General features: G+C 48.4%; 38 protein-coding genes, 1 tRNA gene and 1 CRISPR repeat array. Of the genes, 23 read left to right on the top strand and 16 right to left on the bottom strand.

Annotated features, from left to right (window positions below):
- Positions 1-220: 220 nt before the first annotated feature.
- Positions 221-586 carry a DNA methyltransferase gene (locus V4C51_RS05180; protein ID WP_330925070.1) on the bottom strand — a complete coding sequence of 122 codons (366 nt, stop codon included), beginning with the start codon at positions 584-586 and terminating at the stop codon, positions 221-223.
- A gap of 304 nt (positions 587-890) precedes the next feature.
- Positions 891-1,262, bottom strand: coding sequence for a site-specific integrase (locus V4C51_RS05175; protein WP_330925069.1), 372 nt, complete (start codon positions 1,260-1,262; stop codon positions 891-893).
- 270 nt (positions 1,263-1,532) lie between these two features.
- Here V4C51_RS05175 and V4C51_RS05170 point away from each other — a divergent pair, with 270 nt between their 5' ends.
- A complete protein-coding gene (locus tag V4C51_RS05170; RefSeq protein WP_330925068.1) occupies positions 1,533-2,852 on the top strand; it encodes a hydroxymethylglutaryl-CoA reductase, degradative in 1,320 nt (439 codons plus the stop codon).
- A 367-nt stretch (positions 2,853-3,219) separates the two neighbouring features.
- Here the strand turns inward: V4C51_RS05170 and V4C51_RS05165 are convergent, their stop codons facing one another.
- Complete coding sequence (locus V4C51_RS05165; protein WP_330925067.1) at positions 3,220-4,368, bottom strand: pyridoxal phosphate-dependent aminotransferase; 1,149 nt, start codon at positions 4,366-4,368, stop codon at positions 3,220-3,222.
- A 172-nt stretch (positions 4,369-4,540) separates the two neighbouring features.
- On the opposite strand from V4C51_RS05165, the gene uvrB reads away from it, so the two are divergent.
- From uvrB to V4C51_RS05145, 4 genes are all read left to right on the top strand, one after another.
- Positions 4,541-6,553, top strand: coding sequence for an excinuclease ABC subunit UvrB (uvrB, locus tag V4C51_RS05160; RefSeq protein WP_330925066.1), 2,013 nt, complete (start codon positions 4,541-4,543; stop codon positions 6,551-6,553).
- A 369-nt stretch (positions 6,554-6,922) separates the two neighbouring features.
- Positions 6,923-10,696: a hypothetical protein gene (locus V4C51_RS05155; protein ID WP_330925065.1), complete on the top strand. Its 3,774-nt coding sequence runs from the start codon at positions 6,923-6,925 to the stop codon at positions 10,694-10,696.
- A gap of 43 nt (positions 10,697-10,739) precedes the next feature.
- Positions 10,740-10,816, top strand: a tRNA-Val gene (locus V4C51_RS05150).
- A gap of 234 nt (positions 10,817-11,050) precedes the next feature.
- Positions 11,051-11,503 (top strand): helix-turn-helix domain-containing protein, encoded by a 453-nt coding sequence (locus V4C51_RS05145; protein ID WP_330925064.1) that lies wholly within the window; start codon positions 11,051-11,053, stop codon positions 11,501-11,503.
- Between the two features lie 95 nt (positions 11,504-11,598).
- Here V4C51_RS05145 and gcvP read toward each other — a convergent pair whose 3' ends face one another.
- From gcvP to V4C51_RS05130, 3 genes are all read right to left on the bottom strand, one after another.
- The gene (gene gcvP / locus V4C51_RS05140) at positions 11,599-14,490 is read right to left on the bottom strand and encodes an aminomethyl-transferring glycine dehydrogenase (protein WP_330925063.1); all 2,892 of its coding nucleotides are present in this window, start codon (positions 14,488-14,490) and stop codon (positions 11,599-11,601) included.
- Between the two features lie 243 nt (positions 14,491-14,733).
- Positions 14,734-15,114, bottom strand: coding sequence for a glycine cleavage system protein GcvH (gene gcvH, locus V4C51_RS05135; protein ID WP_330925062.1), 381 nt, complete (start codon positions 15,112-15,114; stop codon positions 14,734-14,736).
- A gap of 42 nt (positions 15,115-15,156) precedes the next feature.
- Entirely contained in the window at positions 15,157-16,530 is a 1,374-nt protein-coding gene (locus tag V4C51_RS05130) for an L-serine ammonia-lyase (RefSeq protein WP_330925061.1), read from the bottom strand.
- A gap of 236 nt (positions 16,531-16,766) precedes the next feature.
- On the opposite strand from V4C51_RS05130, the gene V4C51_RS05125 reads away from it, so the two are divergent.
- Both V4C51_RS05125 and V4C51_RS05120 read left to right on the top strand, forming a co-directional pair.
- Entirely contained in the window at positions 16,767-17,402 is a 636-nt protein-coding gene (locus V4C51_RS05125) for a helix-turn-helix domain-containing protein (protein WP_330925060.1), read from the top strand.
- A gap of 679 nt (positions 17,403-18,081) precedes the next feature.
- On the top strand, positions 18,082-22,533 hold the full coding sequence (locus V4C51_RS05120) for a hypothetical protein (RefSeq protein ID WP_330925059.1): 4,452 nt from the start codon (positions 18,082-18,084) through the stop codon (positions 22,531-22,533).
- 36 nt (positions 22,534-22,569) lie between these two features.
- Here V4C51_RS05120 and V4C51_RS05115 read toward each other — a convergent pair whose 3' ends face one another.
- The gene (locus V4C51_RS05115; protein ID WP_330925058.1) at positions 22,570-23,034 is read right to left on the bottom strand and encodes a cupredoxin domain-containing protein; all 465 of its coding nucleotides are present in this window, start codon (positions 23,032-23,034) and stop codon (positions 22,570-22,572) included.
- A 272-nt stretch (positions 23,035-23,306) separates the two neighbouring features.
- Here V4C51_RS05115 and V4C51_RS05110 point away from each other — a divergent pair, with 272 nt between their 5' ends.
- From V4C51_RS05110 to cas3f, 6 genes are all read left to right on the top strand, one after another.
- Complete coding sequence (locus V4C51_RS05110; protein WP_330925057.1) at positions 23,307-24,497, top strand: FAD:protein FMN transferase; 1,191 nt, start codon at positions 23,307-23,309, stop codon at positions 24,495-24,497.
- 129 nt (positions 24,498-24,626) lie between these two features.
- Positions 24,627-24,863, top strand: coding sequence for a (Na+)-NQR maturation NqrM (nqrM, locus tag V4C51_RS05105; protein ID WP_330925056.1), 237 nt, complete (start codon positions 24,627-24,629; stop codon positions 24,861-24,863).
- 292 nt (positions 24,864-25,155) lie between these two features.
- Positions 25,156-26,550, top strand: coding sequence for a Si-specific NAD(P)(+) transhydrogenase (gene sthA, locus V4C51_RS05100; protein WP_330925055.1), 1,395 nt, complete (start codon positions 25,156-25,158; stop codon positions 26,548-26,550).
- A gap of 109 nt (positions 26,551-26,659) precedes the next feature.
- The gene (locus V4C51_RS05095) at positions 26,660-27,241 is read left to right on the top strand and encodes a hypothetical protein (protein ID WP_330925054.1); all 582 of its coding nucleotides are present in this window, start codon (positions 26,660-26,662) and stop codon (positions 27,239-27,241) included.
- A 150-nt stretch (positions 27,242-27,391) separates the two neighbouring features.
- Positions 27,392-28,357, top strand: a complete 966-nt coding sequence (cas1f, locus tag V4C51_RS05090) for a type I-F CRISPR-associated endonuclease Cas1f (RefSeq protein ID WP_330925053.1) — start codon at positions 27,392-27,394, stop codon at positions 28,355-28,357.
- A gap of 2 nt (positions 28,358-28,359) precedes the next feature.
- A complete protein-coding gene (cas3f, locus tag V4C51_RS05085) occupies positions 28,360-31,692 on the top strand; it encodes a type I-F CRISPR-associated helicase Cas3f (protein WP_330925052.1) in 3,333 nt (1,110 codons plus the stop codon).
- A gap of 72 nt (positions 31,693-31,764) precedes the next feature.
- Positions 31,765-34,857: direct repeats of the CRISPR family, unit length 28 nt; unit sequence TTTCTAAGCTGCCTGTGCGGCAGTGAAC.
- A 129-nt stretch (positions 34,858-34,986) separates the two neighbouring features.
- Here cas3f and cas6f read toward each other — a convergent pair.
- Genes cas6f through csy1 form a run of 4 tightly spaced genes read right to left on the bottom strand, consistent with a single transcriptional unit; the run spans position 34,987 to position 38,861 of the window.
- Complete coding sequence (gene cas6f / locus V4C51_RS05080; RefSeq protein WP_330925051.1) at positions 34,987-35,580, bottom strand: type I-F CRISPR-associated endoribonuclease Cas6/Csy4; 594 nt, start codon at positions 35,578-35,580, stop codon at positions 34,987-34,989.
- A 7-nt stretch (positions 35,581-35,587) separates the two neighbouring features.
- Complete coding sequence (gene csy3, locus V4C51_RS05075; protein ID WP_330925050.1) at positions 35,588-36,619, bottom strand: type I-F CRISPR-associated protein Csy3; 1,032 nt, start codon at positions 36,617-36,619, stop codon at positions 35,588-35,590.
- Positions 36,620-36,630: 11 nt separating this feature from the next.
- Positions 36,631-37,605 carry a type I-F CRISPR-associated protein Csy2 gene (gene csy2 / locus V4C51_RS05070; RefSeq protein WP_330925049.1) on the bottom strand — a complete coding sequence of 325 codons (975 nt, stop codon included), beginning with the start codon at positions 37,603-37,605 and terminating at the stop codon, positions 36,631-36,633.
- Positions 37,602-38,861 carry a type I-F CRISPR-associated protein Csy1 gene (csy1, locus tag V4C51_RS05065; protein WP_330925048.1) on the bottom strand — a complete coding sequence of 420 codons (1,260 nt, stop codon included), beginning with the start codon at positions 38,859-38,861 and terminating at the stop codon, positions 37,602-37,604. Before csy1 ends, csy2 begins: the two co-directional genes overlap by 4 nt.
- 628 nt (positions 38,862-39,489) lie before the next feature.
- Here csy1 and guaB point away from each other — a divergent pair.
- The 4 genes from guaB (at position 39,490) to V4C51_RS05045 (ending at position 44,443) form a co-directional block, all read left to right on the top strand.
- Positions 39,490-40,959 (top strand): IMP dehydrogenase, encoded by a 1,470-nt coding sequence (guaB, locus tag V4C51_RS05060; protein WP_330925047.1) that lies wholly within the window; start codon positions 39,490-39,492, stop codon positions 40,957-40,959.
- Positions 40,960-41,036: 77 nt separating this feature from the next.
- On the top strand, positions 41,037-42,614 hold the full coding sequence (gene guaA, locus V4C51_RS05055; RefSeq protein WP_330925046.1) for a glutamine-hydrolyzing GMP synthase: 1,578 nt from the start codon (positions 41,037-41,039) through the stop codon (positions 42,612-42,614).
- A gap of 262 nt (positions 42,615-42,876) precedes the next feature.
- Complete coding sequence (gene msrP, locus V4C51_RS05050) at positions 42,877-43,821, top strand: protein-methionine-sulfoxide reductase catalytic subunit MsrP (RefSeq protein WP_330925045.1); 945 nt, start codon at positions 42,877-42,879, stop codon at positions 43,819-43,821.
- Position 43,822: 1 nt separating this feature from the next.
- Entirely contained in the window at positions 43,823-44,443 is a 621-nt protein-coding gene (locus tag V4C51_RS05045) for a protein-methionine-sulfoxide reductase heme-binding subunit MsrQ (protein WP_330925044.1), read from the top strand.
- Positions 44,444-44,470: 27 nt separating this feature from the next.
- Here the strand turns inward: V4C51_RS05045 and V4C51_RS05040 are convergent, their stop codons facing one another.
- Entirely contained in the window at positions 44,471-45,064 is a 594-nt protein-coding gene (locus V4C51_RS05040) for an HNH endonuclease (protein WP_330925043.1), read from the bottom strand.
- A 416-nt stretch (positions 45,065-45,480) separates the two neighbouring features.
- A complete protein-coding gene (locus V4C51_RS05035; RefSeq protein WP_330925042.1) occupies positions 45,481-46,008 on the bottom strand; it encodes a hypothetical protein in 528 nt (175 codons plus the stop codon).
- Positions 46,009-46,180: 172 nt separating this feature from the next.
- On the opposite strand from V4C51_RS05035, the gene V4C51_RS05030 reads away from it, so the two are divergent.
- On the top strand, positions 46,181-46,432 hold the full coding sequence (locus V4C51_RS05030; RefSeq protein ID WP_330925041.1) for a GrxA family glutaredoxin: 252 nt from the start codon (positions 46,181-46,183) through the stop codon (positions 46,430-46,432).
- 320 nt (positions 46,433-46,752) lie between these two features.
- Here V4C51_RS05030 and V4C51_RS05025 read toward each other — a convergent pair whose 3' ends face one another.
- Positions 46,753-47,676: a hypothetical protein gene (locus V4C51_RS05025; RefSeq protein WP_330925040.1), complete on the bottom strand. Its 924-nt coding sequence runs from the start codon at positions 47,674-47,676 to the stop codon at positions 46,753-46,755.
- A 10-nt stretch (positions 47,677-47,686) separates the two neighbouring features.
- Positions 47,687-48,331 carry a pyridoxamine 5'-phosphate oxidase gene (gene pdxH, locus V4C51_RS05020; protein WP_330925039.1) on the bottom strand — a complete coding sequence of 215 codons (645 nt, stop codon included), beginning with the start codon at positions 48,329-48,331 and terminating at the stop codon, positions 47,687-47,689.
- A gap of 185 nt (positions 48,332-48,516) precedes the next feature.
- Between pdxH and V4C51_RS05015 the strand changes: the two genes are divergently transcribed.
- Positions 48,517-49,746 (top strand): hypothetical protein, encoded by a 1,230-nt coding sequence (locus V4C51_RS05015; protein WP_330925038.1) that lies wholly within the window; start codon positions 48,517-48,519, stop codon positions 49,744-49,746.
- A 512-nt stretch (positions 49,747-50,258) separates the two neighbouring features.
- On the opposite strand, the gene metE is transcribed toward V4C51_RS05015, so the two are convergent.
- Positions 50,259-52,538: a 5-methyltetrahydropteroyltriglutamate--homocysteine S-methyltransferase gene (metE, locus tag V4C51_RS05010; RefSeq protein ID WP_330925037.1), complete on the bottom strand. Its 2,280-nt coding sequence runs from the start codon at positions 52,536-52,538 to the stop codon at positions 50,259-50,261.
- Between the two features lie 399 nt (positions 52,539-52,937).
- On the opposite strand from metE, the gene V4C51_RS05005 reads away from it, so the two are divergent.
- From V4C51_RS05005 to grxD, 4 genes are all read left to right on the top strand, one after another.
- A complete protein-coding gene (locus tag V4C51_RS05005) occupies positions 52,938-53,882 on the top strand; it encodes a LysR family transcriptional regulator (protein WP_330925036.1) in 945 nt (314 codons plus the stop codon).
- A gap of 85 nt (positions 53,883-53,967) precedes the next feature.
- On the top strand, positions 53,968-55,023 hold the full coding sequence (locus tag V4C51_RS05000; RefSeq protein ID WP_330925035.1) for a hypothetical protein: 1,056 nt from the start codon (positions 53,968-53,970) through the stop codon (positions 55,021-55,023).
- A 320-nt stretch (positions 55,024-55,343) separates the two neighbouring features.
- A complete protein-coding gene (locus V4C51_RS04995; protein ID WP_330925034.1) occupies positions 55,344-56,201 on the top strand; it encodes a M48 family metallopeptidase in 858 nt (285 codons plus the stop codon).
- Positions 56,202-56,281: 80 nt separating this feature from the next.
- Positions 56,282-56,638, top strand: a complete 357-nt coding sequence (grxD, locus tag V4C51_RS04990) for a Grx4 family monothiol glutaredoxin (RefSeq protein ID WP_330925033.1) — start codon at positions 56,282-56,284, stop codon at positions 56,636-56,638.
- Positions 56,639-56,787: the final 149 nt, after the last annotated feature.

Genomic DNA, 56,787 nt, shown 5'->3' with positions numbered 1-56,787 from the left:
CACAAAATCGCTATTATCCCCACTAAAGTCGCGAACTCCTTCACGGACAACAATATCATCGTCCTCCATACCTTCCTCCTCTAAAAATTAACAATAACACTTAACAAAAGCATAGACAGTAACACGTATGTGTTACAATATTAGTATCCACTTGTCATTACTGAACAACAATCCAGTAACACAAACGTGTTGCATAGCACTACAGGAAGTCCAAAAATGCCTAAGAAAATGGCTGTAACGAATCAAATATTGTTACCCATATACTCCCGTTTTCGGCCAATAATTCACGTAATAGTTCTATGCGAGGGTAAATCAGGCTAAGCCACTTGCTGTGCTCAAGGTTGTCGTCGTAATGCTCAAAGGCTGACTTTGTGTTGTAAGGCGGATCAATGAAAATACACTTCACCTTACCCGCATAGAAGGGGATCAGCGCCTTAAGTGCTTTGAGATTGTCCCCCTGAATCAATAAATTCTCGCTGTCCTTATCGCCATAAGACAGTTCTGGCATTTCTTCCAGCAATCGGTACTTACAGCGCCGTGCTTGCGTCACCGCACTATCTTTATTGAGCCAGTCCAATATTGGCATGGTGGGCTTGCCCCACCTGTCAGTCGTTAAATTCTGTTTATGGTAGGGAGTCGAGGCAGCAATGACAATCGGTGAAGCGATTAAACAGGCAGCACAAAGCCAGTTGAACAGTTTTCGCCCCCGAACGGAGCGGCTTCTGAAAAAATAACATAAAAGAGGCATAAAAAAGTCGGCAAACACACACAGCCATTTCAATGAGATAGCCGCTAAAAGGCTATATTTATGTCAAATAAGCCAAAGGGCAGCGCTACCCTTCGGCTAGACAGGTGTGTTTGACCATGCCCAACAGGTGAAGTTCACTGGCTCAGGATGCTCGCCGTTGCGGCAGGCACGCATTACTTCCGGGCTGGATAATTGCATGCGACATATCACCCCAACGGTTCAGCGCCTCACGCTTTTCGGTCAGGTAGTCGTACCGGTCATAGTGATTCGATGAAACGTCCGTCGGGGTATGGTTATGGATGCGGTCACGGATTTCTTTGCTCAGTCCGGCCTTGCCCATTAACGTCTTGCAGGTGCGGCGGATGTCCCGTGGCACAGCATGTTGGATGCCCTCACCCTGAAAGCGGCGACGCATGGACGTGTTCAGTGAGTCTATCCGTATCGGCTCATCCGTCAGGTAGCTCGCGCCTTTCATTTTCGGGAACGGGTATTTAGAAGCAGTCTTAAACGTCATGCTCCTACTGCGGTTGCGATAAATTGGTCTAAAAATTCCTGCTTCTTCATCAAATAGCCCCGCTATTCTCCTCAGAAGCAGAAATTTTTATCCTCCATTTCTCGCGGTCCTCGCTACGGGCAGACTTTTAAGACCGCTTCTTAGAAATCTACCGACAGCTGTCTCACATCTCAAGTTTTCGCCTGTCGCGCTTATTGTATGACTCCAGCATTACTCCAGCGAAGAATTAAAAGTGGCCAAGCGTTATCTCTTCAATAAAGGAGACTTAAAGTGAAACCAATCAGCGGTTTTTCAAAAATGTCAAAAGTAGAGAAGATTGACTATATAGTCGAGAATATCTTAAAAGGTGATAATCGTTCTAAGGAACTAATTAAAAGTTTTTGGCATTCAAATGATAAACTTCAATCTGTCTTAGACGATTTTAGCGAAAATACCCTGACAAATTTCTATTTTCCTTTTGGCGTAATGCCAAACCTTATGATCAATGGACAGCTGTACTGCGTACCGATGGCCATTGAAGAGAGTTCTGTTGTAGCCGCGGCTTCTAAGAGCGCTAAGTACTGGTTAGAGAGAGGCGGATTTAAAGCAGACGTTGTCGATATGAAAAAAATCGGTCAAGTACACCTGTACTGGCCGGGAAAAGCGTCAAAATTAATCGAATTCTTTACTTCTAAAATAGATATTTTAAGAGAGGCCTGCGCGCCGATTACTGCCAATATGGAAAAAAGAGGTGGTGGCCTTCTTGATTTAGAGCTTAGAGATAAGACAGATCTTGATGAAAGTTACTTCCAGATCTGGGCATCATTTAATACCGTTGACGCTATGGGCGCGAACTTCATTAACTCAGTTCTTGAGCGGCTTGGAAAGTCGTTTAGAGCGCTTGTATTTGAAGAAGAAAGCTTCACTGGATATGAAAAAGACCTCCAGGTCGTCATGGCCATCCTTTCTAACTACACACCAGAGTGTCTTGTAAGAGCAACGGTTGAATGTCCAATTGAAATGCTTGAAGACAAAAACGTTGGAATGAGTCCTGAAGAGTTTGCTCGAAAGTTTGAAAGAGCCGTTAGGATTTCTCGAATGGATGTAAACAGAGCGACAACTCACAATAAAGGCATCTTTAATGGTATCGACGCCGTAATTCTCGCGACAGGAAATGACTTCAGAGCGATTGAAGCCTGTGGTCATACTTTCGCCGCTAGAGACGGTCAATATAGAGGTTTAACAACGTGTTCCATTAAAGACGGGATGTTTAACTTCACTCTTGAGATCCCAATGGCACTTGGTACTGTTGGAGGTCTGACCTCTCTTCATCCAATGGCAAAGTTTTCATTAGAACTTTTAGGTAAGCCTGATGCTGCTGAGCTTATGAAGATCGTTGCTTGTTCTGGCCTGGCCCAGACTTTTGCCGCGGTTAGAAGTCTTGTGACAAGCGGTATTCAAAAAGGTCATATGAAAATGCACCTTATGAATATTCTTAACCATCTTGAAGCAAGTGATGATGAGAGAGAAAAGGTAAGAGATAAATTTGAAGAAGAGATTATCTCATTCAATGGGATTAGAGATTATCTTCAAGAGCTCAGAAATTACTAACAAGGTTTATCGAAATCGCATAAAACCCCGTACTTCTAGCCCGGATATTTCATAAACATGCTCCTGGCCTTGCTTGCTCCTTGCGGCTCTAAGGGCAGTTTATGAAATATCCGGGCTAATGCGGGGATGTAAGGGAGGCTTGCAAAGCAAGCCATTTGTTGTATTCTCTATCCGTCAGGTGTTTCCAGCGATTACGCTACCTGACAGGAAACGTAAAATACCTTCGCTTTCTGCCCGTGTATCTCAACAATCCGAAAAGTAGAGCAGGTTGTCGAATAAGGCGTATACCGCTACTGGTAAGGGTACGCTGCGGCGGGGCATTGCCGTCTGGTAGCAGGAATCCCCGTCGTTCACGTCGGGGAGGATGTCAGGAAAGTGCTTGCTCCAGACGGTCCAGGGCTTTTTCAAGGGCTTCATCACTGGCAGCATAAGACAGACGCAGATGGCCCGGGCTGCCAAACGCGGAACCCGGAACCAGGGCTACGCCTTTTTCCAGCAGCAATTCGGCCATTTCAGTGTCTTTTTCAAATCCCAGGGTTTTCATGGCTTCATTGAAATCCGGAAAGGAATAGAAAGTACCGTCACTTTCCACGGCTCTCACACCAGGGATTTTGTTCAGGCGGGTGACCACATAGTCGTGGCGCTTTTTATAAGATGTCAGCATAGTGGCAATACACTGCTGAGAGCCATTAAGGGCTTCAACCGCTGCTGCCTGTGCCACAGAACACGGGTTAGATGTACTTTGTGACTGGACCTTTTTCATATTTTTGATCAGCCACTGGGGGCCGCCGGCATAGCCAATGCGCCAGCCGGTCATGGCATACGCTTTGGAGACACCATTAAGTACGATAGTTCTTTCATACAACCCGGGACAGGCCATCACAATGTTGCAAAATGGCTCGTCACTCCAGAGAATATGTTCGTACATATCGTCAGTGGCCACTAAGACATGGGGATACTTAAGCAAAACTTCGCCCAATGCTTCGAGTTCTTTGCGGGTATAAGCCGTCCCGCTTGGGTTAGAAGGGCTGTTTAGCACCACTAACTTGGTTTTTTCGGTAATGGCCTCATCCAACTGCTGTGGGGTTAGTTTAAAACGGTTATCCATGCGGGTTTCAATAATAACCGGTTTAGCTTCAGCAATCGCCACCATATCGGGGTATGATACCCAGTAAGGTGCCGGAATCACCACTTCATCCCCCTTATCGAGCAGTGCCAGGGAGAGGTTAAAAAAGCTCTGCTTGCCACCGGCGGAGACCAGAATCTGGTCGGGGGTATAAGTAATCCCGTTATCTCGATGGAATTTGTTGATGACGGCATTTTTTAACTCCGGGGTGCCATCAACGGCCGTATAGCGGGTCTGGCCGTCAGCGATAGCTTTGCAGGCTGCTGCTTTAATTGACTCAGGGGTATCGAAATCAGGTTCGCCGGCACTGAGGCTGATGATATCATGGCCGGCAGCACGCAATTCAGCGGCACGGCCGGTAACGGCAAGGGTCGGAGATGGTTTAACCATCTGTATACGTTGGGAAGGACAAGCGCTCACAATGTTCCCCATTTATAGCGTTTTAGAGTCTGGAAGGTCGTCACGGGCTTCTGAATAAGCTTAAGCCCGACAGGCTCCAAGCATCATACACAAACAGTGCCAACAGAATAAACCTCCTTTTAACAAACAGGAATCATTTTTTATGGGACGTGCTTTTCGTGTTAACGCCCACTTCAAGCCCAATGGTGACCAACCATCAGCTATCGCGCGGCTCATGGACGGTATCAATACAGGACTTTCATGCCAAACATTGTTGGGCGTGACCGGTTCTGGCAAAACCTTCACCATTGCCAATGTGGTTGAACAGATGCAACGGCCCATGATTGTCATGGCACACAATAAAACACTCGCTGCCCAGCTTTATGGAGAGTTTAAGGCATTTTTTCCAGACAATGCCGTGGAGTACTTTGTTTCCTATTACGATTACTATCAGCCAGAAGCCTACGTGCCAACCTCTGACACCTATATCGAAAAAGACGCTTCCATCAATGAGCATATTGAGCAAATGCGGCTCTCTGCCACCAAAGCGATGATGGAGCGGGAAGATGCCATCATTGTGGCAACCGTATCAGCCATTTATGGGCTTGGTGATCCGAAATTCTACCAGAAAATGATGCTGCATTTAGACCGGGGCGATCAGATTGGGCAGCGTACCCTGCTGCGGCGCCTGGCTGAACTGCAATATACCCGCAACGATACGGCGCTAAAACGGGCCACTTACCGGGTGCGGGGGGATGTTATTGATATTTTCCCGGCAGAGTCAGAGCGAGAAGCCATTCGGCTCGATTTTTTTGACGAAGAGCTCGAAAACATCAGTCTGTTTGATCCGCTCACAGGCGAGGTATTAAAACAGTTACCCCGTATCAGCATTTACCCTAAAACGCACTATGTCACCCCCCGGCAAACCATTTTGGATGCCGTGGAAGGCATTAAGGTTGAGCTCAGTGAACGACTTGAGGTATTGCGTGAAAATAACAAACTGGTGGAAGCCCAGCGGCTGGAGCAGCGTACCCGCTACGATATGGAAATGATGCTCGAGCTTGGTTACTGTACCGGCATTGAAAACTATTCTCGTTATTTATCAGGCAATGCCCCCGGGGAGGCACCGCCGACCTTGTTTGACTATATCCCTGATAACGCGCTGTTGGTGATTGATGAATCCCATGTCACTGTTCCCCAGATTGGTGCCATGTACCGGGGTGACCGCTCACGCAAAGAAACGCTGGTAGAATATGGGTTTCGTCTGCCCTCAGCACTGGATAACCGTCCCATGAAGTTTGAGGAATGGGAAAACAGACGCCCCCAGACTATTTTTGTTTCGGCAACGCCCGGTAACTATGAACAGGAACACCAGAGCCAGATGGTTGAGCAGGTGGTACGGCCCACGGGGCTGGTTGACCCGGCGGTTGAGGTCAGGCCAGCCTCAACCCAGGTGGATGACCTGCTCTGTGAAATTCATAAAACCGTTAAAGCCGGCGATCGCGTTTTAACCACGGTACTGACTAAGCGGATGGCCGAAGACCTGGCAGATTATCTCCACGAGCACCACATTAAAGTGCGCTATTTGCACTCAGATATTGATACGGTGGAACGTGTGGAAATTATCCGCGACCTGCGTATTGGGGTCTTTGATGTACTGGTGGGCATTAACCTGTTGCGGGAGGGGTTGGATATGCCAGAGGTGGCCCTGGTGGCCATTTTGGATGCCGATAAAGAAGGATTCTTGCGCTCTGACCGCTCGCTGATCCAGACCATTGGTCGGGCAGCGCGAAATCTTAATGGTCGCGCTATTTTATATGCTGACAAGGTTACCGGCTCCATGCGGCGTGCCATGGATGAGACACAACGACGGCGTGATAAGCAAATGGCTTATAACCAGCAGCACAATATTACCCCCGTTGGCGTCAAGAAGTCTGTACCCGATATTCTTGAGGGCGCTGTTACGCCCGGCAAGAAACCGGCGGCAAAGACCCGAAAAACCGCCACAGTGGCAGGCGCTGGCACTGTCTCTTTAAACCCGGATGATCTTGCGAAGCAAATAAAAAGACTGGAAACAAAAATGATGAAACACGCGCGGGAGTTGGAATTTGAAGCAGCGGCGCAGGTACGGGATGAAATAAGCGTATTGCGGGACAGGTTACTGAAACAGGGATAGCCACTCATTCATCATCGGTTATTGATTCGAGATCAGAAGCTGTTCAGGGTTTTGTGTGAACAGCGTCAAAATAACTTCTGCCGTTGTTTTGTGGTTAATAAAAGTTAATTTAAATGAATACTGGGCTGATAACGAGTATTTTTTATTTGACAGGGTGATTTTTGTGCTATTTTAATTTCTTCATCGCATTAACAGGGATTTTTTATGAGAGCTTTGTTGCGGCCATGCTCTGTTTTATTCGTACTTTTTTGCATGGGTGCGCAATCGCACTATCCTTCAGACGACTGGCACTCCAATAATCCTCATTTTTGTTTTTCTTGTTTAGCCAAGCGGACTAGTCCCGACGACCCAAATGCTGGGTGTCACTTATTGATCAGACCCGGTGAACAACAAGGCGATGTATCGGGTGAGTCAGCTTGTCGTCATATTGTGACAGAAAGCCTGCCGAATAATAATCCCGGGTTTACCGAGACATGCTGGGAGGAAGCCGACCAGTGGGTGAGTTCTGAAGCTTTCTTGTTAAAACGGCTCTATGATACTGAATTAGTAGCAGGGTTTATCGCTCAGTTCTCAGATATCGTCAGCTTCCAGAATCAGTGGATTAAAAACCCTGATATTAAAATAAATTTCATCTGCCGCATGGGAGATTTAAAAGAAAAACACCCCTGTATTTACTATCAGATTTTAAAGGAAGTCTACACGGGTATTTGCTCTTTTGAAAATAACAACGACACCGATGCAGGGCGCGTTAATGTTGAACAAGTAGCTGACACCTATGTAAAAAAAATGGCCATGGTATTTGTACTGGCCATCAGTCCGGGGCTTACATCACCTGAAGCGCATTTTATTGACAATATCTCCTCTGCTCATTGGGAGAAACTCCCACAGTCCGCGAAAGAAGCGTCATTACATAGTGATTTTATGAACGCGATTGCCAGGCAAACATACCGGTCAAACCCGTTACACTCCCTGAAAAAGCCCCCACCAATTGAAAACGCCCTAAGCTCAGTCTTGGCTGTGTTTAACAACAAGCAGCGCCAGGCACCGACTCAAAAAAGTATTTCAGAACAACTCACAAAAGTAGCCGATAGCTTTGGTGCCATACATGCCGAACAGGCCAAACAGCGCCAGGCACAGGCTCAAAAAAGTATTTCAGAACAACTCACAAAAGTAGCTGATAGCTTTGGTACCAAACAGGGCAAGCCGACTCACCCGGTGACCACAAGAACCACTGATGGAGAACGTTCGGGTGTCCATTCTTTAAGTGAGGATGAAAGACGGACGAAAAAGGCACAGGTGGTTCAAAATATTCTCCAGTTTTTTTGGCTGACCAATCTCCATCAGAAGAACAATGAACGTAATTTGCCCCTTGTGGCAGGGGGGCTGGCCGTTGATGCCCTGGCACAGGCAGTGGAATGGGGGTACGGGGATATTGCCCTGAGTCAATTGATGCAAAAACCGGCCAATAACGCCTTGCTGCTGGTTGAGAGCAAAGAAGGTTTTGAGCAATGGGCAGCAAAAATAACATCAGCATCGAGCAGTCTTAAAGGCATTGACGTATTTGAACATCGGTCAGACTACGAATATAGAATTGATTATTCTTACAAGGGCTGTCGTGTCTTTTACGTAGCAGTGCAGCTAGCCCAAAATGTGGGGTTCTTATTCACGCCCAAACATGACCGTTTGAGGGTGGTGTTGGATCAAAACACCAAAAGCCCTGACTTTTATTGCCGGTTCTGCTCCTACGAGACCTTACTGTACATTGCAGGCCAGCAGCTTGCTGATGAAAGGGGCTGGGAGCGGGCAAACTACACGCTAAACCCTCCCTTCAGTCCTTATTGTTATTTTGGCCAGGTGCCTTTTCAATCCATCACAGGGTGGTGGACCTATCTTCACAATCAAATGATCCTCTGGGGGAATGCAGGCAAGGCACTGGTTTTAGAGGCGCACGAAAGCGACTTGAGTGCATCGGGAAACGGGTTTCAGGTAACGGATACCCGCGCGACAAACCAGGACGAGCCAGAGCAACAGAGGCAAGCGGTCGGCACCGGTGGTAAAGACCCTGAGGTGTTTTTAGCAAAATTACGCCTGCTCAAAAAAAAGGCTGACCATCTCGCCCTGGATGACATGATGAATAACCTCAGGTTGTGGTATCCCCATAAAGCGCCTAAAAACCCCGTTAAATTGCAAGCAAAGGGGAAAAAAACCTTTGATGAGCAGATCGCTGGTGCCATGGCAAGTCTGAGTGCTTCAGTGGAGCGCTATGTTGATAAACACCACGGTTTTCCTGATGGGTTATTCATCGGTGATACTGATGACACCTGGAAGTCGGTAAAATATTTTAAAAGCAAGGGCAATAAGATCAAACTGCGAGAGTATGCTGTACCGTATATGGGCAAACACCCGGTTGAAGTGACGGTTATTGATAATGCGGAGAATAGGCACTTCAATCTTGAAAGGCTTGTTCAACACGTACTCCGCATGGATGTCTTCCACGAAAACATGAGCAAGCAGCCTGTAAAGCAGGAGCAGGATCAGTACATGGCATTCCTCGGTGATCTCCTGCTTAAGTGGCACCATTATAATCGCCTTTTAAATAAACAGGACGCTTTTAACACCGTCATGGCTAATTGCGCTGATTTTATCACGCTGTCGTGTCACCAGTTTACTGCCCCTGCTCATACCATCAAAAGCATTCGCGTTCCCGATTTGGCCTTTGCTTTTATTGCGATTCTCAAAGAATCAACCGCCGATTTATCAACGCCGACGAAAACCGCTGTCCATAAAGCCATAGCGTCCCTTTTTCACTACAGCAGTTTGAATCAGGAGTTGGCTCTGTCTTGTGCCATCATTGATTACCTGGCGTCTGATCAGCAGCTCGCGCCCATGCTTGATGACGACCTGTCACAGACATTACACGCTGATACCCTCAACCTTGTTGCCTCTTTGGCGTTGTTGATGAACAGTTGGGATGGTGACAACCGTGCCTATGTTGAGCTCTCCCATACACTCACCCATGAGGTCTCTCCGGTTTTACAGCAGTTTGAAGCGCTTTTTCCGGCTATGGCTGAGGATGAGCGGTTTCAACAGGTAAAAGAGCGCTTGACCCACTTGGCTAACACTATTTTACACGCCCATAAAAAAGCCGCGGATCAACTGGCCGCTGATGAAGAAATAGCCGCAAAAGAATTAGAAGCCCAATACCGTGCTGAGGAAGACCGCTATGTTAAGGGGCTGCAAAGTCTGGCACCCCCAGAGCATAACAGCGCAATAACCACCGAACAGCAGCCTGTCGAAAATGACCAGGACAGTGGGAGTGATAATGAAACCATTGGACAGGCTCCCTGTCTTTGGGTTGATGAGATTAAGTCCATCCGCAAAATCATTGTGGACGGCGCATTAAATGGTCAACCCCCGCAAGGAAACGGAGCCAGCAAGAAAAAAAGAAAGAAACTCCGCCGACCAGAAGCTCAAAAAGTGGCTCAATTTATCCAACGTCATGAAGGGGATCATTTTGCCATGGCCAGCTTGTACGCTGATATGGGCAGGGCTTACTTTAAATGCGGTCGATTGCCCGGCAAAGTGCGGGCGCTGTCAAATGCCATTAATAAAGCCTATCAGCAGCTATTGGACTTTGAGGAGCAACTGGAGCGTCAGGAAATCAGTCAACTACCCAGACAAAGCGTTGTTACCCTTAATGAAATGATTGTGTGGGCACAGTCATACCCTGGGGAAAATGAACTGGAGAAAATACTGTCAGACTGGCAGGAGGGTGACAGGTGTTACCAACGCGCCAATGACGCCCTTAACAATTACCTGGCTGTCGTACCCGCAGAACACAGGGAAGTTTGTGAGGCTCTTTTTATTCAACGTTTTCGGGAAGACCGCACGCGTATAAAGCGATGCATTGACCAGTTAATTGACAGTAAAAATCAGCTCGATGCTATTTTCCCCCTCAGAGGAAAAGTGCTACGGCTCTCTCAGCCCTACCGTCATAAGGTAAAACAAAAAAATGGTTATGCCAGCGCCTCGTTGTCCACACAATTTACTGAACTCAGGCAAAGGCTTGCCGACCCCAGTAAAGTGTTTGACGGTGACATTTTCCAGTGGCTCGAAGAAGAGGAAGAAAAGAGCCAAAATTAACCCTTGCACAGTATAAAAAAATCATTAATATAGCAGCGACTTCAGGCGGTTAGCTCAGTTGGTTAGAGCGCTACGTTGACATCGTAGAGGTCGCTGGTTCAACTCCAGTACCGCCTACCAACTCTCCTTGATTTTTTTCGAGCTTGTGCGCGAGTTATACCAATCGACTCTTCTAATTGTGCTTTACGCTACCAACCTGAACGCCAACCCTGCGTTAAAACTCCTCGCAATAGCAGGGCTATTACTCGTCATTTTGCCTTGCCCAGCAGCCCAAAATAGTTTGCTCAATTCCGCAGTTAGAAAAGACAATTGGTATAATTACAGTTTTTGTTAATTAAAAGTGAGGGGATAACCATGGAAAAGAGTTGGTATCACTATATTGAGTGTGGCCTACCTGCCGTCTACCTTGAAAACGGATTCGCGCGGGACAGTGTTGATGGTGAACAGTGCGTTGGTGTTGATAGTGTTGACCAGCTCCACCGAACAATTGCCACAACGCTAACCGGTAAGTCCACGGCTTTGACCGGCGAAGAAGTCCGCTTTTTGCGTGTAGAAATGAACCTTTCGCAGAAGCGATTAGGTACATTGCTGGGTGTTGAAGACCAAACAGTCGCGCGATGGGAGAAAAATTCAACCCCACTCCCGCGTACGTCAGATGTTGCCCTGAGAGCACTTTACCTGGAGTCTATCAACAAAGGCAGCGTACTCTCCTCTCTGCTCAAAATGCTGGCTGAAAGTGACAGCCAACAAGCGATGAGTAAACTTGTATTTGTCGAAGTCAACGACCGATGGCAACTGTCAGCTTAATACATCTCTCAAATTAGCCTTGGCAACCGGGCAATTGGTCATGATCCCGTAGAGTCAATGCCAAAACATGACCAATTACTCAATAAACCAAAAACCTAATCCTCCTTATAGTTTTCCATACCCAGGCAGGAGCAGACAAAGTTTCGATCCCCAAAGACGTTATTGACCCGGTTGGTGGTGGGCCAGTATTTGGCTAACCTGCTCTGTGGTGAGGGGAAAACGGCTGTTTCCCGGCTGTAAGGTCTCTGCCAGGTGTCGTCTGCCAAATCAGCCAGGGTGTGAGGCGCATTCACCAGCGGGTTATTATCGACCGGCCATTTGCCTTGCTCGATCTGATCAATTTCTTTGCGAATAGACACCATGGCATCAATAAAACGGTCGACTTCTGCCAAAGACTCCGACTCTGTCGGCTCAATCATTAACGTACCGGCCACAGGAAAAGACATGGTGGGCGCATGGAAACCGTAGTCCATTAATCGCTTGGCAATGTCTTCTTCAGAAATGCCGGTGGCTGCTTTGATGGGACGAATATCAATGATGCATTCATGGGCAACTTTGCCATTTTGACCACGGTACAGCACCGGGTAATAAGCCGATAGCCTTTGCGCCACGTAGTTAGCATTCAAAATAGCAACCTCAGTGGCGTGGGTCAGGCCACGGCCACCGAGCATTTTGATATACATCCAGGTGATAGTAAGAATAGAAGCACTGCCAAAAGGTGCCGATGCTACCGCACCAATACCACCGTTGTCGTACACAGGGCTGACGCTATGGTTGGGCAAAAAAGGCGCCAGGTGTTTTTTCACGCCAATTGGGCCGACACCGGGGCCACCGCCACCGTGAGGAATAGCAAATGTCTTGTGCAGGTTCAGGTGAGACACATCGGCGCCAATATCGCCGGGCCGGGCAATACCCACCATGGCATTCATATTGGCACCATCGAGATAGACCTGGCCACCACAGCGATGAATCGTGTGACACACTGTTTTGACCGCTTCTTCGTAGACACCGTGTGTGGACGGATACGTGATCATCAAGGCAGCAAGAGCATCACTGTGTTGTTCGGCTTTTTCCTGAAGGTCATTGACGTCAATGTTACCCTCGGCGTCACAGGCAATAATCACCACCTTCATGCCTGCCATTACCGCTGACGCCGGGTTGGTTCCGTGGGCCGATGCGGGGATCAGGCAAATGTGACGATGGCCTTCCCCCACGGACTGTTGATATTTTCTTATGGCCAGCAGTCCGGCATATTCACCCGATGCTCCCGAATTCGGTTGCGCAGAAACCTCGTCAAAGCCAGTAATGGCTTCAAGGGCTTGCTGAAGCTGGTCAATTAACGCCAGGTAACCCTGCACCTGATCCCGTGGCGCAAAGGGGTGGATATTGGCAAATTCCGGCCAGGTGACCGGCAGCATTTCGGCAGAGGCGTTCAGTTTCATTGTGCACGAGCCCAAAGGAATCATGCCATGCACCAGGGAGTAGTCCTTATTTTCCAGTCGTTTAATATAGCGCATCATGTCTGTTTCAGAGTGATAGCTGTTAAAGACGGGATGACTGAGGATCTTATCCGTACGACGAAGGTCGTCGGTGATTCCTGTGGCTTCGCCAGCAGTAATGCGCTGATCCACAAAAGACAAATCCAGTGCTTTACCTTTACCCATAAAAATATCAAACAGTTCGATGATATCATCAGGCGTGGTTGTCTCATCGAGGCTGACACCGAGGCTGTCGTGGCTGATCAGACGCAGGTTACAGTGATGATTCAGCGCCCGCTGGTAAATAGCCTGTTGCTCGCTGCCTACCTTAATGCTCAGGGTATCGAAGTAGCTTTTGTTACACTGAAAACCCATATCACTGAGGCTTTTTTCCAGGATAGTGGTCAAACGGTGTACCCGTTCGGCAATGGCCTTAAGCCCATCAGGGCCATGGTAAACGGCGTAAAAACTGGCCAGGTTTGCCAGCAGTGCCTGGGCTGTACAAATATTGGATGTGGCTTTTTCCCGGCGAATATGTTGTTCGCGGGTTTGCATGGCCATTCTCAGGGCGATATTGCCACGACTGTCTTTTGAGACACCGATAATGCGTCCGGGTATGGCGCGCTTGAGTTTTTCACTGGTGGCAAAAAATGCCGCATGGGGGCCACCGAAGCCCATAGCGACACCAAAACGCTGACTGCTGCCCATAACAATATCCGCCCCCATGGCACCGGGGGATTTGAGCAACACCAGGGCCAGCAAATCGGAAGCGACAGATACCAGGACGTCGCGGGCTTTGGCTTGCTGAATAATACGACTAATATCGTTTATATCGCCATAGGTGCCAGGGTATTGCAGCTGCGTCCCAAAGACCTCTTGTTGATCAAGATCCTTGGCAGGGTCCCCCGTTACCACGTCAATACCCAGATACTCAGCACGGGTTTTAATCACAGCCAATGTTTGCGGGTGAGCATCGTCAGCCACAAAAAAAACATTGCTCTTACTGCGACTAGACCGGCGACACAGGGCCATGGCCTCGGCAGCGGCCGTTGCCTCATCCAGTAAAGAGGCATTGGCGACTTCCATCCCGGTCAGATCCATCACCATTTGCTGGAAGTTTAACAACCCTTCCAGTCGGCCCTGGCTGATTTCAGGTTGATAAGGTGTATAAGCAGTATACCAGCCAGGGTTTTCAAGCACGTTGCGCAAGATGACGTTAGGCATCTCGGTATTGTAATAACCCATACCGATATACGATTTATTGATGGTATTTTTGCGGGCCAGGGCTTTGAGGGTATCGAGCGCCTGCTTTTCAGTCAGGCCATCTGGCAAAGCCAGCTCAGCACCGCGAATGGAGGCTGGCACTGTTTCGCCAATCATATCACTGAGGGAATGAAGACCCTGATTTGCTAACAGGGTGCGCTGTTCACTCTGGCTGGGGCCGACATGACGCCGGATAAAGGGTTCTCTCTGGAGCAGGGCTTGTAGTGATTGTCGTTCGACAGCCATAAAATTGTTACCTTTAGAGCACCATCTTCCCTAAGAGCCTGTCGGACTTATGCTTTCGAGCATAAGTCCGACAGGCTCCTGGACTGGATCAGTAGATATATCAGGACGCGTCAGCGATAAAACTGGCCGGTGCCAGGAGGCTGTCGGACTTAAGACAATTTCGGCCTAAAATCCAGTAAAACCGAGAAAGTGCGGCCAGAATTTTATGCTCGAAAGCATCAGTCCGACAGGGTCCTAAAAAAATTATTCGATGCTTGCCTGATAAGCACTGGCCGACATCAGGTCATCGAGCTCGGCTGGCTCAGACAGCTTCACCTTGACAATCCAGCCGTCTTCAAAGGCAGACAGGTTAATGGTTTCGGGCGCCTCTTCCAGGGCTGTGTTCACTTCAACAATCTCACCAGAGACAGGCGCATAAATATCAGAAGCTGCTTTAACGGATTCCACCAGGGACAGGTCATCACCGGTGCCCACTTCCTGGCCGATTTCGGGCAGCTCAACAAAGACCACATCACCTAGCTGCTCCTGCGCATGCTCGGTGATCCCCACAGTGACGGTGCCATCGCCATTGTCCAGTACCCATTCATGGGTGTCGGTGAACTTCAGATTCTCGATATTGTTCATCGTTTACCTCACTCCAGTTATACGAAAGATGTTGAAAAGGGATTAACACATCACTACATTTACGGCCAAACCACCTAAAGCGGTTTCTTTATATTTGTGCTGCATATCAAGTCCGGTCTGACGCATGGTTTTAATCACATCATCCAGGGAAACCCTGTGATCACCATTACCCTGAAGGGATAACCGGGCAGCGGCAATAGCTTTGATGGCACCCATGGTATTACGCTCGATACAAGGCACCTGCACCAACCCGCCCACAGGGTCACAGGTAAGCCCGAGGTTATGCTCCATACCAATTTCAGCGGCATTCTCGATTTGTTGATTGGTACCACCGAGCGCCGCGCAAAGGGCACCGGCTGCCATGGAGCAGGCCACGCCTATCTCACCCTGGCAGCCCACTTCGGCAGCAGAGATGGACGCGTTTTTTTTGTACAACATACCAATGGCGGCGGCGGTGGCCAGAAATGTTTCAATAGTTTTTTCATTGCCGCTTTGAACAAAATTGACAAAATAAGCCAGTACAGCCGGTATAACACCGGCGGCGCCATTAGTCGGGGCGGTGACAATGCGCCCGCCGACAGCATTCTCTTCATTGACAGCCAACGCGTACAGGCTGACCCAGTCCATTATGGGCAGGTCTGTTGTTGGCTTTTCCTGATTGCTCAGGGATTGATAAATGGCATTGGCACGGCGTTTTACCTTAAGCCCACCGGGCAAAATACCCTGTTGCCTGCAGCCGCGCTCAATGCACTGATCCATCACTTGCCAGATCTTCTGCAGCTTGGCCGGTATGTTTTGATGAAGACCAAGGGCGTGTTCATTGGCAAGGACTATCTCAGCGATGGATAAACCGTGGACTCGGCCAATATCCAATAAATCTTTCGCGCTATTAAACGGGTAAGGAATCGTTTTACTGGTACTTTTGTGTGTTACATTTTCGTCTTCATCTTCACTGGCAATAAACCCCCCGCCAAGGGAGTAATAATTATTCTGGTGGAGAATAATACCGTGTTTGTCAACGGCCTTGAATGCCATGCCATTGGGGTGTTTTGGAAGAAAAACCGTGGTGTGAAACAGAAGATCGGTGGTTTCTGAAAAGGCGATGGGGTGTGAGTTGGCAAGAAAAAGGGTTTGCTCTTGCCGGGTTTGTTCGATGAGCCGTGGGGCATCATCGGGATTCAGTGTCTGTGGACACTGCCCCGACAACCCCAGAATGATAGCGGTATCCGTCCCATGGCCTGCGCCTGTGAGGGCCAGAGAACCAAATAAATCGATGCAGACCCGGGCAGTGTCTGGCAGGCAGTGCTTTTGCTTAAGCTCACTGACAAAGCGATTGGCTGCTACCATAGGTCCCACAGTGTGTGATGATGAGGGTCCAATGCCCACTTTAAATAAATCAAAAATACTTAGTCCCATGGTGTTGCCTCTCCACTCGCTGCGTGATGCAGCGTTATTCACGACGTGCTTGTGGATTATCCTTTTCCTTTCAAGGTTGTTTATTGATCGAAGATTATCAACGGAAGTAGCGTTTATCAATAAAGAAATTTCCTATTGGAAACAGGCGACGCCTATAATCACGCCAGTTTTGAATTAATAAGGAGCATTGATTACTCTAGGAGTCTTTGGAATCTTTGGGTGTAGTGGGCGATTGGATGTCTGAAAAAACGAGTTTTTTGCTGGAAGAGAAGCAGCAACGGCTGCGGCTGAGTCCTCAGAATTCTGAAGCGGCAGTGTCACCACTGAAGCTCGGAGAGCGTGTTCGCGAGATTCGGCTAAGCCAGAGCCTGACCCTGGAAGAAGCCAGCAAACGCACAGGGCTGGCACGCTCAACATTATCTAAAATTGAGAATGAACAAATTTCCCCGACCTTTGCTGCCGTTTCAAAACTGGTACAAGGTTTGGGGATTGATATTCCCCAGCTGTTTGCCGAGCCTAAAGAACACCATGGCACAAAAGGGCGGCGTGATATCACCCTCGCCGGAGCAGGTAAGCCACACCCCACCACCACCTACGACCATGAAATACTGGCCACGGCCTTAACGGGCAAAAAAATGCTGCCTTACAGAACAACGGTAAAAGCCCGAAATTTTACTGACTTTTCTGAGTGGGTTCGCCACGACGGTGAAGAATTTATGCTGGTACTCAAGGGCGAGGTACTATTTTACACAGAATTTTATCAACCCGTTTCCCTCAAAGAAGGGGACAGTGCCTACTACGATGGCGACATGGGCCATGCCATTGTCTCTGTCAGTGAGACCGATGCCATTGTGCTTTGGGTGACGGCTTAGCCCGGATATTTCATAAACTGCCCTGAGAGTCGCAAGGAGCAAGCAAGGCCAGGAGCATGTTTATGAAATATCCGGGTTAGGAGCAGTCTAAAAATAATTTCCCGATTTTCGTTCACCCTGAACTCTGAGCTTGCCGAAGAGTCGAGGGTGGTGGCAGCGAGCGTCGACAGACTCAGCCCGAACGGCAAAACTGGGAGGTTATTATCAGACGCTTACTTAGCAGCTATTAAATTTTGCAAGTTTCCCGGCTAAGGCTATTCTTTTCTTTCTGCTGGCTGTCTTCCAGTGAGCGCCTGTGATGTGAACAGGAGGAATTCGTTGCTTCAAACGCTCTCTAGGAGCCTGTCCGAGAATAGACTGCCCTACTGCGGTTGCGATAAATTGGTCTAAAAATTCCTGCTTCTTCGTCAAATAGCCCCACTATTATCCTCAGAAGCAGAAATTTTTATCCTCAATTTCTCGTAATCCTCGCTACGGGCGCTATTCTCGGTCAGGCACCTAGCACAAGTGTCACTGATGGGGGCCAAAATAAATACCAAAATAATGCCTTGTAAAGCTTGAGCAGTCAGGTCGGCTATTATGTGGTACACCACAGAAGCTGATAATGTTCGCACGCTGCTGCGCACAGGGCATTCCTGACGTGAGCGGCGGCGCTTGGCAATGATGGAGCTATCGCTGCATGAAACTGTTTGCAGTAGTGTATAAAAAAAGAGTGCTGCTTTGCCTGTTATCCATTGTTGGCCTCGGAATAACCGGCAATACGGTATTTTTTCAAACAGCTTTCGACCATTGGCAAAACCTGACAGCGGCACTGCATCCCCCTTTTTTTATTGGACTACCTGCCAGTAACAGCATCACCCAAAATAATAATCAAAATAATAATGCCCAAAATAATGATGGTGCCCTGTTATCTGAAACAAACACTGATCCCTGGCTGGCGCAGTATTTGTTAAAGCACAATGGCTATTCATTAATACCCCCTCAATCACCATCGCCTGCGCCGTTACTGGCAAACAACAGAGACAATATTGTCAATAACGTTGAACCTTTACCATCGCTGGGGCCGCGTGGTCATAACGGTCTTTTGAGGGCATTGCTTTCACCCGGTCACTTGGATGATGTTTACCAGCAAAACCCGAAACCCTTTACTACTGCGGTTAATAACGCAAGTTCGCTGGCATACGGACTGCCACTGTTGCTACAACCGGGCAATCAGCAACCAGGCCAGGAGGCTTCATTGGATTTGACCCCAGGGACTGTGGCGGTGGAGGCCAATGGCGAGGGGGTATCTTCAGGGAGCGCGGGTGCGCGAGGGACAGATTTGAATCCCCCAAACTTCACTGGAGAGGGTGTTCAGTCAAACAGCGATTTTCTTTCTGGCAGAGGAGGTTTGTTTAGGTATATGGCACATATCGGCCTGAGACAAGTCAATTCCCGAGCAACTTGCTGGCTCATTAATGCGCTGGCACAAACGGATGAACAGAGAACCCATCTTCGGCATTATTTGTGGCGGGTCGCCCAACAATCCCCGCATCTGGCGAGTCACCCTTTTATTGGCTTGTTACCGGCTGATTTATTGGCCCAGATCGACACTGAACGAGGCTTTTGTCCTGAGAATGATAGTCATCTGGCGCTTCTTACAGAGTTGTTGAGGCTGGATATTATCGTGCTGCTTTCCCTGAAAAATGGGCAACATTACTACCGCTACCGCAAACCGGGGACAAATATCACCCAGGTAGGTTTGTTCAATGAAAACCACAGTTGTCTCAAACAAGCAACGCTGATTTTGGTGAAAGTAAGAAGCGGTCTTATCAGAATGGAGCGCGTTTATTTTAATGAGCCTTTAAGGCCAATCTTGCAACCGCACTTGCCACCTTATCAAGTATTACCTCCACCTATGGGGCCTTTGTGTCATCCGCCACCATTCATGCCTGGCACATTTGTTCAGAAAATGCCCCGGCAAGCCTGGCCCCGTCAGCCCATCCTTTTTCAGGGAGCCGCTGAGCAGCCGCGCCCTTTTGTTCCCAATGACGCATGCAGACAAGTGGCAGAGACTTTCAGCTCACCATCAGGTGAATTACACCGTTTAGCACCAGTTGGCGGTATTGTCCCCAATACTGCCGACAGACAACCCCTAGTCACTCTCAAGCTATCACCGGGTGAACTACACCGTTTAGCACCAGTTGGCGGTATTGTCCCGGATGGTGCCAGCAAACAACCAGCAAGCGCTTTCAATCCACCACCTGTTTTCAATTCACCACCTGTTTTCAATCCACCACCTGTTTTCAATCCACCACCTGTTTTCAATCCACCACCTGATAAACTACACCGTTCAGCACGGACTGACGGTATTGTCCCGAACACCGCGAACAAACAACCAGTCAGCATTCTCAAGCCACCATCGGGTGAACTGCAGTGTTCAGCAGCGGCTGGCGGTATTGTCCCGAACACTGCCGACAGACAACCACTCGTCACTTTCAAGCTATCACCGGGTGAACCACACCGTTCAGCACGGACTGACGGTATTGTCTCGAACACCGCGAACAAACAACCAGTCAGCATTCTCAAGCCACCATCTGATGACCTGCGCCCTTTGTCACCTGCTGACATTGTTTTACCAGAGACCGCAAACGACACTCTCATGCCTGTTATGCCTGTTATGCCTGTTATGCCTGTTGGTATGAAGCAAGTTATTGAGGCTTATCAGTCGTGGCTCCCCCCCAGCAGAGGAAATCAAGCTGTAAAAGAAAGCCTCACACCATGGACAATACAAGAGATTCTCGAACGCCTCAGCCATAGAGCGCCCCTGGATTTGCCATTGCTCGATCGGGCTATTCACTACCTTGCCAAGACTGGACTTTTGGCGCCATTGCCTTCGGGATCATCAGGCACGGCAGGGCTTTCCCTGAGCAAAACACTACTAGGTTGGATTGAGCAATTCTGGATGAAAAATCATGACGAACTCCTTGCGTCGAACTCCCCTGGCGAAGGCGTTATGAGGGATTTAAATAAAGCCGGTATGATGCGCGGTGATATAAGACTCAGCAATATTGATAGCGCTTCATTTTCTCCTCTGTTTATTAATGGCGGCATACTGGCCATGAAAGCACTGACCGATTTGCAGAGTTCTCTGATAATAGCGTTAGCCGCGCAGGTTTCTCAGCTTGACCAGGAGAATCATTCAATTGCTCTTTACGGCGGTATGGCCAAACGCGCCCATACTATTTCCAGACTGTCTTATGGTAATCTGTATAGGGCCATTAATGGCAGGCTGTTATTACCCATCAATGATATGGATGTGATGACAGACAGTGAAGAGCTTGCCAGTTTATTTTTTCAGAATGTGTCATCCACGCTCGCTCATCAATTTCCACAGCTGACTACCTCAAGTTTTTTTCCTATCCCCAGTCACGCCAAGCACCTGAGCACTAAAAAAATCATTATTTCATGGCACGGATTGCGAATCTTCACCGTTGATGTCAGTAGTAGCAGTTCGTTCAATTTTGCTAACAAGCTACCCATGCCATTGCACATGGGCCAGCAAAGCAGAGTTCATGCGCCGATTATAGGCTTTGAACCCTGGGTGAACCAACTGATTCAGGAGAGTCTGAAAACCAACATGAGTGACCCGAAAGAAGTCGACGCTGAGCGCAGGCGCAACGATGCCATGAGAATCTTGTGGCAACTCAGTGGCGATGCTGGCATCACCCGGTTATTGGAGCAAGCACACTCACCAAACTGGAAAAAGATTTTTAACGATACCCTGGGCAGGTTTGTTGAATCGAAACAAATCGCGGGCACAAGCGCCAGCTTAACCGCAACAAATAGACGGCAACATCCCACTTTGACCCCTGACTCCGGTATGGTTCGTCAACAAAGCCCCCCCCAACACCGCCAGGCGGATGAAAAAAACCTCAACGATTTGGCTGTTAGCGTGGCGGCTACCCGGATAACAACCACTTTAGAGCGGCACGCTTTGGCCAAACCAGCAAAACCATCAGACCATGACCAGGCAGAAATAAATACGTTGGAGTCTGAGCTGACGAAACTGGTCAAGCAACGGCAATACACGGGCGATATTTGGAACATCGCTGAACAACTGGCCGAGCTGAATCACCCGGTGGGACAGTTTGTTCTTGCCGGGCTGGTCTGGAAAAAACACGGAAACATCTCACCTGAGATCCGTTATGGCTGCCTCTATCCTGCGGCACAGACATTTTTTCCCGCCCTTAAACTGTTGGAGAAGGTATTAAAGCCAGCTGACAAATACCTGTCTGTGCTGAATATTGAGCGAATTCGACAAAGTAGTGTGGTACTGAACAAAAAGCGCCAAAAGATGAAGCATATAGAAAAAAGAAGCTATTTGAATTGGCTGGAGGGGACTACCACTGATACGCTACCCGAATTTTTTGATGCGTTACACGCGCTCCCTCAATCTGTCAATGAGCAGACACGTGGCGATATCTATCAGTTATATGTTACAAAACACCAAGCATTTAGTAGAACAATCTCAGAAGAGGATATTTCTGTTGCAATGACTATGGAAGCTTTCAGCCACTATTTTAATGAACACTCTGATTATAAGACTCCAGAGAGCAGCCCTGGCTACCAGTACTTTACCAAAACAGTCTATACAGCAATGCCTATAAGGGGCGCGCAGGTATTCGAAATTTTGTCAAATCCCTACGGTTTAACACAGATGGAACGCTGCTTAACATTAGGGATACAAAGACAGAAGGGGCATAACCAGGTACTATTGAAGGCAATTGGGCTGAATACAAAAAAGGATCACTATCAATACCAGGTCATAGCCAATCAGCTAATTTACGCAATGATGACACACCCTGAACACAGGGACGATAATGAGGCAAATCTCGGCGCGGAGCTGGCCTGGTTGCCTTTTATTCAGCACCACTATAGCGCGGCAGCTCTGCTGGCTGCAGAGCTGAACAGGCAGAAAAAATATGCGGCAGTGGCTGCATTCTACCTGCATCTGCATAAAGGTGCAGATGGTGAGATCACTGAAGAGCTTTCAAAGATTCTGGAGCAGGGTAGTCAATACCTGATGAACCACCAGCAACAGTTGCGACAAGCCATGGAAACAATCCACACGGTGCGACAGAGACGTTAAATTCGCCCTGAAACCCGTGCCCGGGACGGAAGGATTTCAGCCTGTCGTTACCGGGATTTTCATACCCGCTTCATAGTGACCAGGAATAAGGCAACCAATTTCAATGGTGTCCGCATCATTAAATGTCCAGATGATCTCACCACTTGCACCGGGTTCCAGCGTAATGGCGTTAGGATCATTGTGCGCCATTGCTGGCATATTGCGCATCATATCACGGTGTTCGAGCAGCGCTTTTTGTGTGTCCAGGGTAAACTCGTGGGGGATCGTCCCTTTGTTCGTGATAGTAAACCGAACCGTCTCTCCCGCTTTTACCTCAAGCTCACTGAGGTTATAGCGCATGGTGTCATGCATGGTGATTGCCACAGTTCTATCCACGGATTCCGCCTCGCCTGGTTTGCCTGCACCATTGCTATGACTGTGGCCACCGTGGTGAGAGCCACCGGCAAAAGCAGACAAACTGATTGATAGTGTTAATGCAACAGCTAAGGAAGACTTTTTCATAGTAACTATCATGTCCGAGTAATGATGAGAATAATTCTGGGGGCTAATAATGCTGGAGGCTGATGATAAAGCTTCCCCCAAGGGGAAGGTCAAGCCTGCTGTCTTGGGGGGGCGGTAAGCCGCTTTATTTTTTACACATTTTCAGGATAAGCACAGATCATGCGGAATAACCCGGTGGATAAGCTGTGCACTGATCCACCCTGCCTTTTCCTTTCAATCCCATAGCCGAATTGATCAAATAATAGTCATCGGGTCGGGGGCACCAGTGACAGGTGACCGTAAACGTCATCAGTGCTATAGTATCCCTCCCTTTTTCTGCCTGGTTATTGACGGATAATTGCGTGATTTCATCGGCTTATAAGCGTTCTCTGGTGATCGGCAGTGTATTGCTGCTACTGGCCTTTTACTTAATGAGTACCCGCACCCAAATCAAACAGTTCTCGGGTAAAGTCATGGGGACAACCTATCATGTCTCCTATGTTGCCACCCCCTTAGGCCAGCCAGTTGATGCCATCTCAAAACTTGTGCATGACAGGTTGCATGATATTGACTTGAGGATGTCAACCTACCGCGAAGACTCTGAGTTGATGAAATTTAATCGCTCCCCTGTGGGACAGCCGGTGAAGCTCTCGAAAGATATTGTTGAGATGTTTGAAGTAAGTCGTCGTATTTCTGAATTATCAGCAGGAGGGTATGACGTGACAGTGGGACCATTGGTTAACCTGTGGGGTTTTGGTCCCTCAACGAATGATCTTAAGAATAAACCGGACTCTGACTCAGCAGCCGACAGCGCGGAGTCTGTTAAAGGGCCAGTGTTTATTCAATGGATGTTAAATAATTACCCCGGTGAAATCCCCACAAAAACAGCGATTGATGCCGCCAAGGCCAAAGTGGGATACCATTATGTCACGGCTGATGTGGAAAACAGTACTCTCGAAAAGAGTAAGCCCGTTTTTATCGATTTAAGCTCCATTGCCAAAGGGTATGGTGTTGACCAGGCTGCGAAGGCGCTGAAAAATGCCGGTATTGACAACTTTATGGTGGAAGTCGGTGGCGAGATTAAAGTCAGTGGTCGTAAGGCTGATGGCAGTGACTGGCGCCTTGCTGTGCGGGGGCCTGATTTAGCCGCAGGCCATCCCGTGGCGATTGTCTCACTGGATAATAAAGGCATGGCCACCTCTGGCGACTATCTGAACTATTTTGAGATTAAGGGCAAACGCTATTCCCATACCATTAATCCAAAAACAGGGTATCCTGAAGCGAACCGGTTGGCCGAGGTTGCGGTGATCAGTGACACTGTTGAAGAAGCGGATGGGCTGGCGACGATGTTTATGGTGCTCGGTGATAAGAAGGGCCTCGAGTTGGCAAACCGTGAAGGCATTGCCGCTTACTTTACCTATCACCATGATGGCGGATTCAAATCAGTGGCCAGTACGGCCTTTAAACCGTATCTGGTAGAATAGGAGCCTGTCGGGCTTAAGACAATTTCGGCCTGAAATCCAGTTTACTAAAAAGCGCGGCCAGAATTTTATGCTCGAAAGCATAAGTCCGACAGGCTCCTGGCGCCGTTAACCTGCTTTTAGGAGGGAGTGATGATTACCTTGATAATCACCTTTTGTGCATTTCTGCTGATTATCTCAGCTATGGCTATTGGGGCAATTGTGGCAAATAAGCCGATTAAAGGCTCCTGCGGGGGCTTAAGCGCATTGGGGTTGAAAGAAGACTGCCTGATCTGTGGTGGCACAGACAGTAAAGCGTCCAGGGCCAGGGACAGCCACAAGCCCACTGATGATCTGTTTTATGATGCCATGGCCGTAAAAAATCATTGACTCATCAATGTTTCCGCGGGGTTTCCGCGGGAGCCTGTCTGTCGGACTTACGGCAATTTCGGCCTGAAATCCAGAAAGAGCGGCCATATTTTCCGATGAATTTGCTTAAATAGGTCAACTATTCGCGCAAATCCATCGAAAAATCTGACTTGCCCTACTGAATTTCATGCTCGAAAGCTTAAGCCCGACAGGCTCCTGGCTGTTAATGGGTATTTCAGGGCAGCCATTTGGGCGGGTCAGGTTATATTTATGCGTCATTGGAATAATAACGAGCTGTAAGAGGAACGACAGCATGGCTGTAAGTGAATATGACCTGATAATATTGGGGTCGGGGCCGGCTGGTGAAGGAGCGGCAATGAATGCCGTTAAGCTGGGCAAGCGTGTCGCTGTGGTGGAACAGTTCGCCTTTGTCGGTGGCAGTTGCACACATCAGGGAACTATCCCATCAAAAGCATTGCGCCACTCTGTCAAGCAAATCATGGACTTTAACACCAACCCTATGTTTCGGGAAATTGGTGAGCCACGCTGGTTCAGTTTTCCAAAAGTGCTTAAGCGTGCGGAAAATGTCATTCAAAAACAGGTGCAGTCGCGCGCTTTGTATTATGCCCGCAATCGTATCGACCTGTTTTTTGGCAAAGGCCGGTTTATTGATGAGCATACCATTGAAGTGCATGAGAATAACGGCAATGCTGAGCAGCTGCATGCCACCAATATTCTGATTGCGACAGGCTCTCGCCCGTTTCACCCTGAGGATGTGGATTTTAACCATCCTCGTGTTTACGACAGTGACACGATTCTCACCTTGTCCCATACGCCGAAACGGATGATTATCTACGGTGCCGGGGTCATTGGTTCTGAGTACGCGTCTATCTTCTCAGGACTCGGGGTGCTGGTTGATCTGGTGGATACCCGTGATCGGCTCCTGTCTTTTCTGGATAAGGAAATCTCCGATGCCATGGGCTATCAGTTACGCAAGATGAACGTTATCGTTCGTCATAATGAAGAGTATCAGACAGTAGAGCCAATGAATGATGGTGTGGTATTACACCTCAAATCGGGCAAAAAGCTAAAGGCCGATTTATTGCTGTGGGCAAATGGCCGTACCGGTAATACTCAGGATATGGGGCTTGAACAGATTGGCCTTAGTGCTAACGGGCGTGGTCAGCTGGAGGTGAATGAGCGCTATCAAACCACGCTTTCCCATATTTACGCTGCTGGTGATGTGATTGGTTGGCCGAGTCTGGCCAGTGCCGCCTATGACCAGGGGCGCTCAGCCGCCAGTGACCTGGCTGGCGACTTACGTCGTCGATTTGTGGATGAAGTCCCCACAGGTATTTATACCATTCCTGAAATCAGCTCCCTTGGCCACACGGAAGAAGAACTGACATCCCAGGCAGTGCCCTATGAAGTGGGTAAAGCCTTTTTCTCGCGCTTGGCCCGGGCACAGATTACCGGAGAAGTTGTCGGTATGCTGAAAATCCTGTTTCACCGGGACACGCTGGAAGTACTGGGCATACACTGCTTTGGCGATCAGGCTTCAGAAATTGTTCATATCGGTCAGGCCGTGATGTCGCAACAAGGGGATGCGAACTCGCTGCGTTACTTCCTCAATACGACGTTTAATTACCCCACCATGGCAGAGGCTTATCGTGTGGCGGCACTGGATGGTTTAAACCGATTGTTTTAATTTACAGGGAACAGGTCGGCTTGCCGGCTTGTTTAACCTTGGATTCTTTTGTCACGAAAACCTGAAATTGCCACGGCAACAATCAAGTCAATGTAATTTGAGTGATTGGATGATGGGTTACAGAGATGACTTTTATATTCCTGACAATATCATTGGGTATAGTGGTAGTGCCGCATTAAACCCGACGGTTTATTTTAAATATCAGTGTTTTTTTGGGCGTATTACTCAATACTATCCTGAACCCGACAATCTTGGCCGTTCCCTTGTTCGCTTCGCCCATGACCATTGCATTGTCAATTATTCCAGAGCAATCACTAACCAAGACATTTTGAAAAGGCTTCATCCTAATACAATTAAGTTTGGTAATATGTTTGAGTTCTACAACGGGGCGGTAACACACTGTAGCAGAAACGCCTTTGTCCCCATAAAAAATCAAAACACAATGCTCAGGTCACACTTGTCCACAGCAATACACGCCTTTCCTACAATAAAAAAATTAGAGGTCAGGAAACTTGTTTTTCTGTACTTTAATTCGCGTAACGATTATGACTATTTTATTTCCAGGGCAGCGTCTGAATTTGGGTATAAAAATCTCGAAGATTTGAAACGTGACGCAGAGAACGCCTGTGAAGGTGAGGATTTGGACGTATGGTTAGCCCGCTATAAGGCTCGAAAAAATAACCCCGAATAGGTTGAATGAAATATTGATTTGAGACGGGGCCAAGTGGCTGAAAACGAGTATTGTGTAAATGCTTTACCAGGAGCCTTTGGAAGGCTTTAAACCGGCGACGTTTTTGATCAAAATAACGCTATCATTGTCGGGTAAAGGAATCTGGACGCTGTGGAGAACTTAACCGATTTAAAGGCCATACTGCACTCAAAGCGAGCCAATATCTACTATCTGGAAAAGTGTCGGGTCATGCAGAAAGATGGCCGGGTTCTTTACCTCACTGAAGCACGTACTGAAAACCAGTACTGGAACATCCCCATTGCCAATACCACCTGTCTGCTACTCGGCACAGGGACATCAATCACCCAGGCAGCCATACGCATGCTGGCCTCGGCGGGTGTTCTGGTGGGTTTCTGCGGTGGCGGTGGCACGCCGCTGCTAATGGCAAACGAGGTTGAGTGGCTGACACCACAGAGTGAGTATCGGCCCACTGAGTACCTTCAGGGCTGGGTGAGTTTCTGGTTTGATGATCAAAAGCGGCTTGAAGCGGCTCGTGAGATGCAAAATAGCCGCATGGCTTTCCTTAAAAATGTCTGGGGTAAAGATCGTGAACTTACACAAGCAGGGTTTGATCTGGAGCATTCAATGCTCGAAAGTGCATTAACAACTTTTGAGCATCAAACGGAGTCCGCCAGAAACACGTCGGAGCTATTGCAAGTAGAAGCACGTCTGACCAAACACCTTTACAAGTTTGCCGCCCGTGCCACCGGTTATGGTGACTTTATCAGGGAACGTGACGGGCAGGACCTGGCTAATGCCTTTCTTAACCATGGCAACTACCTTGCCTACGGCCTGGCCGCCACCACATTATGGGTTTTAGGCATTCCCCATGGTTTTGCCGTGATGCACGGTAAAACCCGACGTGGCGCACTGGTCTTTGATGTTGCGGATCTCATCAAGGATACGCTTATTCTGCCAAGGGCGTTTATCTGCGCCAAAGAAGGAGATACCGAGCAGGCATTTCGACAACAATGCCTTCAGGCATTTGCAGATCACAAAGCCCTTGACTTTATGTTTACTACTGTGAAACACATAGCACTATGCCAATTTGATGAAGACCCGAAAAGGGAGTTGTGAGCGTGTTAGTAACATTTGTTTCACAGTGTGAAAAAAACGCCCTGAAAAAAACACGTCGGATATTGGACGCTTTTGCCGACCGGATTGGCGACAACACCTGGCAAACCATTATTACCCAAGACGGGCTAAACGCCGTTCGCAAACTGTTGCGCAAAACCGCCAGCAAAAGTACCGCAGTCAGCTGCCATTGGCTGCGCTCCCGAACACGGATCGAATTGGTATGGACAGTTGGGCGCCAAAGTGCCTTTGACACACAGGGGCGGGTATCAGTGAATAGCACAAGAAAATCCATTGTCGGCCAACACGAGAGTGATTGGCACTACTTACCATTGATACAGGCGTTAACAGGCGTAGCCGCCTTGCTCCACGACTGGGGCAAGGCAACGCAATTGTTTCAGGATAAATTACACCCTGACAGCCCTCACCGATGCAAAGGTGATCCGGTTCGTCATGAATGGATCTCCTGTCTACTGCTCACAACATTAGTCAATCATGCCACATCCGCAGAAAAACCGGAGGATAGCCAATGGCTCAGGGCGATGATCGACCAGCAATGGGATGAAAACTGGTTCTCAGCCCTGGATGCGAATAGGGTAGACACATCCTATCGGCCTCTTGATCAATTACCGCCTGCCGCCAAGCTTGTCGCCTGGCTAATTATCAGCCATCACCGTTTACCCGAAACAAAAGAAGACCTCAGAGGTGACACAGCCAATACCATCGATGAACTATTGAAGCGTATTCATGTCGATTGGGGTTACAAAAACGAAAAAAACTACCAACAGAGGGTTGCTGACTGCTTTCAGTTTCCCAAAGGGTTTTTAGCGCAATCCAAACGCTGGCAAAGCGCCCTTAAAAAATGGGCCAAAAAACTTGAGGCATGTCTTCCTGCTGTTGATCAGGTGCTGACTGACGGCAGCTACAGAGTACTGCTGCACCATGCGAGATTATGCCTTATGTTGGCAGACCACCTTTATTCGTCTCAGGATGCGGCGCAAAACTGGCCTGACAGTACTGGACTGTTTGCCAATACTGACCCCAAAAACGGCGGCGTACTCAAGCAAAAACTGGATGAGCACCTCGTCGGCGTTGCACAACAGGCGGTACGCAATGTGTATATGCTCCCGGCTTTTGAGAATGAGCCGATTCCCGTAAAAAATATCCCATCACTGAAAAAACGAAGCCCGCGCCCATTCGCCTGGCAGGATAAGGCCGTCTCCAGTATCAGCCAATGGCGTGGACAACAGGAGGACAAAAAGTTTGGTTTTTTTGCCGTGAATATGGCCAGCACTGGCCAGGGAAAGACCTTTGCCAACGCTAAAATTATGCGGGCCTTATCTGAGGATGGTGACAGTTTGCGTTTTATTTTAGCCCTTGGGTTACGAACACTGACTTTGCAAACTGGCGACGAGTATCGCTCTCGCATTGGTCTGAAAAACAATGGTGAGCTGGCCGTATTGATTGGCTCCAGGGCGGTGATGGAACTTCATCAGCAAAGCAAAGACGAAAAAACCGCAAAACAGGCACAACAAGACAGTGGCTCTGAGTCCACCGAATCACTTTTTGATGAGCACATTGATTACGACTGTACGCTGCCAGAAGCAGGGCTGGCAACGGTTCTGAAAAGAAATAAAGACCGGGCTTTTCTCTATGCACCGGTTTTGGTCTGTACCATTGATCACCTGATGGCTGCCACTGAAACCACCCGTGGTGGTCGCTATATTCTTCCTGCTTTACGACTAATGTCATCAGACCTTGTGATTGATGAGGTGGATGATTTTACCGGCAATGATTTAGTGGCTATTGGTCGCCTTATTCATCTGGCAGGCATGTCAGGGCGAAAAGTGATGATTTCATCGGCAACGATTCCCCCTGATTTAGCGGAAGGGTATTTCCGGGCGTACCAGGCAGGATGGCAACTGTTCTGTCAAACCCGCAATGCTGCTCCTCTGATTGGCTGTGCATGGATTGATGAACATACAACCAGGGTTGACAGTATCAATGAGAAGGAAAAAGAAAACGCCTGGCGCAATTATTGTGACCATCATAGTGAGTTTGTGAATAAACGTGTGGCGCATCTTGATAAGGTTCCGGCCAAAAGGCGAGCAAGCATTATTCCCTGTCGCACTGTTGTGAAGACTGATGAGCAGCAGCAAAGCCACCGTGAACGCTATTTTGAGCGCATTGCCACATCAACCCTTGAAATGCACCAGCACCACCATACGGTAGATGGGCAAACTGACTTGCGTGTTTCTTTTGGCGTGGTGCGGGTTGCTAATATTCCTCCGTGTGTTGCCCTGACTCAATACCTGATGGCAAGATCATGGCCAGAAAATACAGCCGTTAAAGTGATGGCCTACCACAGTCAACAGATTTTGTTACTCCGGCATTTACAGGAACAACACCTCGATGAAGTGTTACGGCGTAAGGAGACAGCCGAACAGTTGCCCCAGGCTTTTACCAATCCGGTGATTCGCCATCACCTCGACACCGAGCCTGCCGGTGTTCGTGATGTTGTCTTTATTCTTGTGGCGACGCCCGTTGAGGAAGTGGGCCGCGACCATGACTTCGACTGGGCCATTATAGAGCCATCGTCTTATCGCTCTCTGGTACAGTTGGCTGGGCGTGTGCTGCGCCACCGTAATAAATGCCCATCTACGCCGAATATTGGAATTTTGGAATATAACCTGAAAGGAATTAAGGAGCTTGCCAGCGGGAAACCCGCGTGTGTCTTTATTAGGCCAGGGTATGAAGATGGGGAATTGCGTCTTAAACATCACGCCATGGGGAAACTGGTTGATGTGAAGGCCATTGAAGAAAAACTCGATGCAGTGCCCCGTATTCAAAAACCGCCTCGTGATCACTTTAAACAAAGTGAGCAACTCGCTCATCTGGAGCACGCTGCCACCAAGCGACTGTTAACTATGGCCGCTGATCAGCGTTCCGGGCCGGGAAGATTGAATGGCTACCTGTGGGAGCACTGGTTTCTGACAGCTATGGTGCAACGGCGAACACCGTTTAGGAGCGGAAATTATGGTGAGACTATTTACTGTCTTTATGATTATAAGACAGAAAACACCCGTTTCCATCGACGAGAACCTGATGAATTTATTACCTGTGAAGACGTTTTTAATATTGAAACACTAGTCTGCTCTGACCATCGCGCCCTTTGGCTCAACCGCGATTATCAGCAAGCCCTTCATCAACTGGCAGAAGATATGCCGGCATCACCCCGTTCGATCTCTGAGCGGTTTGGCGAACTCAATTTCAACCATGATAATGATCAAACCTGTTATGTCTACTGTGACCAGTGGGGGTTAGTGAAAAAAGAGTAAAACGCCAGTCATGGAACCTGCTGACTGGCAAGTGCTGCTTTTTCAGCAGTGGAAGCGTACAAATAAGAATTTTTTCTAAGCTGCCTGTGCGGCAGTGAACCCTTAGCCCTCTGTAGAGCTTCTTTCTCAATATTTCTAAGCTGCCTGTGCGGCAGTGAACCACATGAATCAAGACAAAGACCTCTACGAAGATTTCTAAGCTGCCTGTGCGGCAGTGAACACAAGACATCTGGGAGCAGATTAAGGGGTTAGATTTCTAAGCTGCCTGTGCGGCAGTGAACCCCCCCCCTCGTATGGAACCCTTACCTTACAATTTCTAAGCTGCCTGTGCGGCAGTGAACCATTAGTAAGCCCTCGGCGGTGAGGCGTGGCGTTTCTAAGCTGCCTGTGCGGCAGTGAACTGAGGGTAAACCTATCGGAAGGCAAGGGATATTTTCTAAGCTGCCTGTGCGGCAGTGAACGCTCCTCTGTCCAATCGACACGCTCAGAAAAATTTCTAAGCTGCCTGTGCGGCAGTGAACCGAATCATGGGGAGCTTATGATTCGTCAAGGCTTTCTAAGCTGCCTGTGCGGCAGTGAACTATATTACGACTATGTGATGGATGCTCGTGCTTTTCTAAGCTGCCTGTGCGGCAGTGAACCTTGTAAATCATGAGTAGACTTTTCTTCAAGCTTTCTAAGCTGCCTGTGCGGCAGTGAACATGAAATAGCAAGTGGCTATGGATTAACATGTATTTCTAAGCTGCCTGTGCGGCAGTGAACTTGGAAGAAAACAATATAAAAGAAGCTACAAATTTCTAAGCTGCCTGTGCGGCAGTGAACAATAAGGAAAAGCTATGAATGAAGCCACTACATTTCTAAGCTGCCTGTGCGGCAGTGAACGCACGCACGCAGAGTAAGCACAGAGAACTGGTTTTCTAAGCTGCCTGTGCGGCAGTGAACCCAAAACAACCTCACTAATTCCTGTGCCATCTTTTCTAAGCTGCCTGTGCGGCAGTGAACTACATTCGCCATTTTGTTGATTAACATTTTCGTTTCTAAGCTGCCTGTGCGGCAGTGAACTTTCTGGAACCGGAGAAGATAATCAACCAAAATTTCTAAGCTGCCTGTGCGGCAGTGAACCCCCTGTCAATTGATTCAATCATAATTAATTTTTTCTAAGCTGCCTGTGCGGCAGTGAACAGGAATTGTTACTATGACTTTTGAGCTTATGATTTCTAAGCTGCCTGTGCGGCAGTGAACGCGTATCCATGATAACCCTCTCCAACCTTGGTTTTCTAAGCTGCCTGTGCGGCAGTGAACTTAGAGTATTTCCAGTTCACACTGTCTACTGTTTTCTAAGCTGCCTGTGCGGCAGTGAACGGTTCTTGCGTGGCTTGCTATTGAGTACGAAATTTCTAAGCTGCCTGTGCGGCAGTGAACAAAAAACTGATGTGGATATCTATAACCATGTTTTTCTAAGCTGCCTGTGCGGCAGTGAACGGTTTGTCTGGTTTTTTGTAAAATCTCTGTCTTTTCTAAGCTGCCTGTGCGGCAGTGAACCGCTGAAAACTTTCTTAACGGAGTATGCGATGTTTTCTAAGCTGCCTGTGCGGCAGTGAACTAATCATGCAATTAACAGCAAACCCGGGATACTTTCTAAGCTGCCTGTGCGGCAGTGAACCAATATTACAATTATTGTGATTTTGGTTGTTTTTTCTAAGCTGCCTGTGCGGCAGTGAACGAAAAACTCCAGGGGGAAAAAGAGAAGCTAGATTTCTAAGCTGCCTGTGCGGCAGTGAACCTCATAATCCCTAATATTTATTCGATTAATGCTTTCTAAGCTGCCTGTGCGGCAGTGAACACAGGATTAAACAAGATAAAGCCAACACAGAATTTCTAAGCTGCCTGTGCGGCAGTGAACGAGCACAGCCGGGTTCGACGGGTACACTCGCATTTTCTAAGCTGCCTGTGCGGCAGTGAACGCTGGTATCAGTATAAAATATTCGGATGATTATTTCTAAGCTGCCTGTGCGGCAGTGAACTTTATAGTGCCTTCCTGATAATATACAGTGACTTTCTAAGCTGCCTGTGCGGCAGTGAACTTAGGGTCCCGGCAGTGGTGCGTCCCAGAATCATTTCTAAGCTGCCTGTGCGGCAGTGAACCCTGGGTGGTTGTGTGTGCGGTTCTGGCAACGTTTCTAAGCTGCCTGTGCGGCAGTGAACGTGTTAGAGCGTCCCGCGCCTTTGTTGCCAGCTTTCTAAGCTGCCTGTGCGGCAGTGAACGAATACTATAACCTTCTGTATAACCAACAGATTTTCTAAGCTGCCTGTGCGGCAGTGAACACGCCCAAAAAGTAGAACGCATCAAAAGATTTTTTCTAAGCTGCCTGTGCGGCAGTGAACTCATAAAAAGACTATACATATAATCAAAAATATTTCTAAGCTGCCTGTGCGGCAGTGAACATGTTCCACATACACGGAAGGCCGCTATTACTTTTCTAAGCTGCCTGTGCGGCAGTGAACAATGTGTTGTTGTAAAGTCGTCAGCTCAAATTTTTCTAAGCTGCCTGTGCGGCAGTGAACTTCTGAGTGCGCTGTAGAAGCTGCTGATAAGTTTTCTAAGCTGCCTGTGCGGCAGTGAACACTTAGCAATAACACCAGCGATAAACTCTGCATTTCTAAGCTGCCTGTGCGGCAGTGAACTGCGGTTAGTCGTGCTGAAAGGCCGACAACAATTTCTAAGCTGCCTGTGCGGCAGTGAACTGCGGTTAGTCGTGCTGAAAGGCCGACAACAATTTCTAAGCTGCCTGTGCGGCAGTGAACTTGGGTTTAGATAGTCCCTCATTGTTCTTTCATTTCTAAGCTGCCTGTGCGGCAGTGAACGAGCAAAGAATTGCAGATATTATTTCGAGTGCTTTCTAAGCTGCCTGTGCGGCAGTGAACTGTAATGCCTCCATATCTTCAACAGTCTTATATTTCTAAGCTGCCTGTGCGGCAGTGAACAATGTAATCTACCATTTTTTGCCCCCCATTCATTTCTAAGCTGCCTGTGCGGCAGTGAACCCGTAGCAGCGCGGCAAGATGGTCAATCATCATTTCTAAGCTGCCTGTGCGGCAGTGAACGACGCTTAATCTTAGAAACAATATTCTTACTATTTCTAAGCTGCCTGTGCGGCAGTGAACTAGAGATTTTTAGCAAAAAAACGAGCTGCACCAATCACTTCAGCCTGAAAAGGTAAAAATACCCTTTTTTTAGGCTAGATTGCAACCCGTTGATTTTAAACATATTTTTAAAGAGCTAAAATTTTTGGGTTAAAAACAGGGTAGTGCCCTATTGTCACCCTTTCTGGTCAGACCGTACGAAGTAAAAGTACTCGTTTCATCAGTATATGCCGTTCGCTCTTGAGTAATAAACAGTCGAAATCGCTTGCCAGAACTTGAGCTGTTGACCCAGATATACGGTGCTTTAGTGCACTCCGGCTGGAAATGACTGCGTTGTTTCATGGCCTCATCAACACTGATGCCCTCTCTGCTGGCAGCTCTGTGAGCCAACCTTTGAATGCTGGATCTGGACTTAGGCTGCAATCGGCTGAAACGAACCCAGGACGTCACGTTATCGGGGACAGCCCGAATAGTGGTTATGTGCACGTAATCTGAAAACCCATTGAGCCGGTGTTTCAAATCCAGTTGTAACAGGGCTTTTTTATCCCCGAAAATTCGCAGCTTTCGGCCCACCGTTCGGCGAGTGTCACTGTATTGCGGAAATGCAATGGCAAAAGGTGAGTGACCTTCTGGTTTTTTATGGGCTACCAGCGCCAGATGAAGCTGGCTAAAGGTTTTTTCCAGGAGAAAATGTTGTTCAATATCATCACCGGGTAACAATGTTATATCAATATAGGCTTGCATGATTCACCTATTTATCACTTTGTCCGAACACGCCACCACGGACAAGTACGGCCATCACATAATGCTCGTCATTGCTTGTTGGCAGCGTTTTGCCATTCGCCCAGTCGTCGAAGAAGGTATAAAAATCCTGATTCTCTTTCGGTGTGCGAAATGCCCTGCCGAGGTTGGTAACAGCACCATAAGGTTCCACAGCAATGGGGCCTGCGCTGTGTTCCGGGTCGTTAAAAGCAGGGTACCAGGTATCGATTGTTCGTATGGCATTACCCAGTTTTTGGGAATGCATTGCTGCTTTGCGATTTTCTCCGTAACTGTAGAGCACCTTGCTTTTTTTACCTTTGCCCTTATCCATCACCAGCTCTTCACTGGGATAAACCTCCTGGGCCAGTCCAACTTTGGCATAGCAGGCAATATCCAGAAGGAGATAGCCGTCCTCACTGGCAAGCGTCTCAGCTATTGTGGTAGCCAGCGCATCAACCTGGTCATTCTGGTTATCGAAGTGACGCAGGTTGAAATCATGGGCATTAAATGTCCAGCTTTGTTTATGGGCTTCGTTAAGCACACGAACAACCACTTCAATGCTTTCTGCGCCCACACGGTTACGCCAAAGTGCGCGGGCATTGGCGATATTCAGTGCATAACGTTTGGCCAGTTCACGGAACCCTTCGCGCTCACTGTAATTACGTGCCACTTTGGCATAGGACTGTTGAAACATTGCGTTATTGCACGCTGAAGGTTTGTGAACACCGCCTAAAACTTTCAGGGTGAAATGCAGTTTCAGTGTATCCTGGTCAACACTGAGAGCACAGGTATCAACCGTCTGAAGATTGGGTTTTTCTACTTCCGCGTTTAATTTGGCCGGATCATTTTTAACAGCAGGTTTCAGTCGGTTGGAAATAGTCCCCCGTACAGACTTTTCCTGGAGTGTCAGGGGGGTTACCTGAGCACGATCATGCCACTGGGTGCCATACAGGTAGCCATCGGAGAGAACCAGCTTTTTCTCGAAGGCAAGCACAGATGCAGTGTGATTTTTTTGAGCCATTGTCTTATTCCTTAATAATAAACAGTGTCGTTTTCAGTGTCTTGATGGTTGTTTACGCAGAGATAGAGGTTATTCAACTCATCGTAGTGGTATCGCCACAGAAGCTCATCCAGGCTATTTAACCGGTAAGGCATAATAAATTGGCCGAGAGTGACCACGCTTTCAGCAAAACGGTGCAGCGCCTGGGGGTCTCTCTGGTTTAAGGCGTTACCAGGGGGTGAAATTCCCTGAAAACCCGTGGCCAAAGGCACAAGCCATCCTGTCGGTGTGGGGAAATCATCTTCGGTTACTGGCGGCGTTTTCTTTTGTCTGCTCCAGGTTACAGAACCATCGTCATCTAAGGTGCAGTGGTTGTACACGGACAGGTAATCCACCAGGGCGTCCAGTGCATCCTGTCCTTGTGCCATGGCCTCTTGCATCAGTTCGCGACGTTCGATAATGGCATAGCCTGGCATCAGTCGCCTGTTAAGCGCACGAATATCTTGTTGATTACCTTCTTCGTAGACCATTATCTCTGGGGGATTAAACTGTAAAATATCACCACCGGCCATCTTCATAGAAGCATTCAGGTGGTGAGAAACCCGCTTGCACAACGCGTCACTATCATCGGAATCGTGATCTGAAAGTTGCACAACAAGGGAAACATCCAGATGGCAGCGGGCTTCTTCTATAAACGAGGCGCGTACGGCATTAGAGGGATTGCCTTTTTCACTTTTGGGTACCAGAGGGTTACCTGTACCGACAATGGAAGCGACAAAATCACCAGGGCCACGGTAGGTGTTCAGGTTCATTTCATGGCAGACGACGCCCGTTGCCTCACAGTGTACAGCCCTGCCATCGGCCTGTAGTTTACGCTGCAATGCGTGTGTGGCACCCAGCCAGGCTGTCATTGCTGGAAACCCGATGGTATAAGGGCTGGATAACGCATTGGCATTATGTACCCTGATATGAGGCAGCAATAATAAGGTGCTGATATGCCCGCTCATAACAAAACCTCCCTGTGTGTGTGCACCTGACTTGTTATATGCTGCTTTTCATCATCACCAAGTTTGATGCTCTTTTTGCCAAGAACCCGTTCATACCCTTTAAAAATAAAATGGCTAATGGCTTTTACGATGTCATCAAGCCATGAACCCGATTCATCACGCTCTGAAATCCTGCTGCCCAGCAGCCAGATTTGTTCAGAGGCTGAAATGGCATGGTATTTGGGGTTGAAATACTCATCAGAAACAGCCCGGATTTGCCACATGCGTTGAACAATGGTATCGAGTATCGCTGCATAAAAAGCGTCACGAGCCGCACGTGTCTGCCGATTATTTTTGCCGTTCACATAGACACGGTGCAACCTTTGAAAATTATCCTTGCATTCCCAGGGAGTGATTGACTGTTGAAAGAAACTCTGCCTGGGAAACGGAATGTCACGTTTGCTCAGACGCGGTGGCGCACACAGTAGCAGATGGGCCTTGCCACCATTTTGATTATTTAACACACTGATGTTCTGGGGCTTGGTACCACCGTACCCCACGGTCGTCAGGTTATAGATTTCCTGAAAACCGTGTTCAGAAAGTGTGTTATCGCGTCGTTTGTCCCTGGCGAGTTTGACGTCATCGTTAAAACGCAGGTGGTCGAGCCTTCTGCGCATTTCAAACAGCACGCCCGAGGGTGTCAAAATGGATAACAGGTGGTAGTCATTGTCCACCGGAAAGAAAACCTGCTTGATCTTAGCGCTGGTGACGACCGCTTTGGTGTCCGGTTTCAGTATGGCCATAAAGCCATCCTTAAGTTCGTCATAACTGGCTGAGTTGATGGTCAGTAGCGCTTTAGCGATGGCAGAGTCTTCCTGAATATGGGTGAGTAGCGTCCGGTTATCTTCCATATTCAAGGTGAGAAATTTATAGACATCGAGGGCAGCGGCATTACCGAGCGCATCCTGCTGAGCATCGACGTTACCGCTTTTCAGAAAGCCATCTTCCTGCCATTGTGCGTTGGCAACAATAGGCGTCGACTCACCATTTTTATTTTTTTTAGCGCCAGGATGACTGAACGTACAAGGATGGGTTGTTATGGCTAGCTGCTTTGCTCGTCGCGCCGCATCTGGCAACCAAACCTCGTAAGAAAAGCGCTCGTTGCATTCCTGGCGCACTTCACGCTGGCGCACGTCATCCATGTTCGCTTTCAGGTTCTTTTTCAGCCATGCCTCTTTTCTTTCATCAAAGAAGCGAGAAATCGCAGTATCTGGCATTTTTCTGTGCCTCTCGTTACGTTATATGGGTGACATTGTAGATAGTATTTTGAAATAATCAATCCTAATTATAATTAATACATAGCTAAAGCTGGAGGGGGATCGTAATGAAAAGATGACTGGCAGTCCAACGAAAAAATGCCTAGGATAGGCGTACTGCCGAATAGGTAGCTTAGAAAGAATTCTTATTTATACATCTTCCACTGCTGAACAAGCAGCTCTTACCGGTCAGCGGGTTCCAGCAATGGAACCTATTCTTTTTTTAGCAACCCTCACTGACTAACCTCGTTTCCATGCTCTTGTTAGAGCGCCTACCTTCTTCACCATAAGCCACATACCTCTGGCAACCCCTTTTGCCCCTGGATGATCGGGAGTACTGGAATAACGCCAGTATTCGGCCTTATCAACGTACCATGCCGGTATTCTGGTGGCGTATGCGTTACCATGCGGTGAGGGGGAACGAGACATAGCATGATAGAGAGCTTATTGCCGCACAACTCTCTGGAAACCAACAGCGCCCTGTACGACGGCCATGGAAGCCTGGCGCTTTATTTTGTCTTTTGATTGGCGCGAGCGTATAATCGCAAGGGTTTTATCTCCCCTTCCAACTGTCCCCTGGTGACTGCCAATGCTGAGAGTTGCTCAAGATGCCCTGACTTTTGATGATGTCCTCCTCCTGCCGGGTTATTCTGAAGTGCTGCCCAAAGATGTGTCGCTGAAAACACGGCTGACGCGCGGCATAGAACTGAACCTGCCCCTGGTTTCTTCCGCCATGGACACGGTAACCGAGTCCCGTTTGGCGATTGCCATGGCCCAGGAAGGCGGCATTGGTATCATCCACAAAAACATGACGGCAGAACAACAGGCGGCACACGTACGGGCAGTCAAGAAATATGAAAACGGCGTGGTGAAAGACCCCATTACCATTGACGCGTCAGCGTCTGTGCAAGATTTGCTGGCCTTAACCACTCATCACCGCATCTCCGGTGTGCCGGTGCTCTCAGGTAAAGATCTGGTGGGCATTGTCACCAGCCGGGATATGCGCTTTGTCGTTGATCTTAAACGTAAAGTTTCTGAGATCATGACACCGCGCGAGCGGCTGGTCACGGTTCGTGAAGGCACCAGGCAAGATGATGTCCGTGCGCTGCTACACCAGCATCGGATAGAAAAAGTGCTGGTGGTGGATGAGGCATTTAATCTCGCTGGCATGATGACCGTCAAGGACATCAAAAAAGCCCAGGACTACCCCAATGCCTGCAAAGATGACCAGGGGCAGTTGCGTGTTGGCGCAGCGGTAGGTACAGGCCCGGAAACCCCTGAGCGTGTGGCGGCACTGGTGGATGCTGGCGTTGATGTCATTATTGTTGATACGGCCCATGGGCACTCCGTGGGTGTTATTGACCGGGTTCGTTGGGTGAAAGAAAACTACCCCTCTGTTCAGGTCATCGGCGGTAATATTGCCACAGGCGCGGCGGCTAAAGCATTGGTTGAAGCAGGCGCCGATGGTGTGAAGGTGGGTATTGGTCCGGGTTCTATTTGTACGACGCGCATCGTGACTGGCATTGGTGTGCCCCAGATTACCGCGGTAGCCAATGTTGTTACGGCTTTAAGCGATACAGACGTGCCTGTTGTCGCTGATGGCGGTATCCGCTATTCTGGCGATATCGCCAAAGCCGTGGTTGCCGGCGCGAACACGGTGATGCTCGGCAGCATGCTGGCAGGTACCGAAGAGGCTCCGGGTGAGGTAGAGCTGTTTCAGGGAAGAAGCTACAAAGCCTATCGTGGCATGGGTTCATTAGGTGCCATGGGACAGTCCACTGGCTCCAGTGACCGTTATTTCCAAAGCGCGGAAGAAGGCACAGAAAAGCTGGTGCCTGAAGGTATCGAAGGTCGCGTGCCTTATAAAGGGTCGCTGACAGCCATTATTCACCAGATGGTTGGGGGCCTGCGGGCAGCGATGGGCTATACCGGCTCCAAAGACATGGATACCATGCGCACCGTGCCTGAGTTTGTTCGCGTCACCAGTGCCGGTATGAGGGAGTCCCATGTACACGATGTCACTATTACTAAAGAAGCGCCCAATTACCGCGTCGGCTAATTCCCTTTTTCTCGCGTTTTCTTTCAGACCGGGTACAAACGTTCCCGGTCTTTGTTTACTTACTATTGGTAGTCAACATGTCCTTGGATATCCATGCTGATCGCGTTTTGATTCTTGATTTTGGTTCCCAGTATACCCAGCTCATTGCGCGGCGTATTCGCGAAATCGGGGTGTACTGTGAACTGCATCCTTATGATATGGATGAAAAGCGTCTGCGTCAGTTTAACCCTAAAGCGGTTATTCTCTCAGGTGGGCCTGAGTCAGTAGGTAAGGGAAACAGCCCCCGTGCGCCCCAGGCTGTGTTTGATCTGGGAGTCCCCGTACTGGGCATTTGCTATGGCATGCAAACCATGGCAAGGCAAATGGGTGGCACTGTTTCTTCTTCTGACCTGCGTGAATTTGGTTATGCCCAGTTATTGCTGGCGGGTCGCTCACGGTTGTTTGAGGGTATTGAAGACCATATCAATGATGAGGGTCAGTTAAGCCTGGATATCTGGATGAGCCATGGCGATAAGGTCACTCAACTGCCAGAGGGGTTTGTCGTGACGGCCTCAACCAGCTCTTGCCCTATCGCAGCCATGGCCTGTGAAGAAAAGCAATACTATGGCGTGCAGTTCCACCCGGAAGTGACACACACCAAACAGGGGCTGCGGCTGCTTGAGCGCTTTATCGTGGATATTGCCGGCTGTGAATGCCTTTGGACACCGGGAAAAATCATTGAAGATGCTATTACTCGTGTTCGTGAGCAAGTGGGTGACAAGCAGGTACTGCTGGGGTTGTCCGGTGGGGTCGACTCCAGTGTGGTGGCTGCCTTGCTGAACAAAGCCATTGGTGATCAACTGGTGTGTGTTTTTGTCGATAATGGTTTGCTGCGTCTTAATGAAGGCAATCAGGTCATGGCCATGTTCGCGGAAAACATGGGTATTCGAGTGATTCGTGCCGATGCGGAAGACTTGTTTCTGAGCAAGCTTGAAGGTGTCAGCGACCCGGAAGCAAAACGCAAAGTGATTGGTAATACGTTTATTGACGTCTTTGATGAACAGGCCACCAGACTGGAGGGTATTGAGTTTCTGGCACAAGGCACCATTTATCCCGATGTTATTGAGTCAGCAGGCTCAGAATCTGGTAAGGCGCATGTTATTAAGTCGCACCATAATGTGGGTGGCTTGCCAGAAGACATGAAAATGTCACTGGTGGAGCCATTGCGTGAACTGTTTAAAGATGAGGTGCGCAAGATTGGCCTTGAATTGGGGCTTCCTTACGATATGGTCTACCGCCATCCTTTTCCCGGGCCGGGGTTGGGAGTGCGTATTCTCGGTGAAGTGAAAAAATCCTACGCAACTATTTTACGTCAGGCCGATGCCATCTTTATTGAGGAACTGCATAAAGCACAATGGTATCACAAAGTCAGCCAGGCATTTACTGTCTTCCTTCCGGTGAAATCCGTTGGGGTAGTAGGCGACGGTCGTCGTTATGAATATGTCATTGCTATTCGTGCCGTTGAAACCATCGATTTTATGACAGCGCGCTGGGCGCATTTGCCTTATGAGTTGCTCGAAACGGTGTCTAACCGCATCATTAATGAGATTGAACAGGTATCCCGGGTAACGTACGACGTATCCAGCAAGCCGCCGGCAACCATTGAGTGGGAATAATCCCTTGATATAAACGGGGTAAGGTCAGGGCTATTAATTATTTATATATAAATTGTCGTATAAAAAGCTCCCCCTGGCCATTGTCAAAAAGAAGTGACGTCGCCTGCGATGACGCAGGTTTTATCCCCCATAAATCGGGTTCATGAACTGGACGAGATCAATGTTCTGGTTCATGACCAAATATTCAGTAATATTTGCAAGCGTCTAATAATTTATATTCACCAAAAGGATTGATCTTGTCACCATAAGGGGACCTGTCACCATGCTGTTTAGAAATAAACCCGACCTGACCGAAAACGACGTCACCAGCAAGGGGCTGTATTTGCGTCGCCGGGAGTTTATTCGCCTGGGTGCTGGCGTTTTGGGGGCAATGACCCTTGGTGGTCTGGCCTGTGGCCCGGCCATGGCTGCGCGCTCGTTAAAAATTGTTAAGAAAACCAACCTGACCCCTGACGAAAAGCTGACCAACTATGATGCGGTAGTGGGTTACAACAACTTTTATGAGTTCGGAACCGGCAAGACTGACCCGGCAGAAAATGCGAAAGGCTTTGTCACTGATCCCTGGTCCGTCAAGATTGACGGCGAAGTAGAAAAGCCGGGTATTTATGCCCTGGAGGATCTGATCGACTTTAACCAGTTGGAGCAGCGCATCTACCGTCTCCGTTGTGTGGAAGCCTGGTCAATGGTCATCCCCTGGATTGGTGTGCCACTGGCTTGTGTCATGAAGAAGGTTGCCCCCCTGTCCAAGGCGAAATATGTTGCCTTTGAAACCCTCCTTGATCCCAAACAGATGCCGGGGCAGCACCGATCTGTATTGAACTGGCCTTATCGTGAAGGTTTGCGTATGGACGAGGCCGCCCATGACCTGACGTTCCTGGCTGTTGGTTTGTTTGATGACATTTTGCCCAATCAGAACGGAGCGCCAGTCCGTTTGGTCGTGCCCTGGAAGTATGGCTTTAAGTCCATCAAGTCCATCGTGCGCATCAGTTTTACTGAACAACAGCCGCCCACTAGCTGGAATATGCTTGCCCCGCGGGAATACGGTTTTTATGCCAATGTAAACCCGGCGGTTTCTCACCCCCGCTGGTCCCAGGCGACCGAACGCCGTATCGGCAACTTCTTCCGGCAGGACACCCTGCCATTTAATGGCTATGCCGAGCAGGTAGCCGGTCTTTATAGCGGCATGGACTTGAGGAAAAATTACTAAGATGCAAACCATGCAACGCTTTTCGCGCGGTAAAGCCCTATGGTGGCTGGTTTTTTCAGGCGGTTTACTGCCCTTGCTGTTTTTGATCGTGCAGGCTTTGTTCGGCACGTTGGGTTTTAACCCGGTGGAGACTATTAACCGCTTCACCGGGGACTGGGCTTTTCGCTTCTTGCTGATTGCCCTGGCGGTGACGCCCCTGCGGGTGCAACTGAAGTGGACCTGGTTGGGTCGGTTTCGGCGAATGCTGGGACTCTATGCCTTCTTTTATATGCTTCTTCACCTGGCCAGTTTCATCGTGTTAGACCACTTCTTTGATGTGGGAGCGCTCTGGCAAGAAATTTTGCAACGCCCTTTTATCACCGTGGGGGCAGTTGCTATCTTGTTAACGATTCCTCTGGCTGTAACCTCCCTCAGGAGTGTTCAGCGCAAAATGAAAGCCGCAAACTGGAAGCGGCTTCATAAAACGGTCTATTTAATTAATGCTCTGGCTCTGTCGCACTTCTTTATGATGGTTAAGGCCGACTATCTGAAGCCTCAAATTTATACGGTGATTCTGGTGGTTTTGCTTGGGGTTCGGATCATGAAAGGCCGCTTACCAGCCCTTCATCACCTGTGGCGTTAATACCAGTGGCCTGTTCTGACGTACGACTTATTCTCTGTATTCCGTTTTCATAACCGCCCCCTGTTCCCAACGACAGTTTCTGGAGAACTGCTTGCTTAAAAAATCTGCCTGGTCTGCTAGTATCCGTCGGCTATTGACCAGTGCCAGATATTCAGCCACATTGGGTCTATAGGGAAGTGCAATGAGGGACATCCCTGTGTCTTCCAGCAAATGATTATCCTTGTGCTGATTACAGCGCCGACAGGCCGCGACGACATTTTCCCACACGTCTTTCCCTCCCCTGGAACTGGGCACAATATGATCCCGTGTTAACTGGGACCTGTGAAGATGCTTTCCGCAATACATACACCGAAAACCATCCCGCTCGAAAAGTGCTGGATTACTGAGCGTAGGATTATTTCGGCGGTGGATCAGTTTTTTTCCACCACAGGCAATAATGCTGGGTAGTTCGATAATGGTGCGCCCACCGGTGATACGATTAAAGCCTCCATGGATTCTATAAATAATATCACCCAGGCTCCAGCACACCAGATTCCGTGAGTAGAGACATACTGCATCCTGCCACGTTAACCAGTCAATCGGCTGCCCTGCCTTGTTCAGTCGGAGGATATGCATTGGCATGATTCCCGTTTTCCATAACGATGACTGCCGATTTGCCAGGTCGGCACTGTTGCTCTCGCCCTTTTAGTATTACCTTAATTTGCCGGGAGATGGAACCGGATGTTGCTTGAGCGGGTCCCATACACTTAATCAGGCTTAGTCGACGTGATGGCATAACGATTATATCAAACAGGTCAGGTGAGATGTTTTACCAACCGTCTTTTCTAACTCCCGTAAGAGCTGACAAACCGGACGGCAGAGAGTAGAAGAGTAGAAAAGAGTAAAACAACGAGAAAGCCCGCTATTGTCAGGCGTTGCAACGCACCACTGGCATTGAGCTTGTCAGCGTAAAGCGTCGTTAGAAGAGTCGATTGGTATCAGACACAGACTGTTAAGATGGCTTCTCAGGGGGTGAGAAGCGCAGGTACCCTTCTGAACTATCCGTTGTTGTTACCATTACTGTTTTTGCCTTTAACACTTCTTACCGGGTTTACAGCATCAATATCGTATGACTGGTGAATGCGATAAGTGATGGCACAGCTATTATTAGGCAAATCCTTGAGCAAGGCGTTCACTCCCCCTTGATTTTGCGTCCAGGTAAAATCAGCGGCTTGCCTGACAACCTGCCACTCGCTATTGGCGGCTTGAAAAGCTTCACACTTCGAGGGGAAAGTTGTACCTACCAGACTATAGCTCAGACAGCGTCGTCCAAATTTAATCAATGTCGTATTTTTCCAGACACTGTCTTTCTCTTTACCCCAGGTAGCCATAATACTAAAACTGCGGTTATTGAAATAGCCGGTGGAGGCAACGCCATTGGCATGTTCTGTCAGGCCGCTAAACTCCTTCTTAATAGCATTGTCACAGCTATTAAAGCCGGCTTTATGGGCCATGCTGATCAGATCGGTGCCATAAGCTGTTGGGGCAAACAATAAAAAAGCCAGAGCAATGGTCGCGTGTTTCATAATTGCACCCCTTGCAAGTCATCTAAAAAATGGGCTTACCTTGTCAGGTTAACGGCAGTAGGGAAAAGGGGTTTAATAGTTTATCTCTATCATGCTGATTTTATTTATTGTTTTTGTCGTTTACGGCAATTCAATTATGATAGGCGTGTATTCACACAGTGGAATGAAAAAAATGGAACGGTTTACAGTTTTCGGGCGTCCGGGTTGTGGTTTTTGTGTACGAGCAAAGGAAGTGTTAGAAAAAAAATCACTGAACTACCGTTATGTGGACATCCACGCTGAAGGAATTTCCAAGGAAGACCTTGAAAAAACAATCGGCAAGCCAGTGGAAACAGTGCCTCAAGTGTTTCATGGCAAACGCTATATTGGCGGCTTTCAGGAGCTGGATGCTTACCTGAAAACCCTGACTGTGAAAGCGTGCTAGGAGCCTGACCGAGAATAGCGCCCGTAGCGAGGATTACGAGAAATTGAGGATAAAAACTTCTGCTTCTGAGGATAATAGTGGGGCTATTTGACGAAGAAGCAGGAATTTTTAGACCCATTTATCGCAACCGCAGTAGGGTAGTCTATTCTCGGACAGGCTCCTAGGAGCCTGTCGGACTTATGTTTTCGAGCATAAAATTCAGTAGGGCGAGTCAGAATTAGAGTTTAATGGCAGAGTCGCCTGGCGTTCAGGCAGACTCAAAACAGCTTGTTCGGGTGATGTGTGGGTGGATGGTTGCTGTTGAGCGATAGCCTGTTTCATCAGGCCAGCGTTGGGTCTGTGTAACGGTAAATTCGCGAGTGAGGGTGATCGCTGATCTTCTCCAGTCGCGCGTCACTGCGCTGGAGCCTTTCCTGCCTGGCCTGTGGATCAAAGGGGCGAATAGGGTTAAATTCCGGCAATGGCTTACCAGGGGCCAGCTGAATAAATAACGGCAATGGCGTATTAATTTGGCCGGGATACTGTTGTTTTACCTCGGGGTCTTGTTGACGAATGTCGTTGATATTTTTTGACCAGGTGAGATTTGCCCGAAGATGGGGAGCCAGTATCCGCCTGATAATCACAATTTCATCGGCAGGCATTTGTTCCAGTATCCGAATATCTGCGCCTATGGCATCTGAGGCCAGGTATTTTTTCTGCAAATGGTCTATGGCTTCGCAGGCAGTCAGCCTGACAGTACCACTGTGGCTTGCCGCCCAGCTGAAGCCAACCCGTTTAGGCGCTTTCGCAAACAGTTTTAACTGACGATAGCTTTGCACAAAGTGTATGTGCTGAATTTTTAATCCACCTAACAGACTTTCCCGTAAGTCATCAGACGTTTGTTCAATGGCTTCAATACTGTCGCCAAAGAGTTTTCGGTAATCACCCATGGCTTGCTTAAAGCGCAAGCGTGCTGTATTGAGCGCGTGACCAAGGGTAAGGGTTTCAGGTGATACACCAACAAGCCCAGGCAGACGTGCCGTTTCCTGCTTACTTTGGTTGGACAGATAGGTCAGGCAGGTACTGACCTCAGCCGCTTTTATACGATCACCGGGTGCATCTTCAGGGGTGGATTGACCTTCTTTCATCACCCAGGCAGGCAGATGACCATCGTCAATAACCGCTTTTTTAAACGTCTGGTTAGTGTTAACCAACTGAATCAGGGTGTCGCGAACGGCAATTTTTGCTGCGGTTTCTTTACTCATAACTGCTCCATCAGGGTGCCAGCCGATCTATTTGCCAATCAACCGCCGAATCCGAACTTCGGCTATAGAGGAAGCGATCATGTAGTCGATTAGGGCGTCCCTGCCAGAACTCAATACTCTGAGGAACAACGCGATATCCCCCCCAAAAAGACGGCAGTGGCACTTTACCATCGCTGAATTTACGTTTTATTTCGTCCAATTTCATTGCCAGCAGCTTTCTGCTGGTGATAACAGAACTTTGTTCAGAAACCCAGGCACCGAGCTGGCTGCCATGGGGACGGCCGCTAAAGTAATGAAGGGATTCTCTCTTGCTGATTTTCTCAACACTACCACGGACAATCACCTGGCGTTCGAGGGTAATCCACGGAAAGAGCAGAGCCGCTTGTGGATTAACAGCAATATCTTTGGCTTTTCTGCTACCGTAATTGGTGAAAAAAACAAAGCCACGGGTATCAAAGTATTTAAGCAGGACTGTCCGAAGCCCCGGCATTTTATCAACGTCCACAGTGGCCAGACTCATGGCATTAGGTTCAGGTAGCTGTGCTTCCTGCGCCTGTTTAAACCAGAGGGAAAATTGCTCTAACGGGTCATTACTCAGCGAATCTTTGCTAAGACCGGCCTGAGTATATTCTTTGCGCAGGTGACTGATATCCATTGTCCAGTATCCGGGATTGACAGAGGCAAATTCTAATGCCCCAGTGTAAAGGGTTTTGTGATACAGCAAAACGGGTAAAGGCTGAGAATTTTTTGAATCTTCTTCTTATCGCTAAACCGCGTTTAGTTGACTAGACTTGATCACTGGTTATTTTGTTTAGGACCTGCAAGTTTTGGAGTGTACTGATGAGTAAAGTAACTACTTTTATCTATATGATCATTTTTATGTTCGCGGCCCCTGCGTGGTCAGACGCCAAAAAAGGCATAGAACAGCCTTTTATTATCATTTTTGGTGACAGCCTGTCTGACGGCGCGGTCCTTGGAGACAGGAAGGGCAACAATAATTGGGTGAAGGCCGAGGGTCGCACTGAACAAACGGGTCTGGGTGCGCCTATTACCAATTGGCCAAATGATAAACCCTCTACCTGGGTTAACTTTATGACAGAAGGACTTTTTCCGGGAGAAAACGCTATGGGGCTATTGTCTCAGAGCCCTGAAAAATTAAGTAATGTTAAGGTTCTCAATGCTGCTTTTGCTTCTGCTGAAACCGGTGATAACTTTGTGAACGATAAATCAGCAAAAGCCTACGCGCCGGTTGAGGGTCAATGCACCAACTATGGTGACTTCGGTCAATACAGCTGTGTTCCCGGCGCTATAAAACAGATTGAGCTGGCTTCCAAAAAGGTTCCTGACTGGAAGATGAAGATCGCTGCGGTCGCATTGTGGGCAGGTGCTAATGACATTCTCAACAATGTTGGCAAATTGCGGTCAATTTTTGGAGAAAACCTCGATAAAAGCGATGTTTTCACCAAGGAACTTGAAAAATTAGAGCTCAAAAATGGTAATTGGACGGAGTCGTCCTTTAATCAGTTTTTTAAGGATTTGGCCGGTGATCAGTATGATACATTACACTTTTCAAACCCCATTAAAAATACCCGTAAGGCTGTTGATATTTTAGTACATGACAAGAAAGTGCCAGTTGATAATATACTTGTGATTGGCTTGCCTGATATGGGTAAGTTCCCTGCGACCGCTGTATCACCTGCTATTTCAACGTTACTGACTTTGTTAAGCCAAGGTTACAACAGTTTATTGCAATACGTGACGCTTCGCAGTGACATCAAGAAAGGATTATCATTTGTTGATATCAGCGCGTGGCAGCAGCGACAGACCAAAGACCCCGCATGGGTTCAGGACGCCCTTAAAAGAAACTGCGTTTCAGAAAAACAACAAGAGTTGTGTATGGCAGGGAGTATGCGGTCTTCCATAAAAAAACCCTACCTTTTTTTCAATGATAAACACCCGACGGTTGCGACACATAAAAAAATGTGGGAAGAAATAAAGCGGCAGGTCGAATCAACTAACAGTCAATCAATATTTACTCGTCTAATCAAAAATGCTTCACTGAGTCAGTAATAAAGTCGTCAAAGACCGCAAGTGCTGTAAGTGGCTCAGAAGGGGCCACTTAGCACTGCGATGGTAAAGTTTTTTTACCGCCTACGACCTGTGCTGACAATGAATAGTTTATCACGAAGAGTATCTAGCCCGGATATTTCATAAACATGCTCCTGGCCTTGCTTGCTCCTTGTGGCTCTAAGGGCAGTTTATGAAATATCCGGGCTAGGAGCCTGTCGGACTTAAGACAGTTTCGGCCTAAAATCCAGAAAGTGCGAGAAAGTGCGAGAAAGTGCGGCCAGAATTTCCGATCAATTTGCTTAAACAGGTCAACTATTCGCACAAAATGATCGAAAATTCTGACTCGCTCTACTGAATTTCATGCTCGAAAGCATAAGTCCGACAAGCTCCTGGGAAGTTCCCATTCCGATAGCAGGTCGCTAAAGCTGCCTGTTTTATTCGTTACAGCACCAGGCTCGCGGAAAATCAAAAAACAGGCAGGTTTTCTCACAGGTTTCCCTTTTTCCAAAAGATCATGAGCAGCTTCTGAGGGTTTTTGCCGCTGCAACCATATTTTTAAGGGCTGCGTCTACTTCCGGCCAGCTCCGGGTTTTCAAACCACAGTCAGGATTAACCCATAATTGCTCTGGTGGCAGGTGCTCAGCCGCTTTCTGCATCAGTGTTGTTATAGACGACGATTCAGGTACGTTGGGTGAGTGAATATCGTAAACACCCGGGCCAATATCATTGGGGTAATGGAACTGCTCAAAGGCATTAAGTAGCTCCATATCCGAGCGGGAGGCCTCAATACTGATCACATCGGCATCCATTGCGGCGATATACTCAATGATTTCATTAAAGTCGCTATAGCACATGTGCGTATGAATTTGAGTGCTGTCCTTTACACCACCGGCTGACACCCGAAAGCTTTTCACCGCCCAATCAAGATAGGTTGCCCAGTCTTTTTTACGCAGGGGCAGACCTTCCCGGATAGCAGGTTCATCAATCTGGATAATATCAATCCCCGCGCTTTCAAGGTCCACCACCTCGTCACGCAAAGCCAGGGCCAGTTGCAGGCAGGATTGGCTTTGATCAATATCCTCCCGGGGGAAAGACCAGCGTAAAATGGTCACCGGACCTGTGAGCATGCCTTTGACGGGTTTACTGGTCTGCTGTTGGGCAAATTGACTCCATTTCACCGTCATAGGCGCTGGTCGTTCAATATCACCAAGAATAATGGGGGGCTTCACACACCGGCTACCGTAGCTTTGCACCCAGCCAAACCCGGTGAATAGAAAACCATCGAGCTGCTCACCAAAATATTCCACCATGTCATTACGCTCTGGCTCACCGTGTACCAGAACATCCAGCCCCAATGCCTCCTGATGTTGCAGGACGGTTTGAATTTCCTTCTCCATGGCGGTTTCGTAACTTTGTAAGCTGATTTCTCCTTTTTTAAACTGGCGACGAGTACGTCGGATATCAGCAGTCTGGGGGAAAGAGCCGATAGTGGTGGTCGGATAAAGGGGTAAATCCAGCTTTTCCTTTTGTAAGGGTTTTCGAGTTTTAAAGGGCGTGGCCCGATAGGTCATACTTTCTGTCAGTGCGGATACACGCCCTTGAACGGCTGGTTTATGGATCAGGGAAGATGCCGCTTTACTGGCAACAGCCAGGTCGGAGTCCGTTAAAGCGGCTTTGTCGGCAGCCGTGGCCGTGCCATTGATGTTGCGAGTCAATACGGCAATTTCAGTGCATTTTTGTTTGGCAAAAGCTAACCAGCTACGGGTTTGATGGTTGATATCCGATTCACTGTCAAGATCCACAGGACTGTGAAGTAGCGAGCAGCTTGAGGATACCCACAACCGATCTTCGAGCCGTTCCCTGACTGTTGCCAGGGTGTCAGTCAGTCGGGTCAGGTCTGCTCGCCAGATATTGCGACCATTAACGACACCGGCTGACAGTACCTTGTAGCGGGGCAGCCGATCCAATAGAGGTGTTATCTCTTCTTTACCCTCAACAAGGTCAACATGCAGCCCGTCCACAGGCAGATTAACCGCCAGCCCAAGGTTATCACCCAATGGCCCGTAGTAGGTGGTGAGCAATGTTTTAATGGGGTGAGCTTGTAGCTTGTTGTAGGTTCCCTCAAAGGCTTGTTGCCAGGACGGCGGTAAGTCCAGAGAAAGAATCGGTTCATCAATTTGTACCCACTCAATGCCCAGGTCACTCAGTTGGGATAAGACACTGGCATACAAAGGCACCAGGTCATCAAGCAAGGATAATTTATCGAAGTCTTCACCTTTGATTTTACCGAGCCACAGCCAGGTTAAAGGACCAAGGAGAACGGGTTTCGTTTTTAGTCCAAGAGCAAGGGCTTCTTTGACTTCAGCCAGTAACAGCGTGCTGTCCAGTTTAAAGGTCTGGTTTTTTTTCAGCTCTGGGACAATATAGTGGTAGTTGGTGTTAAACCACTTGGTCATTTCACAAGCTGCTGCCGGTTGGCCGCTCGGTGCCTGGCCGCGAGCCATACGAAACAGCGTATCAATATCGGTGGCAGAAGCATCACCAAATCGTTCTGGAATCGCACCAAACATCAGGGAGTGGTTTAATACATGATCATACCAGGCGAAGTCACCAACAGGGATATAATCCAGACCTGCCTGTTGTTGAGTTTGCCAGTTACTGGCTCTGACCTGCTGACCTTCTTCCAACAATTGCTGTTGGGTGATCTTCCCTTGCCAGTATGCTTCAACAGCAAACTTTAGTTGACGTTTATTACCGATTCTTGGAAAGCCAAGGGTGTGTGAAACTGACATTGCCTGAACCCATACAGTGAAAGTGTGTTGCTGTTGTTATACAAACAGTTATACAAGCATAAAGACTGAAAAAGACTGAAAAAGACTGAAAATGGTGTCCCTGCTAAGGAGCCTGTCGGACTTATGCTTTCGAGCATAAAATTCAGTAGGGCGAGTCAGAATTTTCGATCAATTTGTGCGAATAGTTGACCTATTTAAGCAAATTAATCGGAAATTCTGGCCGCACTTTCTCGCACTTTCTCGCACTTTCTGAATTTCAGGCCGAAATTGCCTTAAGTCCGACAGGCTCCTAAGGGGCACCAGAATCATAAGGTTTACTATTTACTAGTTAGCAACTTGAATCAAACGCATTTTTTTAATAATAAAGGTGAAAATTTTTCATAATGACAGGAAGTGTTTATGGCTGAAAGAACGCTGGGGATTGAGTTACGTCATTTGCGAACCCTTGAAGCACTTAAAGACACGGGTAGTCTGGTACAGGCATCCCGTCTTCTGCACACCACCCAGTCGGCATTGTCCCACCAGCTTAAAGAATTGGAGCAGAGGATAGGCATCGAACTGTTTGTCCGAAAATCGCGCCCACTGCTGTTCACCACAGCGGGACTTCGATTACTGGCGCTGGCTGAACAGGTGCTGCCTCAGTTTAAAGCGGCAGAATATGCCCTTACTCAGCTCGCCGGGGGCGACACGGGTCGTTTGCATATCGCCATTGAGTGCCATAGTTGCTACCAGTGGTTAATGCCGACCATTGATGCTTACCGGGCAGACTGGCCCGAGGTAGAAATGGATTTTTCAGCGGGCTTTAACTTTGCCCCTCTGCCAGCCCTGGCCAGGGGAGAGTTGGATCTGGTAGTGACCTCCGATCCGGTGGATATTCCGGGGCTGGTGTTTCTCCCGCTGTTTGAATATGAAATGCGCCTGGCAGTATCCAAACAGCATCCTCTGCGGGCACAATCGTTTGTCGTCCCTGAAGATCTTGTCGATGAGACGTTAATTACCTATCCGGTACCACAGGAGCGCCTCGATGTGTTTCGTTGTTTTCTCGATCCCGCGGGTGTTGAGCCAATGGAGATTCGAACCTCAGAGCTGACTTTGATGATATTACAGCTGGTCGCCAGTCAGCGGGGAGTGTCGACCTTGCCTAACTGGGTTCTGGCAGAGTTTTTGACCAAGGATCAGATCGCTACCTTAACATTAGGGGAGAAGGGCTTGTGGTCAACATTATACGCCGCTGTCAGAGTAGAGCAGGTAACATTGCCTTATATGTCGGCCTTTATTAGCACCGCCAAGGATACTTGTTTCAGCACGCTCGAAGGCGTAGTGGCCAGCGATCCTTTACCATGATTTCAGCCAGGGTGGAACTTCTTTTAATACGGGTGGTCGAAAAAGCAGCAACAAAAATACTAAAACAAAAAACTGGAGGCGTCTTATGCAGGCTAATGGTGTTTTATCAGGTCAGGGCTCCATGGAGCCATTTGTCAATTCGGGTGATGCTGAAAATACCAACCGCCTGCAGCAGATGTATTATTCCTATGACCCCGTCAGGGGCACTTTGCTTAAGCGTGGCAACACCGCCGTAACCTTCGCCGGATTGACTGTGGCAGGTGCCGCAGGCACGACCTATTTAGCGCCACAATTGCCTTATTTTTCAAATAATGACACCACCTACAGTCACCTGGGGAATATGGCGATAAGGGTTCTGCGTGAAAATCCACTGGTCGCGGGGGCCGTGGGCGGATTAATAGGTGCTGGCGCTGCCGGCCTTATGGTGTATCGTGCTTATAACGAGGGCTTAAAACCACGCACGGCAGAGGCCGTTAAATCACTGATGCAAACAGTCATCAGGCGTGTTGAGAATAACCTCCAGGATATTGCCCGGTATAATGCCAACATTGAAGAGAATAAACGACGCTTAATTGAAAATAAAAGTGGCATGCTTGAGGAAAAGAAAGTCAATGAAAAAAGGGCAGAAGACGTTTATCAAGAAAAAATGCAAAAATATAACCTTGAAGCCGCCAAGGTGGCTGGTGAACTCAACGGGTATGTGAGTGGTATCATCGAAAGAAGGGGAAACCCGGATGTACTGCCAGGTTATGATGAGGCCCAACTGAATCAAAGACCCGATAATTATTATGCGTTGGGCAGGTCACTGTCCCGATTTATGGCTGAAGGTGATTATTCTTTTCTTTCCCAGATAGTATTAGTCAACCAATTGAAAAAGTGTCTCACTGAAGAACAATACCGGGGGGCAAAACGTATTCTTGCCAAGCTTCCCATTCAGCCGGTTAAATACAATGTTGTTGGTGTTCTTGAGAAGGAGTGGAACAGGTTGCAGGGTGAGCAACAATCAAACCAGCGAGAAGTAGGAATATTACAGCAACAGGTCAGGGAAGTATTAAAGCAATACCCTGTTCTTGAAGTAGGCGCACAGGGCAAGGTAAAAGAGCCCTCGCTTGGCGAGTTTTATAAAAATCTTCCCGAATAACAGGCTGACACAACCGGCCACAGCAGGGGAAAGGCCGGTTTAAGCGGCAGCTTTGAAGGTTGTGCCGCTGTTGCGATCTGCAATAAATGAACAACAAACAAGCATCCTGAACAGTGTGTTTTTCAGAGGTTTTAGTGGCGAACAGGTAAAAAAATTATTGTCCTCTTTACTGCAAGGCGCAATAATCTCAGTGAGTTGTCCACTAAAATAGTAAAATAAAAATCATGATACTTGCTGACGCGTGTTTTTATTGTGTTATTCGAACCTTTGTCCCTGACACCGTTTTTCGCACTGTTAATAAAGATCAAGAGCGGTAAGTTATGAAGCTCTTGATAAGACAGATTTACCATCAGTCGTGTTCCTTGCGTTACGGGCTGGCGGGAATCATCCTCCTGGCCTTGATGGCAGGTTGCCAAAGTATCTCAACCACATCCGGGGGGGAGCTTGGCGTTGATCGCCAGCAGCGTATGTTTGCCCTGCTATCAGCGCAGCAGGTGGATGAGATGGCTGACAAGGCTTACCGGGATACACTGAAAGCCAGCAATAAAAAGCAGGTGCTTAACCAGGACCGTGTGACCCTCAAAAGGCTAAGGGCCATAGCGGACAAACTTATTGCCCAGGTGGGTACCTTTCGTACTGATGCGTTAAAATGGGACTGGCAAGTCAACCTGATTACCGATAAACAGCTCAATGCCTACTGTATGCCAGGGGGCAAAATTATCTTTTACAGCGGCATTATCCATAAGTTAACGCTCACCGATGATGAGATTGCCGCCATTATGGGCCATGAAATGGCCCATGCCCTCAGGGAGCACGGACGGGAAGCCATGTCTGAGGCTTATGCTGTTGCTCTGGGGAAAAGTGCGCTATATGTGATGTTTGGGGTCAATGATGATGCATTGGCGTTAGCCGATACGGTCGTCAATTATTCTTTGACATTGCCCCACAGCCGCACCAAAGAAGTGGAAGCTGATTTGATGGGGCTGGAACTGATGGCGCGGGCAGGCTTCAATCCCCAGGCAGCAGTCACGCTCTGGGAGAAAATGAGTAAAGTCGGCGGCAATCAGCCGCCAGAATTTATGAGTACCCACCCTAATCATGATACGCGAATTAATGGCTTGGCAGCTGCCGTCCATAAAGTCAACGCCCTTTACCAACAGGCAAAAAACCCACAGTAAGAAAAACCAATGGAGCTACTGGGGTATTTTCATTAGAATGCTCCCAATTATTGATAATGTGATGATACAAAGGTGATGTTATGGATATCATGGATCAAATTAAAGAGCAGATTGAGTCACACGATATCCTGCTGTATATGAAAGGCTCCCCCAAGCTGCCCCAGTGTGGTTTTTCTTCCCAGGCAGTGCAGATTTTAATGGCCTGTGGCGAGAAATTTGCCTATGTGGATATTCTGGCCAACCCCGAGATTCGCGCTAACCTGCCCAAGTACGCTAACTGGCCGACGTTCCCTCAGCTTTGGATCAAAGGCGAGCTGGTCGGTGGCAGTGATATCGTGGCAGAAATGTACAGCAGCGGTGACCTGCAGAAAATGATTGCCGCCGCTGCCGGCGACGATGAAGCGTCAGATGAGGAAAAAACAAGCATAACCCATTGATTACGAAGTGCTTTCTCACGCGACCGAGTCTTGTCAGGGTGTTCATGGATGGGCTAGGAGCCTGTCCGAGAATAGACTACCCTACTGCGGTTGCGATAAATGGGTCTAAAAATTCCTGCTTCTTCGTCAAATAGCCCCACTATTATCCT

The organism is Candidatus Sororendozoicomonas aggregata (assembly GCF_031528575.1).
Lineage (GTDB): Bacteria > Pseudomonadota > Gammaproteobacteria > Pseudomonadales > Endozoicomonadaceae > Endonucleibacter > Endonucleibacter aggregata.
The sequence above is the reverse complement of the archived record's forward strand: the minus strand, read 5'-3'. Positions and strand labels throughout refer to the sequence as shown.

Coding starts and splice junctions, on each gene's coding strand:
- gcvP (WP_330925063.1), bottom strand. CDS start 14,490: ATGGCTGTCGAACGACAATCACTACAAGCCCTGCTCCAGAGAGAACCC.
- guaA (WP_330925046.1), top strand. CDS start 41,037: ATGTCCTTGGATATCCATGCTGATCGCGTTTTGATTCTTGATTTTGGT.
- V4C51_RS05125 (WP_330925060.1), top strand. CDS start 16,767: ATGTCTGAAAAAACGAGTTTTTTGCTGGAAGAGAAGCAGCAACGGCTG.
- V4C51_RS05030 (WP_330925041.1), top strand. CDS start 46,181: ATGGAACGGTTTACAGTTTTCGGGCGTCCGGGTTGTGGTTTTTGTGTA.
- V4C51_RS04995 (WP_330925034.1), top strand. CDS start 55,344: ATGAAGCTCTTGATAAGACAGATTTACCATCAGTCGTGTTCCTTGCGT.
- csy3 (WP_330925050.1), bottom strand. CDS start 36,619: ATGGCTCAAAAAAATCACACTGCATCTGTGCTTGCCTTCGAGAAAAAG.
- V4C51_RS05120 (WP_330925059.1), top strand. CDS start 18,082: ATGAAACTGTTTGCAGTAGTGTATAAAAAAAGAGTGCTGCTTTGCCTG.
- sthA (WP_330925055.1), top strand. CDS start 25,156: ATGGCTGTAAGTGAATATGACCTGATAATATTGGGGTCGGGGCCGGCT.
- uvrB (WP_330925066.1), top strand. CDS start 4,541: ATGGGACGTGCTTTTCGTGTTAACGCCCACTTCAAGCCCAATGGTGAC.
- csy2 (WP_330925049.1), bottom strand. CDS start 37,605: ATGAGCGGGCATATCAGCACCTTATTATTGCTGCCTCATATCAGGGTA.
- V4C51_RS05130 (WP_330925061.1), bottom strand. CDS start 16,530: ATGGGACTAAGTATTTTTGATTTATTTAAAGTGGGCATTGGACCCTCA.
- V4C51_RS05015 (WP_330925038.1), top strand. CDS start 48,517: ATGAGTAAAGTAACTACTTTTATCTATATGATCATTTTTATGTTCGCG.
- V4C51_RS05165 (WP_330925067.1), bottom strand. CDS start 4,368: ATGGTTAAACCATCTCCGACCCTTGCCGTTACCGGCCGTGCCGCTGAA.
- V4C51_RS05005 (WP_330925036.1), top strand. CDS start 52,938: ATGGCTGAAAGAACGCTGGGGATTGAGTTACGTCATTTGCGAACCCTT.
- csy1 (WP_330925048.1), bottom strand. CDS start 38,861: ATGCCAGATACTGCGATTTCTCGCTTCTTTGATGAAAGAAAAGAGGCA.
- V4C51_RS05000 (WP_330925035.1), top strand. CDS start 53,968: ATGCAGGCTAATGGTGTTTTATCAGGTCAGGGCTCCATGGAGCCATTT.
- V4C51_RS05035 (WP_330925042.1), bottom strand. CDS start 46,008: ATGAAACACGCGACCATTGCTCTGGCTTTTTTATTGTTTGCCCCAACA.
- msrP (WP_330925045.1), top strand. CDS start 42,877: ATGCTGTTTAGAAATAAACCCGACCTGACCGAAAACGACGTCACCAGC.
- V4C51_RS05095 (WP_330925054.1), top strand. CDS start 26,660: ATGATGGGTTACAGAGATGACTTTTATATTCCTGACAATATCATTGGG.
- grxD (WP_330925033.1), top strand. CDS start 56,282: ATGGATATCATGGATCAAATTAAAGAGCAGATTGAGTCACACGATATC.
- V4C51_RS05115 (WP_330925058.1), bottom strand. CDS start 23,034: ATGAAAAAGTCTTCCTTAGCTGTTGCATTAACACTATCAATCAGTTTG.
- V4C51_RS05175 (WP_330925069.1), bottom strand. CDS start 1,262: ATGACGTTTAAGACTGCTTCTAAATACCCGTTCCCGAAAATGAAAGGC.
- V4C51_RS05025 (WP_330925040.1), bottom strand. CDS start 47,676: ATGAGTAAAGAAACCGCAGCAAAAATTGCCGTTCGCGACACCCTGATT.
- gcvH (WP_330925062.1), bottom strand. CDS start 15,114: ATGAACAATATCGAGAATCTGAAGTTCACCGACACCCATGAATGGGTA.
- cas6f (WP_330925051.1), bottom strand. CDS start 35,580: ATGCAAGCCTATATTGATATAACATTGTTACCCGGTGATGATATTGAA.
- V4C51_RS05045 (WP_330925044.1), top strand. CDS start 43,823: ATGCAAACCATGCAACGCTTTTCGCGCGGTAAAGCCCTATGGTGGCTG.
- nqrM (WP_330925056.1), top strand. CDS start 24,627: ATGATTACCTTGATAATCACCTTTTGTGCATTTCTGCTGATTATCTCA.
- metE (WP_330925037.1), bottom strand. CDS start 52,538: ATGTCAGTTTCACACACCCTTGGCTTTCCAAGAATCGGTAATAAACGT.
- V4C51_RS05040 (WP_330925043.1), bottom strand. CDS start 45,064: ATGCCAATGCATATCCTCCGACTGAACAAGGCAGGGCAGCCGATTGAC.
- guaB (WP_330925047.1), top strand. CDS start 39,490: ATGCTGAGAGTTGCTCAAGATGCCCTGACTTTTGATGATGTCCTCCTC.
- V4C51_RS05180 (WP_330925070.1), bottom strand. CDS start 586: ATGCCAATATTGGACTGGCTCAATAAAGATAGTGCGGTGACGCAAGCA.
- V4C51_RS05145 (WP_330925064.1), top strand. CDS start 11,051: ATGGAAAAGAGTTGGTATCACTATATTGAGTGTGGCCTACCTGCCGTC.
- pdxH (WP_330925039.1), bottom strand. CDS start 48,331: ATGGATATCAGTCACCTGCGCAAAGAATATACTCAGGCCGGTCTTAGC.